The organism is Pseudomonas sp. HT11 (assembly GCF_044875395.1).
Classification (GTDB): Bacteria; Pseudomonadota; Gammaproteobacteria; order Pseudomonadales; family Pseudomonadaceae; genus Aquipseudomonas.
Genome location: NZ_CP173217.1, coordinates 5,418,942 through 5,475,485, shown reverse-complemented (window position 1 = coordinate 5,475,485; position 56,544 = coordinate 5,418,942). Strand labels below are relative to the sequence as shown.

Here is a 56,544-nt window from a genome sequence, read left to right as displayed (position 1 = left end):
GGATCGAACCGCCGACCGCGCGCACGGTGCGCCGCGCCAGGGCTTCGTTCCACGGCAGGCCGAGGCGCCGTTGGTCTTCGCGGGACAACTCGCCGCCCATGTAGCGTTCGATATACCCAGCGTCATGGGCCAGGACCAGAATCTCGGGTGGGCACAGTTCGGGGCGCAGCAATTGGCTGTCCTCGGTCAGCCCGCTGTCCACCAGGTGATCGCGCAACAGGCGAAACTTGTCCATGGGAAACCGGTGGTCTGCCGGGAACTCAGGGCTGTAGTCATCGTGGTAGATCAATGGCAAGGGCATGGGATTTTCTGACGGGAACCTGCGAAGGATCTTACCAGCGCTGTACACTCACGCACATGGCAAGGGAGGGGGACCCATGGAGCCGATACTGGAATTGGAAAGCGCGCGCTTGCTGCTGCGCCAATGGCGCGACAGCGACTTAACGGAATTTGCGCGCATGTGCGCCGACCCGCAGGTGATGCGTTATTTCCCGGCCAAGTTGAGCCACTTGGAAAGCGCGGCGCTGATTGGCCGGATTCGCGGGCATTTCGCTGAATACGGCTTTGGCCTGTGGGCCTTGCAGCGCAAGGACACTGGCGAATTTATCGGCCTGACCGGGCTGCTGAATGTCAGCTTTGAAGCGGACTTTACCCCGGCGGTGGAAATTGGCTGGCGCCTGGCCCGCGAACATTGGGGTTTGGGCTACGCCAGTGAGGCCGCGTGGACCGCGCTGCGGTGTGGTTTCGACCGACTGCAGTTGGATGAAATTCTCGCCTTCACCACCGAAACCAATCTGCCATCACAAAAAGTCATGCAGGCCATCGGTATGCATTACGATCCCCAGGCAGATTTTGAACACCCCAAGGTCGCAGCCGATGACCCGCTGCGCCATCATGTTTTGTATCGCATCACCCGCGCCCAATGGTTGGACACGCTGCACGGATAAGCAGCCCGGAATGCCCTCTCGATTGTTGTAGGAGTTGCTCTATGAGCCAAGTATTGGAAGATCTGGTGGACTTGCTGACGCTGGAGCCGATCGAGGAAAACCTCTTTCGCGGCCGCAGCCAGGACCTGGGTTTTCGCCAACTGTTCGGTGGCCAGGTGCTGGGCCAGTCGCTGTCGGCTGCCAGCCAGACCGTAGAAGAAGCGCGACATGTGCATTCCCTGCATGGTTATTTCCTGCGCCCCGGCGACGCGTCATTGCCGGTGGTGTATTCGGTTGACCGTGTGCGCGATGGCGGCAGTTTCAGCACGCGCCGCGTCACGGCTATCCAAAAGGGCAACCCGATTTTCACCTGCACCACTTCGTTCCAATATGACGAAAAGGGCTTTGAGCACCAGACCACCATGCCTGTGGTGGTCGGCCCGGAGAACTTGCCTTCGGAGCTGGAACTGACCAAGCAGCGTGCGCACCTGATCCCCGAGCACATGCGCGACAAGTTGCTGTGCCCCAAGCCGATCGAAGTGCGCCCGGTGACTGAAAAAGACCCGTACAACCCGCAGCCGTCCGACCCGGTCAAGTACGTGTGGTTCCGGGCCGACGGCGCGCTGGCCGACGCGCCCGCGCTGCATAAATACCTGCTGGCCTACGCCTCGGATTTTGGCTTGCTGACCACCTCGTTGCTGCCCCATGGCAAGACCGTGTGGCAAAAAGATATGCAGGTCGCCAGCCTCGACCACGCGCTGTGGTTTCATGCCGACCTGCGCGCCGATGACTGGTTGCTGTACGCAATGGACAGCCCGTGGGCCGGCAACTCGCGCGGTTTCTCGCGCGGCAGCGTGTACAACCGCGCCGGGCAACTGGTGGCCTCGGTGACCCAGGAAGGCTTGATTCGTCATCGCAAGGACTGGGCATGAGCCTGTCGGACGTTAAGCATTGGGTGTTTGACATGGACGGCACCCTCACGGTGGCCGTGCATGATTTTGCGGCGATCCGCGTGGCCCTGGAGATTCCGCCCGAAGACGACATCCTCACGCACCTGGCGGCCTTGCCGGCGGACGTGGCGGCGGCCAAGCACGCGTGGTTATTGGAGCATGAGCGCGAATTGGCACTCGGTTCGGTTGCCGCCGTGGGCGCGGTGGAGCTGGTGCGCGAGCTGGCCGGGCGCGGGTATCGCCTGGGCATCCTGACGCGCAATGCGCGCGAGCTGGCGCACATCACCCTGCAAGCGATTGGCCTGGCGGACTGCTTTGCCGTCGACGATGTGCTGGGGCGTGAAGATGCGCCGCCCAAGCCGGACCCGGGTGGGTTGCTGAAACTGGCAGAAGCTTGGGAGGTTTCGCCGGGCGAAATGGTGATGGTCGGGGATTACCGCTTTGACCTCGATTGCGGGCGGGCGGCAGGAGCCAAGACGGTATTGGTTAACGTGCCGGAGAACCCGTGGCCGGAACTGGCGGATTGGCATGCTGAAGATTGTGCGGTGCTGCGCCGGATGATCTAAACCAGGCACTGAAGAGCCAATGTGGGAGCGGGCTTGCCCGCGAAAGCGGTGGATCAGTCACTGATGAGTCGACTGAAAATCCGCCTTCGCGAGCAAGCCCGCTCCCACATTTTTATCCGGTTTCGTCAGCTGTTTTTACTTAGAGAACAACACCTTCTCGCCCTCAGGCGAAGTAAACATCTTATCCCCATCGTGCCCAACCCCTGGCACTTCCACCAACCTCTGAGTCAGCTGCGGATGACGCTGCTTGAGGTAATCAAAATAGTTGTGCCCACGAATCAGGCGATACGCGCCCTGGGTTTCGGCCTCGCAGCTTTTATCCAGCGCCGGGTGGTTCGGGTCGGTGTCCTGCTGGCCGAGCAAGTAGGTGATGTCGCGTGACACGTAAGCCTGCTCAAGCTGCTGGGCACTCTGGCCCTTGGCGTAGTCCGGCAGGTTTTGCATGCCGTACTTCCAGTCGTTGAAGCCAGGGCAACTGGCCGTGTCGAATGTCACCGGGCGTTGCGGGCTGAAATAGGCGTAGGACGACGGGTTGGCCACCACATAACGCAGGCTGATGCCTTCGGTTTGCAGCAGCGGGTGGTCGTGGCCGGTGAGGGCGAAACGCTGCACCACCTGGCCGCCGCCGGAATGGCCGGCCACTACGATTTCCTTCAACGCCGGGAACAGCTTGCGGTTGCCCAGGTGCTTGATGATCTGGTCCAGCGCGCCGTAGGAACTGAGCTGACCTGGGCCCGTCGAGGCGTCGCCGGCCATCCAGTCATTGCCGTTCCAGCGCAGCACCTGGCTGCCCAAGTGGTTGCGCTTTATGTCGGACTCGTTGAGAAATTGCGGCGCGATCACCAGGGTTTTGGCCGCAATCCCGGCGTTTTCGGCGGCATCTTCGCCGCTTTGCAGGTAGGTCTGTGCATTGTGCAGGCGGCCATGCACGATGATCAGCGCGCGGGTCACGTTGGGCAGCGGCTGGTTCCAGTCCTGGCTCAAGCCCAGGCTCAGGTCACCGGCGTCCAGGTGGAAACGATCGGGGCTGACCACCTTGACGCCGTGTTCTTTCTCGGCGGCCCAGGTGGAGGAGGAACAGGCAATCATCACGCCGAACAGCAATCCCAATCGTTTATTCATCTAAAGACTCTTCGCTGTAAAAGTGTCGCATTGAGTGATCTGGCCCGCTGCGAAGCCGGTTTTGAACCAGCGAACGCGCTGCGCAGAGGTGCCGTGGGTAAACGAGTCCGGCACCACGCGGCCCTGACCCTGCTGTTGCAAACGGTCATCGCCGATGGCGTTGGCCGCATTCAGTGCTTCTTCGATATCGCCGGGCTCCAGCCAGTTCAGGCGTTTTTGCGCACGGTTGGCCCACACGCCGGCAAAGCAGTCGGCTTGCAGCTCCTGGCGCACCAGCAGGCCGCCGTCGCCTTGCATCTGGCGGCCCTGCTGGCGCGCGGCTTGAATCTTGGCCGAGATGCCCAGCAGCGTTTGCACGTGGTGCCCGACTTCGTGGGCGATCACGTAGGCCTGGGCGAAATCGCCGGCGGCCTGGAAGCGTTGCGACATTTCCCGGAAGAAATCCAGGTCCAAATACACCTGCTGGTCAGCCGGGCAATAAAACGGGCCGCTGGCCGAGGTGGCGCCACCGCAGGCGGAATTGACCCGACCACGGAACAGAATCAGTTTCGGGTTCTTGTAGACCAACCCGTTTTCCTTGAACACCTGGCCCCAGGTGTCTTCGGTGTCACCCAGAATCGCGCGGACGAAATCGGCCTGCTGGTCATTGGCTGGCGGTGCCTGGCGCGACTGCGTGCTCACTGACGGCGCTTGCTCCGCCTGGCCGGTCAACTGGCCGAGGATCTGCAGCGGGTCCTGGCCGGTCAGCCAGCCAATACCGACGATCAGCACAATTGCTGTCAGGCTCAGCCCCTTGCCGCCGCCAAACCGCATGCCGCCACCGCCGCCGCCACTGTCATCGCGGGCGTCTACCACGTTGTCGCTGCGTCGGCCTTTTTTCCATAGCATGGGGCAATCCTCTCGTTAAACCTGTCGAACACTTTTTGTAAGAGCAGTGTTGTTGGTGCGTATGAATGGCGCCAGCCCGGCTGTCCGACAGGCAACAAGAGTTGCCTAGTATTGCTGCTGTCAGGCCGTGCAGGCAGGGGCGCCAGATGAAAGTTGTGTCAGCTTGATTGGGTCAGTCGCGGCAATAGCCTTCGCCGGTATCGACGATCAGGCAGTCCTTTTTATCCGCCAGCCATTTCAGGCCAGTGGCCTCGCCGTCGCCGGCGCTCAATTGTTGCGGGCCGTCCGGGCGGGTAAAGGCGATACCGTCTTCGTTGGCTTCACCTTTGAAGGTGCCTTCGTCGTCGGCGTCAAGGCCGTACTTCATGGTCAGAACGTAGTGGCCGCGGCCGATGCTGTCGTCCTTGGCGATGGTCAGGTTCAGGCCTTCGACGCCGATCCACTTGCCGACCCATTTGTCGGTGGGCGGCGTGGCCGGTACCAGGGTGGCCTGCACCGAGGCCGGGGCGGGCTTGGGCGCTTCTTTGGACTCTTGGTTACAAGCAGTGAGCAGGACGAGAGCAGAAAGAGCAAAGAGTGTCTTTTTCATAGCGGCAAGGCCTTGGTTAAAAAGTGCAACGCGCGGGCAAAGGTGCAGCGTTGGACTCGAATCCGGTGATTTAGTGCGCTGTTCGCACGCTGTTTGGTTATGCTCTTGGGGCGCACGCAGGCCCGCCTGCTAGATTACCGGGTTGAGCGCTTGCGTGTTCAGTGCTCAGCATTCAGCCCGCCATGCAAGAGAATTCAATGACTGTCAGTACACCCCTTTCCGGCGTCAACCATCCCTTCAAAGGCATTTTGCTGATTGTGGTGGCAACGTTTCTGTTTTCCAGCCACGACGCCTTGTCCAAATACCTGGCCGGGTTCTACCCGATCGTGATGGTGGTGTGGGCGCGGTACCTGGTGCACACCTTGCTGATGGCCGGCATTTTCCTGCCCCAGTCGGGCTTGCGCGTACTGCGCAGCAAACGCCCGGGCATGCAGGTGGTGCGTGCGTTGTGCCTACTGGGCACCAGCCTGTTTTTTACCGCGGCTCTGCATTACATCCCCTTGGCGGAAGCCACGGCGGTGAACTTCCTGGCGCCGATCCTGGTGACAGCATTGTCAGTGCCCTTGCTAGGTGAACACGTGACACGTGGCCAGTGGCTGGCGGTGATCTGCGGGTTTGTCGGCGTGCTGATCATCATCCACCCCGGCGGTGAACTGTTCACGCCTGCGGTGCTGCTGCCGCTGTGTTCGGCGTTGTTCTTCTGCTTCTACCAGCTGCTCACGCGCATCCTCAGCCAATACGACACGCCGACCACCAGTAACTTTTTCGCCGGCCTGTGCAATACCCTGGTGATGAGTGCGATGGTGCCGTTCTTCTGGCAGTTGCCCACGGTGTGGCATGGCGTGCTGATGCTGGCGCTGGGCACGTGCGGGATGACCGCGCACTTGATGTTGACCCAGGCCTTCCGCTTTGCGGCGCCGGCCTTGCTGGCGCCGTTCGGCTACTGCCAGATCGTGTTTGCGGGGTTGTTGGGCTGGCTGGTGTTCAACCATACCCCCGACATGACCACGGTGGTCGGCATCGGGGTGATCTGCATGAGTGGGTTGGCCGCTGCCTGGCAGCAGCGGCGGCGCTGAATCAAGCCTCGACGGTCGGAATCTTGCGCGGCGCCATGAAGTACATCCAGGTCAGTGCGATGAAGTACATCGCCGGGATCAGGGTGAACAGCACGGTGTAGTTGTTGTTCGTGACCGTGAGGATGTGGCCGACGATCTGCGTCATGAACATGCCGCCGATGGCTGCGCACATGCCGCCGAAACCGAACACCGTGCTCATCATGTGCTTGGGCGTGTAGTCCATCACCAGGCTCCAGATGTTGGCGGTCCAGGCCTGGTGCGCGCCGATGGCCAGGGAGATGGCGAACACGGCGACCCACAACTGGCTGGAGCCGGCGGCCATGATCACGCCGACGATGCAGCAGGCAAACAGCAGCATCGACAACAGCCGCGCCTTGATCGGATTCATCCCACGGCCGATCAGGAATGACGACAGAATCCCCCCACCCACGCTGCCGAAGTCGGCTGTCAGGTAAATGATGATCAGCGGGATGCCCATTTGGGTCACGTTGATGCCCAGGTTGTATTGCTGGTTCAGAAACGGTGGCAGCCAGTACAGGTAGAACCAGAACACCGGCGCGGTCAGTGCGTAGGCGAGGGCGAAGGCCCAGGTGCCGCGCATGCGCAGGATGCGGCTGAAAGGCACGCTGGGTTGCTCCGGTTCGACTTCCTGTAGCACGTAGTCCAATTCGGATTTTTTGACCGTCGGATGGTCTTCCGGGTTGTAGTACTTCAGGCCCCAGCACACCAGCCAGATCCCGCCCAGTGCCGACATGCACAGGAACGCCGCCTGCCAGCCCCACACGTGAAGGATCAATGGCAGCAGCATCGGCGTCATCATCGCGCCCACATTGGTGCCGGCGTTGAAAATACCGGTGGCCACCGCGCGCTCACCGGCCGGGAACCACAACCGCGTGGTCTTGACGCAGGCCGGGTAGTTGGCGGCCTCGGTCAGCCCGAGAACGAAGCGGCAGACCATAAAGCCGACGGCCGACGTCGCCAGGCCATGGGCGCCCGTGGCGATGCTCCACAGCAACACGGCGCAGAAAAACACGCGCTTCACGCCAATTCGGTCAATCAGCCGGCCTTGCAGCACAAAGCCGATGGCGTAGCCGACCTGGAACCAGAAGTTGATGTTGGCGTAGTCCATCGCCGTCCAGCTCATCTCCTTGGCCAGGATCGGTTGCATCACGCCCAGCGCGGCGCGGTCGATGTAGTTCAGGGTGGTGGCGAAGAACACCAGGGCCAGCATGCCCCAGCGGGTTTTGCCCACGGCCATGGCGCCGCGGATTTTGTCGCCGATGCCGCTGTGCGGATTGCTGTGGCGCACGGCCACGGCGGGAGTTTGCGAAGGCATGAGGTCGTACCCGTTTTTTTGAAATTTTTATGGTGTGTTCTGGGTCTTGATACGTGTTCGATGGTGCGCAGTGGCTAAAAACTCGTCAATTCGCGGATTACCATTTTGTTCGATAATCGCCCAAAAAACTAACCGGTTCGTACATTTCAATTGCTGTGCACAGTTTAGCGGCCAATAATTTGCCGTAAATAAGACGAGCCTCATTTGTCGGGAGTCGCCCCATGCAACGCTCCATTGCCACTGTTTCCTTGAGTGGAACCCTGCCGGAAAAACTCGAAGCCATCGCCGCTGCCGGGTTTGATGGTGTGGAAATCTTCGAAAACGATCTGCTGTATTACGACGGCAGCCCACGGGAAGTCAGGCAGATGTGCGCCGACCTGGGTATCGCCATCACCTTGTTCCAGCCGTTTCGCGACTTTGAAGGCTGCCGCCGCGACCGCCTGGCGCGCAACATCGAGCGCGCCGAGCGCAAGTTCGACTTGATGCAGGAACTGGGCACCGACCTGGTGCTGGTGTGCAGCAACGCCTCGGCCGATTGCGTTGGCGATGAGCAGATTCTGCTCGACGACCTCAGCCTGCTCGCCGAGCACGCCGGCCGCCGTGGCCTGCGCATCGGCTATGAAGCGCTGGCCTGGGGCAAGCACGTGAATACCTGGCAGCAGGTGTGGAACCTGGTGCGCCAGATCGACCACCCGAGCCTTGGCGTGTTGCTCGACAGCTTTCACACCCTGTCGCTCAAGGGCGACCCGAGTGCAATCGCCCAGATCCCGGGCGATAAAATCTTCTTTGTGCAAATGGCCGACGCGCCGATCCTGGCCATGGACGTGCTGGAGTGGAGCCGGCATTTCCGCTGCTTCCCGGGGCAGGGCGAGTTCGATCTGGCGGGGTTTCTCGCGCCGATTATCCAGAGTGGCTACAGCGGGCCGTTGTCTCTGGAAATTTTCAACGATGGCTTTCGCGCAGCCCCGACGCGGGCGAATGCGGCGGATGGCCTGCGCTCGCTGTTGTACCTGGAAGAGAAAACCCGCGAGCGCCTCAAGCAGCAAGCGCCTGCTCAACCGGTCGACCTGCTGTTTGATACGCCGGCCGCCAGCGAGTACGACGGCATCGAATTTCTTGAGTTTGCCGTGGATGAAAACCTCGCTGCCAAGCTCACGCAATGGCTGGAGCGCCTGGGTTTCGTCAAGGCCGGGCAGCACCGTTCCAAGAGCGTGAGCCTGTTGCGCCAGGGCGATATCAACTTGATCCTCAATTGCGAACCCTATTCTTTTGCCCACAACTTTTTCGAAGCCCACGGGCCGTCGCTGTGCGCCACTGCGATTCGGGTCAAGGACAGCGCCAAGGCGTTGCAGCGGGCGGTGGCCTACAAGGGCCAGCCATATCGGGGGCTTGTCGGGCCAAATGAACTGGAGTTGGCCGCGGTGCGTGCGCCGGACGGCAGCCTGATTTACCTGGTGGATCAGAACGCAGGCGGGCTGTACGGCACCGACTTCAATCTGCAACCGACTACCACCTCAAGCGGCGGCCTGCTGCGCATTGACCATATGGCCATGGCCTTGCCCGCCGACAGCCTCGACAGTTGGGTGTTGTTCTACAAGAGCCTGCTGGATTTCGAAGCCGATGATGAAGTGGTGCTGCCTGACCCGTACGGCCTGGTGAAAAGCCGTGCGCTGCGCAGCCGTTGCAGCTCGATTCGCCTGCCGTTGAACATTTCCGAGAACCGCAACACGGCGATTTCCCACGCGCTGTCGAGCTACCGTGGCTCGGGTGTGCACCACATTGCCTTCGACTGTGCGGATATTTTCGCTGAGGTGAGTCGGGCTAAAGAGGCAGGTGTGCCCTTGCTGGACATCCCGCTCAACTACTACGACGACCTGGCGGCACGCTTTGATTTCGACGACGAGTTCCTCAGCGAGCTGGCGTACTACAACGTGCTGTACGACCGTGACGCTCAGGGCGGTGAGCTGTTTCATGTGTACACCGAGCCGTTCGAAGGGCGGTTTTTCTTCGAGATCATCCAGCGCAAAAACGGCTATGCCGGGTATGGCGCAGCCAACGTGGCAGTGCGCCTGGCGGCGATGGCCAAATCGCGTAGCGGGGCGCCGCGACAAGCACGGTTATGACGGCGCGGCCAGGTGCTTCCTTCGGGAAGCGCCTCGGCCCATAATCGCGGCCTGCACAACAAAAATGGCCGTGAGCGCACCATGACCCTGACCCCCGACCTCTCCGCTGTGTCAGACGCACCGCGCAAGAGTCGTAAGAACAACCCGGAAAAGACCCGCGAAAACATCCTGCAGGAAGCGATCGTCGAGTTTGTCCAGCAGGGCCTGTCCGGCGCTCGCGTGGATGCCATTGCCGAACGCATCCACACCTCCAAACGCATGATTTATTACTACTTCGGCAGCAAGGAGCAGTTATACGTCGAGGTGCTGGAGAAGCTCTACGGCGACATTCGCAATACTGAAACCCGCATGAACCTCACCGCCCTGGAGCCGCGCGAAGCGATTCGTCGGCTGGTGGAATTCACCTTTGATCACCATGACCAGAACGTGGATTTCGTGCGCATCGTCTGCATCGAAAACATCAACAACGCCGAATACGTGAAGCGCTCGGATTCGATCAAGGCGATGAACAGCAATATTCTCGAAGCGCTTGGCGCAACCTTGCAGCGCGGCGTTGAGATGGGCGTGTTCCGCCAAGGGCTGGACCCGTTGGACGTGCACCTGCTGATCAACTCGTTCAGCTTTTACCGAGTGTCCAACCGCCATACGTTCAGTGAGATCTTTCAGATCGGGTTGTCGGACGAGGCGGTTAAACAGCGGCATCGGGAGATGATTTGTGAAGCGGTGATGCGTTACCTGCAAGCGTAAATCCATCGAATACCCTTGTGGGAGCGGGCTTGCTCGCGAATGCGGAGTGTCAGTCAATACATCCAGCGACTGACACAGCGCTTTCGCGAGCAAGCCCGCTCCCACATGGGGTCGGTTTCGGCAGTCAGGTATTCATGCTCTGGAAGTGCGCCAACATCCTCTGCGCATCCGGCCTCTCACCACTGAACAGCTCAAACGCTTTTACCGCCTGAAACACCGCCATGTTGCCGCCATCCAGCGTGCAGCAGCCCAAGGCGCGGGCATCGCGCAGCAGCTCGGTTTCCAGCGGGAAATACACGATTTCTGCGACCCATAATGCCGCCCGCAACAGATGGGCAGGCACCGGCGTGCCGGGCAGCTTGGCCATGCCCATCGGCGTGGTGTTGACCAGCCCATCGGCCTCGGCCATGGCGCTTTCCAGGTGGTTGCCGACCTGCGCGCGCCCGGCGCCGAAACGCTGGGCGAGGTTATCCACCAGGTCCCGAGCGCGGGTCACGTCCACGTCGAAAATGCTCAGGTGGTGCACGCCCTCGGCCAGCAGCGCGTGGGCCACCGCCGCGCCCGCACCGCCGGCACCCATCTGCACGACATGCTGGCGCGCGACGTCATTCAAATTGCGTCGGAACCCTTCGGCGAAGCCCAGGCAGTCGGTGTTGTGGCCGATGCGTTTGCCGTTCTTGAACACCACGGTGTTGACCGCGCCAATGCCCCTGGCTTCGTCGGACAATTCGTCGAGCAACGGCAGAATCGCCTGTTTGCACGGGTAGGTAATGTTCAAACCGGTGAACTGCATCCTCTCGGCGGCGTGCAGCAGGTCGGGCAGGGCATTGATGTTCAGTTGCAGCGGTTCCAGGTCGATCAGGCGATACAGGTAGCGCAAACCCTGGGCATCACCTTCCTGCTCATGCAGGGCAGGCGTGCGGGAGGCTTGGATACCTGAGCCGATCAGGCCGGCGAGGATGCGCGGTTTCATCGGCCTCACCCTTTCAACGTGTGGCTGAAATGTTCCAGGGCCAGGTGGTAACCATGGCTGCCGAACCCGGCGAGCACCGCCTTGGCAATGGGCGACACAAACGAGTGATGCCGAAACGCCTCACGCGCGTGCACGTTGGATAAATGCACCTCGATCACCGGCACTTCGCTGGCCACCAGTGCGTCGCGAATCGCTACCGAGGTGTGGGTCCAGGCTGCCGGGTTGATCACGATGCCGGCGCACCGGGCGCGGGCGCCGTGGATCCAGTCGAGCAGTTCGCCTTCGTGGTTGGTCTGGCGGAATTCGATTTTCAGCCCGAGTTTTTCCGCGCTGCGCCCGCACAGGGCGGCGATGTCGGCCAGGGTTTCATGGCCGTAGGTGGCGGGCTCGCGGGTGCCGAGCAAGTTGAGATTAGGGCCGTTGAGCACCAGCACGATGGGCGGCATTTTGGGGTATCTCCACAGTTATTATTGGTTGTGGAGATAAAATGTACTGGATGGTTAATTTGGTCAATTGACGGCGGCGGATCTGTTCGATTATCGAACCGTAAATCAACGCGCGGGAGTTTTCGGTGGTCGGCGACCGCCCCTGCCAATGGCAGGAGGGCGGTCGCACGCGTGTGAGACGGGTTACCGGCGGGTCAACAGCACGCCGGATTCCATGTGGTGCGTCCATGGGAACTGGTCAAACATCGCACACTGGGTGATCCGGTGCGTGTCATGCAGTTGCGCAATGTTCGCCGCCAACGTCTCCGGGTTGCAGGAGATGTAGAGGATGTTGTCAAAGCGCCGCGTCAGCTCGCAGGTGTCCGGGTCCATGCCGGCGCGTGGCGGGTCGACGAACACGCTACCGAATTCGTAGCTTTTCAGGTCGATGCCATGCAGGCGGCGGAACGGGCGCACTTCGTTGAGCGCCTCGGTGAGTTCTTCAGCCGACAGGCGCACCAGGGTGACGTTATCCACCGCGTTTTCATCGAGGTTGCTCAACGCCGCATTCACTGAGGTCTTGCTGATTTCGGTCGCCAGCACTTTACGCACACGGGTCGCCAGCGGCAGGGTGAAGTTGCCGTTGCCGCAGTACAGCTCCAGCAAATCATCCGGGCGATCGCCCAAGGCTTCATACGCCCAGTTGAGCATCTTCTGGTTCACCGTGCCGTTGGGCTGGGTGAACGCGCCTTCGGGTTGGCGATAGCTGAACGTGCGCCCGCCGACGGCGAGTTTTTCCACCACGTAGTCGCGGCCGATCACATCACGTTTGCCCTTGGAGCGGCCGATGATGCTGACATTCAAGTCGGCAGCGAGTTGGTTGGCGGCCGCGTGCCAATGCTCGTCCAGCGGACGGTGGTAGCACAGGGTGATCATCGCGTCGCCGGCCAGGGTGGTGAGGAACTCCACTTGGAACAGCTTGTGGCTCAGGGCCGCGCTGGCTTGCCAGGCGGCTTTGAGTTGCGGCATCAACTGGTTGATGCGCTGGCTGGCGATCGGGAATGCTTCGATCAGAATCGGCGTGCGCTTGTCGTCCTGGGAAAACATCGCGTAGTGGCGCTCGCCGCCTTCGCGCCACAGGCGGAACTCCGCACGCAGGCGGAAGTTCTGCAGCGGCGAATCGAAGACCTGCGGCTCGGGTGCGTCGAACGGTGCCAGCAGGTCACGCAAGCGCGTGACCTTGTCTTGCAGTTGAGCGGTGTAGCTTGCGGCGTCAAAAGTCATGCGTTGAACCAGCCCAGCTTGATCACAAACAGAATCGACAGGATCACCAGTGCCGGGTTCAGCTCACGGTAGCGGCCCGAAAGCAGCTTGATGGCGGTCCAGGCGATGAAACCGAACGCGATGCCGTTGGCGATGGAGTAAGTGAAGGGCATCGCCAGGGCGGTGATCACCACCGGCGCTGCAACCGTAATGTCATCCCAGTCGATTTCGGCCAGGCCCGAGGTCATCAGCACGGCCACGAACAACAACGCAGGCGCGGTGGCGAAGGCCGGAACGCTGGCCGCCAGTGGCGAGAAGAACAGCGCCAGCAGGAACAGGATCGCGACCACGATGGCGGTCAAACCGGTACGGCCACCGGCGCTCACGCCTGCCGCGGACTCGATGTAGCTGGTGGTGGTCGACGTACCCAGCAGCGAACCGGCCATGGCCGCGGTGCTGTCGGCGATCAGCGCACGGCCCATTTTTGGCATGTGGCCGTCCTTGCCCATCAGGCCGGCGCGCTTGGCGACGCCGATCAGGGTGCCGGAGTTGTCGAACAGGTCAACGAACAGGAACGCGAAGATCACGCTGACCAGGCCGATATCCAGCGCGCCTTTGATATCCAGCTGCAGGAAGGTCGGGGCCAGGGACGGTGGCATCGAGATTACGCCGCCGAACGGGGTGACATTCAACAGGATCGAGACAATGGTCACGGCCAGAATGCCAATCAGCACTGCACCGCGTACGGCCAGGGCTTCCAGCGCAACGATGAGGATAAAACCAAAGGTGGCCAGGATAGGCGCCGGTTGTTTCAGATCGCCCAGGCCCACCAGGGTGTTCGGGTTGCCGACCACGATCCCGGCGTTGTGCAGGGCGATCAGCGCCAGGAACAGGCCGATACCGGCGGCAATCGCCGAGCGCAGGGGCAAGGGGATGCTGTTGATGATCCACTCACGGATGCGGAAGATCGACAGCAGGAAGAACAGCACCGCCGAAATGAACACCGCGCCCAGCGCCACTTGCCAGGTGTGGCCCATGTGCAGCACCACGGTGTAGGTAAAGAAGGCGTTGAGGCCCATGCCCGGCGCCAGTGCGATCGGGTAGTTGGCGATCAGGCCCATCACGGTCGAACCGATGGCGGCGGCCAGGCAGGTCGCGACAAACACCGCGCCCTTGTCCATGCCGGTCTCGCCAAGGATGCTCGGGTTCACGAACAGAATGTAGGCCATGGCCAGAAAGGTCGTGATCCCCGCAAGAATCTCGGTGCGCACGTTGGTGTTGTGTGCTTTGAGTTGAAACAGCTTTTCCAGCATGCCGGCTCCCTGTGACGCTATTTTGCGTCGTTATTTGTTGACCTCTAAGTCAAAGCACAAACTGCGCCAAGCGCCTGTGGTTTCAGAGAGGATCGGAAAAAGCGGCGCATCATACCAGCAGCCGAAGGCCAATGGCGCATAGGCTTGGTTTTGTGGGTGGATGGCCTTGAGGCATACTGCGCTGACGTTTAATCCAGAGTCGTCAACAGCATGAAAAAAGCCAACGCCAGCAGTCTAGCTCTGTTCGCCATAATCGGCCTGGGGCTGGCGGCACCGGCTTGGGGCGCGACTGCACCGGCATTGAGCGAGGTGCGCGTGTTTAAAGTGGAGTCTGCCGGTTGCGCTGAAACCATCCCGGAGCGCGCGACCAGCACGCAGATGTGCACCCATCGCGGGCCCACCAAGGTGTCGGTGATGGAAGTCGGCCTGGGCAAAAGCCCGATGGGCCGTTTTGATGGCGCAGAGTTGAACGGGCAACGCTCGCCGATATGCCAGGTCGGCAACATCAGCCAGGCCTGTCATGGCGTGGGCACTGTGATGGGCTACATCTATGTGTTTGACCTGAACGTCCAGGCCCCGGGCTGGTTCGAGTACAGCAACTCCTCGATCAACGGCTCGCAAACCCCGCTGACGACGATGTTCAACATCCGCTGATCAATCCTCTTGAACGCTCAATACCCCGGGAAGTCGTACCCCTGAGACGGCGACTTTCCTGAACGCCGCGGATATACCCCAACCCGTGAGGTGTTTATGAGCGCAACCCCCAATGGCGCGGCGGCCAGACCGTTCGTCAGCCACCCGATTCGTCTGACCCTGAACGGCCAGGACCGCCAACTTGACGTGTTGCCGTGGACCACCTTGCTGGACCTGCTGCGCGAACAGTTGAACCTGGTCGGCAGTAAAAAAGGCTGCGACCACGGCCAATGCGGTGCCTGCACAGTGTTGCGCGACGGCAAACGCGTAAACGCCTGCCTGACCCTGGCGGTGATGTGCGATGGCGCCGAGTTGACCACCATCGAAGGCCTGGCCGACGGCGACGTGTTGCACCCGATGCAGCAGGCGTTTATCAAGCATGACGCCTTTCAGTGCGGCTATTGCACCCCAGGGCAGATCTGCTCCGCCGTGGGCCTGGCCAATGAAGGCCGCGCCCACAATACTGCGCAGATCCAGGAGCTGATGAGCGGCAACCTGTGCCGCTGCGGCGCCTACAGCAACATCCGCGATGCCATCGAAGACGCCTTGCCGGCCTGCCGTGCCCAGGGAGGTGAGCAATGAACCCCTTCCAGTACAGCAAGCCAGCCGATGTGCACGAGGCCGTGCACATGAGCAGCGCGGCTTCACGCTTTATCGCCGGTGGCACCAACCTGCTGGACCTGATGAAAGAAAACATCAGCCGCCCCGAGCACTTGATCGATATCACCGGCCTGCCGCTGCAGGGCGTTGAAGAAACCGCCAGTGGCGGCGTGATGATCGGCGCGTTAGTGAGCAACGCCGACCTGGCCTGGCACCCCGTGATCGAGGCGCGTTACCCACTGCTGTCCCAGGCCATCCTGGCCGGAGCCTCGCCGCAGTTGCGCAACATGGCCAGTACCGGCGGCAACTTGTTGCAGCGCACCCGCTGCTACTACTTCTATGACGCCAGCGTGCCCTGCAACAAGCGCGAACCCGGCAGCGGCTGCCCGGCGCGCACCGGCTTGAACCGTATCCACGCGATCCTCGGCGCCAGCGAACACTGCGTGGCCACGCACCCGTCTGACATGTGCGTGGCCTTGGCGGCGCTGGAGGCGCGGGTGCATGTCGAAGGCCGCGCAGGTGCGCGCGTCATCGAATTTGCTGACTTCCATCGACTGCCCGGCGATACGCCGCAGCGCGACAACCTGCTGGCCGACGATGAGTTGATTACCGCCATCGAGCTGCCCGCCAACCAGCTGGCCAGTCACAGTCATTACCTGAAAGTCCGCGACCGCGCCTCTTATGCGTTTGCCCTGGTCTCCGTGGCCGCCGCCCTCGAACTGGATGGCGACCAAATCATCGACGCCCGCGTTGCGCTTGGTGGCGTGGCGCACAAGCCTTGGCGTGACCGCGCGGTGGAAGCCTCGCTGATTGGCCAGACGGTCAGCCGCGAAACCTTCAGCAACGCCGCCGACGCCTTGCTGCAAGACGCCGTACCGCTGGAACACAACGGCTTCAAGATCAAGCTGGCGCGACGTGCAATTATTCGCGCCCTGAGCGACGCCGCAGTCGCAGGAGAACGCCCATGACCGCTATCGGCAAACCTCTGGACCGCGTCGACGGTCTGCTCAAGGTCACCGGCCAGGCGCGCTATGCCGGCGAGTTTCCAGGCAATGACTTGCTGCACGGCAGTGTGGTCTCCAGCACCATCGCCAAGGGCCGGGTTATCAAGATCGATGCCTCAAAGGCCCTGGCGCTGCCGGGCGTGGTCATGGTGCTGGATCACCACAATCGGCCCAAGCTTGCCAGCTACGATGACGCGTTCGCCGACGACGATGCGGCGGACGGCTCGCCGTTTCGCCCGCTCTACAACGACCGCGTCCTTTATAGCGGCCAGCCCTTGGCGCTGGTGATTGCCGACAACCTGGAGCTGGCGCGACATGCCGGTTCTCTGGTCGAGATCGAGTACGCAAGCGAAGCCTTTGAAACCGACTTGCTGGCCATGCAGGAGCAGGCGCACCCCTCGCCGCAAACGCCGCCCGCACCCCGCGGCAACTTCCAGGCCGAATGGAGCGCTGCCGCCGTCAGCCTCGACGTGCACTACAGCACGCCCATCGAACACCACAACCCGATGGAACCCCACGCCAGTACGGTGCTGTATCAGCCGGACGGCACCCTGCATATCCACGACAAAACCCAGGGCCCGCAGAACTGCCAGGCCTATGTGCAAAAAATCTTCGGCCTGGACAAGAGCCAGGTGAGGATCTTTGCCGCGTTCGTCGGCGGCGCCTTCGGTTCGGGCCTGCGCCCGCAATACCAGTTGCCCCTGGCGGTGATGGCGTCCTTGGCGCTCAAGCGTTCGGTGCGCGTCACCCTGACGCGTCAACAGATGTTCACCTTTGGCTACCGACCGCGCACCTTGCAGCGGTTGCAGATGGGCGCCGCCGCCAACGGTCGGCTGCTGGCGCTGGGGCACACCGCGATTGGCCAGACCTCACGCTTTGAAGACTTCAGCGAGCACGTGGTGGAATGGAGCGGCATGCTCTACCACTGCGACAACGTGCAACTGACCTACAACCTGGTGCCGCTGGATGTGTACACGCCGCTGGACATGCGCGCGCCGGGCGCTGCGCTGGGCGTGATCGGCCTGGAGTGCGCCATGGACGAACTGGCCTGCGCCTTGGGCATGGACCCGGTGCAATTGCGCCTGATCAACTACGCCGAGCGCAACCAGAACGAAGACAAACCCTGGTCGAGCAAAGCCCTGCGCGAGTGCTACAGCGAAGGCGCCGAGCGCTTCGGTTGGGGCCAGCGCAACCCGGAGCCGCGCAGCATGCGTGACGGCAACCAGTTGATCGGCTGGGGCATGGCCGGTGGCGTGTGGGAAGCCATGCAGATGAAGGCCAGCGCCAAGGCGAGCATCGACGCCGAAGGCAAATTGACTGTAAGCAGTGCCACCACCGATATCGGCACCGGCACTTACACGGTGATGACCCAGATTGCCGCGCAGGCCAGTGGCGTGGCGATGGGCGATATCCAGTTTTTGCTGGGGGATTCGTCCTTGCCCACCGCGCCTTTGCAGGGCGGCTCGTTTACCGTGTCGTCCGTCGGCACCGCCGTGCAACAGGCATGCGAAGCGCTGAACGCCAAACTGCTGAAGGTTGCCCGCCAGACTTACCCGGTGTTCAAGGACGCCGAGTCCGTGCGCTTTGAAGACGGCCAATTGCACACAGGCGATGTGAGTGTGTCGTTGGCCCAACTGGTTAAAGACAGCGGTGAGGACGCGCTGCAAGTGCAGGTCGACAGCGAGCCCGACAAAAAACGCGAGGGCTACGCCACGGCCACTCACTCGGCGGTATTTGTGGAAGTGCGGGTCGATGAAGACCTGGGCACCATCAAGGTCAGCCGCGTGGTCAGCGCGATTGCCGCCGGTCGCGTGGTCAACCCGAAGATGGCCCGCAGCCAGATCCTCGGCGGCGTGGTGTGGGGCATTGGCATGGCGCTGCATGAAGAGACGCAGATCGACCATCACCTGGGGCGCTACATGAACCACAGCCTGGCCGAATACCACATCCCGGTGAATGCCGACATTGGCGAGATTGACGTGATCTTTGTCGAAGAACACGACGACGTGGTTAATGCCCTGGGCTCCAAAGGCGTGGGCGAAATCGGCATCGTCGGGGTGGCGGCGGCGGTGGCGAATGCGATTTATCACGCCACCGGCAAACGGGTACGCGACTTCCCTATCACCCTGGATAAGGTGCTCTAGCACACACCTCAAAAACCACGGTGGGAGCGGGCTTGCCCGCGAAATCGGAGCGTCAGTCAGTGAATGTATCGACTGACGCACCGCATTCGCGAGCAAGCCCGCTCCCACATTTTTTTGTAGTCCTGCACCCAGTCAGGCGGCGGTGCTCAGACCTTCGCCGCTTCAGCCTTCGGCTCTTCCACCGGCACATGCATCCGGTCGCGATTGGCCAGGGTTGGGAACAGTTTTATCCACACCCCGGTCACCAGCAGCGTGCCGATCCCGCCCATGACCACGGCGGGCACGGTGCCGAACCAGTGGGCGGTGATCCCCGATTCGAACTCGCCCAGTTGATTGGACGCGCCGATAAACAGGCCGTTGACCGCACTGACGCGGCCGCGCATTTCATCCGGCGTTTCCAGCTGCACGAACGACGCTCGGATCACCATGCTGATCATGTCCGCCGCGCCCAGCACCACCAGCACTGCCAGGGAAAACCAGAACGATGTCGACAGGCCGAACGCGATGGTCGCCACGCCAAACACGCCGACGGCAGTAAACATCACGCGCCCGACATGCCGATCCACCGAGAACCGCGCCAGCCACAACGACATCAACAACGCACCCACCGCCGGTGCCGAGCGCAGCAGGCCCAGGCCCCAGGCGCCGGTCAGCAGGATGTCCTTGGCAAACACCGGCAGCAACGCGGTGGCACCGCCCAGCAGCACGGCGAACAGGTCCAGAGAGATAGCGCCGAGGATGTCCGGGCGGCTGCGGATAAAGCGAATCCCGGCCAGCAGCGAGTCCATGGTGGCCTTGGCTTTGTTCAAAGGGGTCTGGCGCGCGGGCAGGTTGAGGGTCAGCACGCAGGCGATCAGGTACAGCGCCACTGTCGGGCCATACACCCACACGCTGCCGAATGCGTAGAGCAAACCGCCCAAGGCCGGCGCGACGATGGTTGCCAGTTGCTGCGCCGATTGCGACGAGGCCACGGCCCGCGGGAACAGCGCGCTGGGCACGATGCTTGGCAGCAGCGCCTGGGTGGTCGGCATTTCAAACGAACGCGCGGCGCCGAGCAGGAAGGCGAGGATAAAGATCATCTCGCGCGTCACGTTGCCGGTCAGGCCGCCGATGGCCAGGGACAAGGCAATCAGCGCCTGCACGGTCTGGCAGATGGCGGCGACCTTGCGCCGCTCATAGCGATCGGCCACATGCCCGGTGTGCAGCATGAACAATACGCGCGGGATGAATTCCACCAGGCCGACCAAGCCCAGGTCCAGCACGTTGCCGGTCAGTTGGTAGAGGTTCCAGCCGATGGCCACGGTGAGCATCTGGAAACCGCTGGCGGTGAAAATCCGAGCCAGCCAGAACGCGATGAAAGGGCGATGGTGACGCAACAGCAACGCAGGTTCACTCGTAGGCATCGGAATTCAGGTCGGGAGCAGAGGGAACGGCGAGATTAGCATCATGCTGTAACAAATAGTTGCAAGGGTTTGCTGTGCACCGGCATGAGGCAAGCTGTCACGCGGCAAAAGACCACGCCGTCCTACAGCGAAAATGGGACTACTCTTTGAGCAATGCTTGATCCAGATCAAAACCGGCCCCGGGATTGTTCTGGAGGCCGAAAGGCCCGATTCCCTACGTGGTTGGTTAAAAAAAGAAACGAATTGAAATTCGCCACACTCCATATCCGTGGGGGCAGTGGGTGCAGGCTTCCAGCCAGCAGCCGGTATTACCTGACAGAGGAAGACTTATGTTCGGTTTGGAGGCGCTAGATCTCGCCCGAATTCAATTCGCATTCACTATCTCGTTCCACATCCTGTTCCCGGCGATCACCATCGGCCTGGCCAGTTACCTTGCGGTGCTGGAAGGTTTGTGGCTCAAGACCCATAACGACACCTACCGTGACCTCTACCATTTCTGGTCGAAGATCTTTGCCGTCAACTTCGGCATGGGCGTGGTCTCGGGCCTGGTCATGGCCTACCAGTTCGGCACCAACTGGAGCCGCTTCTCGGACTTCGCCGGCGCGGTAACCGGGCCATTGCTGACGTACGAGGTGCTCACGGCCTTCTTCCTGGAGGCGGGTTTCCTCGGCGTGATGCTGTTCGGCTGGAACAAGGTGGGGCGCAAGCTGCACTTCTTTGCCACGGTGATGGTGGCCGTCGGTACGTTGATTTCGACCTTCTGGATTCTTGCGTCCAACAGCTGGATGCAGACCCCGCAAGGCTTTGAAATCGTCGACGGGCGCGTGATTCCTACCGACTGGCTGGCGGTGATCTTCAACCCGTCCTTTCCGTACCGGCTGATGCACATGGCCACGGCGGCCTTTGTGGCCACGGCGTTCTTCGTCGGTTCGTCGGCGGCCTGGCACCTGCTGCGCGGCAAGGACAACCCGGCGATCCGCACCATGCTCTCGATGGCAATGTGGATGGCGCTGATCGTGGCGCCTATCCAGGCGGTGATCGGTGACTTCCACGGCCTGAACACCCTCAAGCACCAGCCGGCGAAGATCGCCGCGATTGAAGGCCACTGGGAAAATATCGGCAACGAGCCGACGCCGCTGATCCTGTTCGGCCTGCCCGACATGAAGGCCGAAAAAACCAAGTACGCGGTCGAAATTCCTTACCTGGGCAGCCTGATCCTGACGCACTCCCTGGATAAACAGGTGCCGGCGCTCAAGGAGTTCCCGCCTGAAGACCGTCCCAACTCGACCATTGTGTTCTGGTCGTTCCGGGTCATGGTTGGCCTGGGCTTCCTGATGATCTTCACCGGCCTGTTCAGCCTCTGGCTGCGCCGGGGCGACAAGATGTACACCTCCAGGCCGTTCCTGTACCTGGCGCTGTGGATGGGCCCGTCCGGCCTGATCGCGATTCTCGCCGGCTGGTTCACCACCGAAATCGGCCGCCAGCCGTGGGTGGTCTACGGCCTGATGCGCACGGCGGATGCGTCCTCCGGGCATAGCCTGGCGCAGATGACGATCACCCTGGTGCTGTTCGTGGTGGTGTACTTCGCGCTGTTCGGCGCAGGGCTGGGCTACATGATGCGCCTGGTGCGCAAAGGGCCGCAGACCCACGAAGGCAGCGAGCCAACCCATGGTGGCCCTGGCCAGAAACGCACGCCGGCCCGTCCGTTGTCCGCCGCCGATGATGGCAGCGATGACGACCACGCCCACATTCAGCACAAGGGGAATTGAGATGGGTATTGATCTTCCGCTGATCTGGGCCGTGATCATCATCTTCGGCATCATGATGTACGTGGTCATGGACGGCTTCGACCTGGGTATCGGCATTCTCTTTCCGTTCATCCCAGGCAAAGTCGACCGTGACGTGATGATGAACACGGTCGCCCCGGTGTGGGACGGCAACGAAACCTGGCTGGTATTGGGCGGCGCGGCGTTGTTCGGCGCGTTCCCGCTGGCCTACTCGGTGGTGTTGTCGGCGTTGTACCTGCCACTGATCCTGATGCTGATCGGGCTGATCTTCCGTGGCGTGGCCTTCGAATTCCGTTTCAAGGCCAAGGACGACAAGCGCCACTTGTGGGACAAGGCGTTTATCGGCGGTTCCATTGCGGCGACCTTCTTCCAGGGCGTGGCATTGGGGGCGTTCATTGATGGCATTCCGGTGGTCGACCGCCAGTTTGCCGGGGGCTCGCTGGATTGGCTCACGCCGTTCACGATGTTCTGCGGCGTTGCGCTGGTCATCGCGTATGCCTTGCTCGGCTGCACCTGGCTGATCATGAAGACCGAAGGCAAGTTGCAGGAGCAGATGCACAACCTGGCGCGGCCATTGGCGTTCGTGGTGTTGGCGGTAATCGGCGTTGTGAGCTTGTGGACGCCTCTGGCGCACCCGGAAATCGCCTCGCGCTGGTTCACCCTGCCGAACCTGTTCTGGTTCCTGCCGGTGCCGATTCTGGTACTGGTGACCATGTACGGCTTGATCCGCGCGGTGGCGCGAAATGCGCACTACACGCCGTTCCTGCTGACGCTGGTGCTGATCTTCCTCGGCTACAGCGGCTTGGGTATCAGCCTGTGGCCGAACATCATTCCGCCGTCGGTCTCCATCTGGGACGCCGCTGCACCGCCGCAAAGCCAGGGCTTCATGCTGGTGGGCACGTTGTTCATCATCCCGTTCATCCTGGGCTACACCTTCTGGAGCTACTACGTGTTCCGCGGCAAGGTCACCCACGAAGACGGCTATCACTAGGAGGGTCGTTTCATGTCCGGCAAACCTTCGTTGCACGAGATCGAACAGGCCGAGAAGCAGCCGTTGTGGCGGCGCCTGGGGTGGCTGGCGATGATCTGGACCGGCAGCGTGCTGGCCCTGTTTGTCGTGGCCAGCCTGATGCGCATGTTCATGAGCGCGGCCGGCCTGACCACCCACTGACATCCCAATCCGGGCCTCGCGGCCCGGCTTTTCAGCCCTGCCACTCGCAAGAGCGGCAGGGTTTTTTTATTTGCGCGCTTTGAGAATCACAAACTTCGGCGTGGCCGCGACTTGCTCGACGCCACGGAACAGCTTCGCCAGCTTGCTGTGATAGCCCAGATGGCGGTTGCCGACGATATACAGCGCGCCACCAACGACCAGGGCGTCACGCGCCTGCTGGAACATGCGCCAGGCAAGGAAGTCACCGACCACCTGCTGTTGGTGGAAGGGCGGATTGCACAGCACCACGTCCAGCGACTGCGGCGCCTGGCCGGCCAGGCCGTCGTCGGCGCGCAGGGTGACCTCGCGAGCGCCCAGGGCGGCCTGCCAGTTCTCGGCCGCCGATTGCACGGCCATGTAGGACTCATCCACCAGCGTGTAGTGCGCGTCGGGGTTTTGCAGGGCGCTGGCGATCGCCAATACACCGTTGCCGCAGCCCAGGTCGGCCACGCGGGCGCTGCCGAGGCTTTTTGGCAGGTGTGGGAGGAAGGCGCGGGTGCCGATGTCCAGGCCTTCGCGGCAGAACACGTTGGCGTGATTGAGCAGTTCGATGGCCGGTGCGTCCAGGGTGTAGCGGGTAGGGTAGGGCGACACGGCGGTTGGGCGAGCCTCTGCGGTGGCGATCAGCAGCCGGGCTTTTTTGACCGCAAGCGAGGCGTGCATCGGCCCGATGTAGCGCTCCAGCAGTTCACCGGCGGCCCGTGGCAGGTGTTTGATCATCGCCCCGGCGATCACTTCGGCGCCTGGCGCCAGCTGGCTTTGCAGGCGAATCAACTGTTCTTCGAGCAAGGCCAGGGTTTTCGGCACGCGGATCAGCACGCGGTCGAAAGGCCCGGTGGCTACTTGCGAGGCCGGTACAAACGCTACGGCGTCAAACGCCTTGGCGTTGCGCACCAGGTTTTTCTCAAGGCCAAGGGCTGCCAGAAACGAATCGCCACTGGAGGTCACCTGCACCTGGCCTTCGAGGCTGGCCGCCAGGGCGCCGAAGCTGTCATTGAGCACCAGCACGCGGGTTGCCGAATTCAGCGACTGTTCGGCCAGGTAGTTGAGCAAGTACTCATCGGCGGCATCAAAGGCCTGCAGCGGGTCATTGTGTTGCTCTGGCTGGCGAATCAGATCGAGCTGGGCGAAGGGGCTGTCAAGCAGGGGCATGGCGGGGGAGGCTCTGGTCATCGATGGGCGTTCGACGGGCGTGGTACCCGGCGTAACCGTCTGAGTGTACGGCGAGGCGGCATTAAAGGCGCAGCTTCAACACTCAGAATTGGCCGTAAATGTTACGTTTTTTTCAGGGGGATTACATGCGGTGTTTCCAGCTTGGCTAAAACCACCCCGCTTTTGAGGCGCGCAGTACAGCTGCGATCTTGTTGGTAACGCCCAGTTTCTTCAGGCAACTGCTGATATGAAAGCCCACCGTACGCTCCGACAGGCACAGAATCGTGGCGATTTCCGAGGCGGTCTTGCCAATGGCTGACCATCTGAGAATTTCTATTTCCCGTGGGGTCAGTTTGCAAGGCGGCGTGATACTCGGTGTGTCGGCATATGTTTGCGCTACAACGGCGTGCATGGCGTGACACAGCCACAGTACTTGGCCTGCTTTCTCGTACAGCTCTTCAGGGCTGACGTTGCCGACACTTCGGGCCAGGGTCAGCATGCTGAACACACCCTGGAAGTCATGCACGGCTTGAGTCCATCCCAGATGCACACCAAACGATTCGGCCAGCGTCCATAGATGCGGCGCGGTGCTGAACGTTTTTTCATCCCAGACCAGCGGCATTACGCTGCGTTTGCAGTGGGCGACTACGGGGTCCACATCAAAAAAATGCGCTTGGTTATAAAGTGTATTCCATTCATTTGGATAGTTGTTTAATCGAATAGGTTTTGTTTGGTTAGCAGGTTGTTGGGAACTCATCGTAAATGAGCAATATTCAAAACCGAGCTGGAAAGTTTGATTGACGATCATCTCGTAAACAGTGGTGATCTTATTCTCGCCTTCCAGTTTTGGGAGTCTCGTGTTGCGCCAGTTAACCATAGGGTGAATCTCCATGGGGTAGGTGTGAGTTGGGTACGTCCTGGCTCCCAATGCGCCACGAACAGGAGTGTAGGATAAAGACTACATATTGAGATGAAAAAGATGTCAGTAAGATTGGCGATTTAAACTTCTTGAACTTGTACAACAACTGGGCTTTTGTGAAGGTTAGTTGCTGGCTGAAGAAAACTTATTGATTTTAATAGGTTGCGGAAACGGCCGATTCAGGGCTGTTTTTATGAACGCCATCATCTAATGGCCTATTGGATGAGGGGCGATAGCTAAATAGTTAGTGTGAGCATGAAATTCCCGACGAAGGTGCAATTGCCTCGAAAACATCAGCGTTTCACTGGCGTTACATTCGCGAATGCCCGAGCAATGAAAATGCCAGTACAAACCACCGGTGTTTCCCAGCGACGCTTTGAGGGACACTAGGGCACCTGTTCAACGGAGCCCCCCATGACGGCCAGTGCTGAGAAATTTACCCGCCAGACCTTGCTCGACGTGCAATCGCTGACCCCCAGCCTGTTTACCTTGCGTACCACTCGCGACCCGGGTTTTCGGTTTACCGCCGGCCAGTTCGTGCGCCTGGGGGTGAACACGGCGGATGGCAGCACCGTGTGGCGCGCTTATTCAATCGTGTCCTCACCGTTTGACGAGCACCTCGACTTCTTCTCCATTGTCGTTCCGGGTGGCGAGTTCACCAGTCAATTGAGCCGCCTGCGAGTGGGCGACACCTTGATGGTCGAGCGCCAGGCCACAGGCTTTCTGACGCTGAACCGATTTGTGGACGGGCGAGATTTGTGGCTGCTGGGCACTGGCACAGGCGTGGCGCCGTTCCTGTCGATCCTGCAGGACTTCGAGGTCTGGGAGAAATTCGAGCGCATTGTCCTGGTGTACAGCGCCCGCGAGGCCAAGGAGCTTGCGTATCAGGAACTGATCCACGCGCTGGGCGAGCGTGAGTACCTGGCCGAGTATGCGCACAAGCTGGTCTACATCCCCACCGTCACCCGCGAGCAATACCCTGGCGCCTTGAACGGTCGCATCACCACCTTGATCGAGAATGGCGAACTGGAGCGCGCGGCCGGCGTCGAGTTGACCCCCGAACACTCCCGCGTGCTGATTTGCGGCAACCCGCAGATGGTCGATGACACGCGCCAATTGCTCAAGCAACGCGACATGCAACTGAGCCTGAGCCGGCGCCCGGGCCAGGTGGCAGTGGAGAATTACTGGTAATACGGCGCATAAAAAAGGCGCCTGCAACAGGCGCCTTTTTTGCCAAACCCGTGCCGGTTAAAGCGGCTTGTCGTTCTGTGCCTTGAGCAGATCGCGGATCTCGCCCAGCAACACCTCTTCCTTGGTCGGCGTCGGCGGCAGGCTCGGGGCCACAGCCTCTTCACGCTTGAGGCGGTTGATCGCCTTTACGCCCATGAATATTGCAAACGCGACAATCAGGAAGTCGACCACGCTCTGGATAAACTTGCCGTAGGCCAACACCACCGCGGGGACGTTGCCCTGAGCGGCCTTGAGTGTGATTGCCAAATCGCCGAAGTCCACACCACCGATCAACAGACCGAGAGGCGGCATCACGACGTCGCCTACAAACGAGGAAACAATTTTGCCGAAGGCGGCGCCGATGATGATACCGACGGCCATATCGACCACATTGCCTTTGACCGCGAAGGCCTTGAACTCACTGATCACGCCCATAGGTTATTCCTTGTTACAGATGAGAAGGGTGGAGGTCAGTGTAAGTCAGTCGTAGAGGGCTTGCGCGACACAACCGTTAACACTGTCAGTTTTTATCGACACATTAAAACGCAAATAGTTTGCAAAGTGCCACCAATCGCGCGCGAAATACTCGCTATTTCAGTGGCTTACCATCGTATTTTCTTAATCGTCCCGGTGGGGTTTTTCTATTTATCTTCTGCGTCGCGGGTCACTAGCCTCTGGCAAGCACAACTGAATGTGCACTAGAAAAACCAGAGGAAACCTCGATGAAGAATCCAATCAAGCGCCGCCCGGTTATCGCGCGACACGCGCTGATACTGGCGAGCGCCAGCCTGCTTTCACTCTCCGTACACGCTGCCAACCTGACCCGCGATAACGGCGCGGCGGTGGGCGACAACCAGAACTCGCAAACGGCCGGCGCCAATGGCCCGGTGCTGTTGCAAGACGTGCAACTGATTCAAAAACTGCAACGCTTTGACCGTGAGCGCATTCCCGAGCGCGTGGTGCATGCCCGTGGCACCGGCGCCCACGGCACCTTCACCGTCACTGACGACCTCAGCGACCTGACCAAGGCCAAAGTGTTCGCGGCAGGCGAGGCCACGCCAGTGTTCGTGCGCTTCTCGGCCGTGGTGCACGGCAACCACTCCCCGGAAACCCTGCGCGACCCGCGCGGCTTTGCCACCAAGTTCTATACCGCCGAAGGTAACTGGGACCTGGTCGGCAATAACTTCCCGACGTTCTTTATCCGCGACGCTATCAAGTTCCCGGACATGGTTCATGCGTTCAAACCCGACCCACGCACTAACCTGGATGACGATTCCCGCCGTTTCGACTTCTTCTCCCATGTTCCAGAGTCCACTCGTACACTCACCGAGTTGTACTCCGACTCCGGCACCCCGGCCAGTTATCGGGAAATGGACGGCAACGGCGTACATGCCTACAAGTTGATTAATGCCAAGGGCGAAGTGCACTACGTCAAGTTCCACTGGAAGAGCCTGCAAGGCATCAACAACCTCGACCCCAAGCAAGTCACCGAAGTGCAAGGGCGTGACTACAGCCACATGACCCATGACTTGGTTACCCACATCAACAAGGGTGACTTCCCCAAGTGGGACCTGTATGTGCAAGTGCTCAAGCCTGAGGACTTGGCCAAGTTCGACTTCGACCCGCTGGACGCCACTAAAATCTGGCCGAACGTACCGGAACGAAAAGTCGGGCAGATGGTGCTGAACCGCAACCCGGCGAATGTCTTCCAGGAAACCGAACAAGTGGCCATGGCGCCGGCCAACCTGGTACCAGGTATCGAGCCTTCTGAAGACCGCCTGCTGCAAGGCCGGGTGTTCTCCTACGCCGACACGCAGATGTACCGCCTGGGCCCGAACGCCCTGCAACTGCCGATCAACGCCCCACGGGTAACCGTTAACAACGGTAACCAGGACGGCGCGATGAATGCAGGCAAAACCACTACCGGCGTGAACTACCAGCCAAGCCGCCTGCTGCCGCGCGAAGAGCCGCAAACCGCGCGCTACAGCCAGTCGGCGCTGTCGGGCAGCACCCAGCAGGCGAAGATCCAGCGTGAGCAGAACTTCAAGCAGGCCGGTGACTTGTACCGCTCGTACAACAAGAAAGAGCGTCAGGACTTGATCGACAACTTTGGCGGCTCGCTGGCCACCACCGATGACGAGAGCAAGCACATCATCCTGTCGTTCCTCTATAAGGCCGACCCGGAGTACGGCACCGGCGTGACCAAGGTCGCCAAGGGTGATTTGGCTCGCGTGAAAGCGCTGGCAGAAAAACTCACTGACTGACGTTGGTTCTGGTCGGCGCCCCTGTACGGGCGTCGACCCCTGGCAGGAGAACACCCTCATGCGTATTTCGATTGGTTTACTGATGGCGATGCTGGCTTTTGTCGCCCATGCCGAGTCGCCTGACCCGGTCGCGCTCAAGGCGCAGTTGCAGGACTACTATTTCGACGCCGCCCGCCGTGGCGATATCGACATGCTCAACACCTTCATCGAGTCCGGCTACAGCCTCAACACCCAGGACGACAAGGGCTACACTGCGCTGATCCTCGCCGCCTATCACGGCCAGGGCCCGTTCGTGGAGCGCCTGCTCAGCGCCGGCGCCGACGCCTGCGTGCAAGACAAACGCGGCAATACCGCCCTGATGGGCGCCATCTTCAAAGGCGAGCTGAAAATCGCCCAGCGCCTGCTGGCCACCGACTGCAACCCCGACCAACGCAACGGCGCCGGGCAGACCGCGGCCATGTACGCCGGGTTGTTCAAGCGCGTCGAACTGCTCGATGAACTCAAGGCCAAAGGCGCCGACCTCAACGCTGAAGACCCCATCGGCAACAGCGCTTCACGATTGGCCAGTGGTGAAATCCGGACCCCGGCGCCGCGCTGAGCTATCATCGCGGTTTTTCGGTTGGAGGTTCTCAAATGGCAAAGGCCAAGCGCATGTACGGCTGCACGGAGTGCGGCGCGACCTTTCCCAAGTGGGCCGGCCAATGCACCGAGTGCGGCGCGTGGAACACCCTGACGGAAACCATGATCGAAAGCGGCGGCGCCGCAGCGCCCACCGGCCGTGCCGGCTGGACCGGGCAACAGGCGCAGATCAAGACCCTGGCCGAAGTCAGCGTCGAAGAAATCCCGCGTTTCTCCACCGCGTCCGGTGAGCTCGACCGCGTGCTTGGCGGCGGCCTGGTGGACGGCTCGGTGGTGCTGATCGGCGGCGACCCGGGTATCGGCAAATCGACCATCCTGCTGCAAACCCTGTGCAGCATCGCCAGCCGCATGCCGGCCCTGTACGTCACCGGCGAAGAATCCCAGCAGCAAGTGGCGATGCGCGCCCGCCGCCTGGGCTTGCCCCAGGACCAACTGCGGGTGATGACCGAAACCTGCATCGAAAGCATCATCGCCACGGCGCGCATCGAAAAGCCCAAGGTCATGGTGATCGACTCGATCCAGACGATTTTCACCGAACAGCTGCAATCGGCGCCGGGCGGCGTGTCCCAGGTGCGCGAAAGCGCGGCGCTGCTGGTGCGTTATGCCAAGCAGAGCGGCACGGCGATCTTCCTGGTCGGCCATGTGACCAAAGAAGGTGCGCTGGCCGGTCCGCGGGTACTCGAACACATGGTCGACACCGTGCTGTATTTCGAGGGTGAATCCGATGGCCGTTTGCGCTTGCTGCGAGCGGTGAAGAACCGCTTCGGCGCGGTGAACGAACTGGGCGTGTTTGCCATGACCGACCGTGGGCTTAAAGAAGTCTCCAACCCCTCGGCGATTTTTCTCACACGCGCACAAGAAGAAGTCCCAGGCAGCGTGGTGATGGCAACGTGGGAAGGCACCCGCCCGATGTTGGTGGAGGTGCAGGCGCTGGTGGATGACAGCCATTTGGCCAACCCGCGCCGCGTGACCCTTGGCCTGGACCAGAATCGCCTGGCGATGCTGCTGGCGGTGCTGCACCGTCACGGCGGCATTCCCACCCACGACCAGGACGTGTTTCTCAACGTGGTCGGTGGGGTGAAGGTGCTGGAAACCGCCTCCGACCTGGCGTTGATGGCGGCGGTGATGTCCAGCCTGCGCAATAAACCGTTGCCGCATGATTTGCTGGTGTTTGGTGAGGTCGGCCTGTCGGGTGAAGTACGCCCGGTGCCGAGCGGCCAGGAGCGTCTGAAGGAGGCGGCCAAGCACGGCTTCAAGCGCGCGATTGTGCCCAAGGGCAACGCGCCCAAGGAAATGCCGGCAGGGTTGAAGGTGATCGGTGTAACCCGCCTGGAGCAGGCGCTGGATGCACTGTTCGAATAATTCATGGATCAGTCAGGGATGAGTGCAATGCACAACTCGAACCGCTGGGCAGCCGCTGCCCTGTTCATGGCCTTGGTAGGGTTGCCGATGGGCGCTTTGGCCGAGCCGGCCAAGCTGCCGGTCGGTTACCGATCGGCCCAGACGTTGGCAACGCAAGACGCCAGCGTATTGCAGGTACTGGAAGACCAGCGCATCAGCGCCCAGTTGCACAAAGACAGCTGGGGCAATGGCCTGGATGAGGAGTCGTTTGACGAGCCCGGTGATCTGGTTGAACACCCGCTGCTCAACGCCCGACTGCGCTTGCTGTCGGCGTCCGGAGAAGTGCTGGCAAGCGAAGAACTCGGCTACCCCTTGGCCCAGGTGGAGAAGGCCCCCATCAATGGGCTGCCGGAACCTGTGTATTTTTTGACCATCGATCAAACCGCGCCGATGGGCAGCTACAGCGGCCCCGCGACGCACCTGCTGCTGCCGAGCCGGCAGCAACTCACGCCGCTGAATTACAAGGGCGCCGACGCTAAGGTCGAGCCGCTGACCCTGGCCCAGACCGGCAAAGCCGCCTGGCAGATCGCCACGCCAGCCGCCGGCGGTACGGATGAGTTACTGCAGGTCTCGTCCTTTATGGACGGTGATGGCGACGATGATTTCGCAACCCGCTACACGACCTATCGTTTTATCGATGGGCAATGGCAGGCCGTGTCGCGTCAGAAGGCGGGTTATTGGGACACGGAAAGCGACTTCCCCCCGAGTGCCGCGTTTCCCTGACTGTCGCTTTTGCGTGAGAGAGTCACTACCAAAAGATCATTTTCAACGCCAAGGCAATCACGACTACGTTGAAAGCGCTTTCCATCCACTTATCGCCTTTGTGTAGAGCAAACTTGGCGCCCGCATTGGCGCCAAATAGCGTGCCTATGATCAGGCAACACCCGTACTGCCAATTAATGATTCCGCTGACACCGAATATTATTAACGAGCCGACTGAGAGGATGAGGCCTCCCACCTTACGCGTGCCAATTGACTCACTGATCGTTTTTTTAAAAAATATAATATACAAATAAGTTGATAGCTTGGCCTGCCCGCCGAACAGGCCGCCAATCATGCCGACGGGAATAAACAGGATATAGCCGCAAAAGCGTCTAAGCGAAGAGGGGGCCGTCTTCGGCGAGTGGGGCTTCCTGATGAGTGAAAGCCTCACCAGTAGCAGCGTCAGGCCGCCAATGATTTTATGCAGCAGCGCCGGATCTATTTGCACGAGTAAACTTGCACCGACCAAGGCGCCAGCCAACCCAAGTGCGGCGGCGGGGGCCGCTAACCTGTAATCCACTTTTCCATTGTTATGAAAGTGTCTTAATCCGGCAAACATCGTCCCTACCGAAGCCAGGCGGGCTGTCGCTATCGACGCCTGTGGGGATATTCCGAGCCAGATCATCACCGGCACTGTTAGAAATACACTGCCGCCGGTATTGGTGCCGATAAAACCCGTCATAAAACCCAGTACGACTAACCCTGCGCCTATCAGCCACTCATGCTCAATCATATTGAAAGACCTGCATTCCTGATGACGTGCATTAATTGTTATTCGTTCAAATAGAGGGGGTCTACCCAATGGTAGCAATTGCGGTCCCTGCTATTAGCGGTTAGATGCAGTTTTGCGGTGTGCACAAAGCTATATTCACCAATGATCGGACGACGGCGATCAAAGGTGTCGCCCATCGCTTTTGAAACAAGACTACTGAGTTTTAATACCTTTTGGCTTTTGCCGCTGCACAATATTGAATTGAAATGAAGATTTGTAATCAGTAGACATGTCTCAGTGATACCGCAGCGTTCGCCGATGCCATTCACGGTGCACGACACAAAGGTAGCGCCTGCTTCGATGGATGCCAGTGTATTGGCCATTGCCAAACCTCTGTCATCATGGAAATGCACTTCTAAGTCAACGTTGGGTAATGCCTGTTTAATCAGCTGAACTGTGGATCGAACCTTGAAAGGCTCACAGATGGGTTTTCAAATCTCTAACAATGCGCCCAGCTCACGCTCCAGTTCTTCCTGATCGCCCACATTCAGCTCAATCAACCGCCGCAGGTGGCTGATCGAGTCCAGGTCAATGTGTTCGCACACAAACCCCAATTGCCCGTGGTCGTCATGGGCCAGCTTCACCTGCATCTTTATATGCGCCTGCGGGTCAAGGCGGATGTCCACGTCGAACGACTCCGTGCGATTGCCCTGCCAGTCATCCGGGCGTTGCACCAGCAAACCTTTGAGCGACACGTCCACCAATTGCACCGGCCAATTCCAGCCGTTCTGCGCAATGGTGGTTCGTGCATCGAAGGCGATACGCCGAAAATGGCGTCGATCGGACGACTGTTCGTTCATGCTCAAATCCTCTGTGGATAGAAGGATTGTAGCCCTGCGCCATCATCTAGCTTTTATTTGTGCTTTTTTTGCCCGTGCAAGGCTCTAGACCAATGTAGGGGGGTGGTCTTTAAAGCCAACAGCGCTAAACTCGGATTCGCTGTCCTTTCTGTCCACCCTGGCTGGAATATAAAAATGAAAAATAATAATAGCCTGCTACGCCACCTACCCTGGCTGGTGCTGGCAATCGTAGGAGCGTGCGCCCTTGGCGTAGTGGCCTTGCGCCGCGGCGAGGCGATCAACGCCTTGTGGATTGTGGTCGCTGCTGTGGCCATCTACCTGGTTGCGTATCGTTACTACAGCCTGTTCATCGCTAACAACGTGATGCAACTCGATCCACGGCGGGCCACCCCCGCAGTGCTCAACAATGACGGTCTGGACTATGTGCCGACCAACAAACACATCCTTTTTGGCCACCACTTTGCGGCGATTGCCGGTGCAGGCCCGCTGGTCGGCCCGGTACTGGCGGCGCAAATGGGCTACCTGCCCGGCACCCTGTGGCTGATTGCTGGCGTAGTGCTGGCCGGTGCAGTGCAAGACTTCATGGTCCTGTTCCTGTCCACCCGTCGCAATGGCCGTTCCCTTGGCGACATGGTTCGCGAAGAGATGGGCCGCATCCCGGGGACCATCGCGCTGTTTGGCTGCTTCCTGATCATGATCATCATCCTCGCGGTGCTGGCGCTGATCGTGGTCAAGGCCCTGGCCGAAAGCCCATGGGGCATCTTCACCGTAATGGCGACCATCCCGATTGCGATGTTCATGGGCGTGTACATGCGCTACATCCGCCCGGGCCGCATTGGTGAAATCTCGGTGATCGGCGTGCTGTTGCTGCTCGGTTCGATCTGGCTGGGCGGGCAGATTGCCGCTGACCCGGTATGGGCCAAGGCGTTCTCCTTCACCGGGATCCAAATCACCTGGATGCTGATCGGCTACGGCTTCGTTGCCGCAGTACTGCCGGTGTGGCTGATCCTGGCGCCACGTGACTACCTCTCCACCTTCCTCAAAATCGGCACCATCATCGCCCTGGCGATCGGCATCCTCGTCACCATGCCAGAGCTGAAAATGCCGGCCTTGACCCAATTCATCGACGGCACCGGTCCGGTGTGGAAGGGCGGCCTGTTCCCGTTCCTGTTCATCACCATCGCGTGTGGCGCGGTTTCGGGTTTCCACGCGCTGATTTCCTCGGGCACCACGCCCAAGCTGTTGGATAACGAAGTCAACGCCCGTTACATCGGTTACGGCGCGATGCTGATGGAATCGTTCGTGGCCATCATGGCAATGGTTGCCGCGTCGGTGATCGAGCCTGGCGTGTACTTCGCCATGAACAGCCCGGCCGCCGTGGTTGGCGGTGATGTGATGGCCGTGGCACAAACCGTCAGCAGCTGGGGTTTTGCGATTACGCCGGAAGCGCTGCAAGCAGTGGCCCATGACATCGGCGAAACTACCATCCTGGCACGTGCCGGCGGTGCGCCGACCCTCGCGGTGGGTATCGCGCAGATCCTGCACAGTGTGTTGCCGGGTGAAAACACCATGGCGTTCTGGTACCACTTTGCGATCCTGTTCGAAGCGCTGTTCATCCTGACGGCGGTTGACGCCGGTACCCGTGCCGGTCGCTTCATGCTTCAGGACTTGCTCGGCTCCTTCGTGCCGTCGCTCAAGCGCACCGAATCCTGGACCGCCAACCTGATTGCAACCGCAGGTTGCGTGGCAATGTGGGGTTACCTGCTGTACCAAGGCGTGATCGACCCATTGGGCGGCATCAACACCTTGTGGCCGCTGTTCGGTATCTCCAACCAGATGCTGGCCGGGATCGCGCTGATGCTCGCCACGGTCGTGCTGATCAAAATGAAACGCCAGCGCTACATCTGGGTGACCATGCTGCCGGCGGTCTGGCTGCTGATCTGCACCACCACGGCGGGCTTCATCAAGTTGTTCGACGCGAACCCTGCGATTGGCTTCCTGTCGCTGGCCAAGAAGTACAGCGATGCCCTGGCTGGTGGCCAGATCCTGGCGCCGGCCAAGAACATCGACCAGATGCAACACGTGATCTGGAACGCCTACACCAACGCAACGCTCACGGCGCTGTTCCTGTTCGTGGTGTTCAGCATCCTGTTCTATGCGCTCAAGGTCGGCGTCGCCGCCTGGGGCAACAAAGAACGTACGGATAAAGAAGCCCCGTTCCAGGCGGTTCCGGACGCGTAATCGAGGATTGCAACCATGTTCAATGACATCAGTCGCCTCGGTAAATACCTCGGTCAGGCCGCGCGCCTGATGGTCGGCATGCCCGACTACGACACCTACGTCGAGCATATGCAAACCAAACACCCGGACAAACCGGTGATGGACTACAAGGCGTTCTTCCGGGAGCGCCAGGAAGCCCGTTACGGGGGCAAGGGTGGGCCCAAGTGCTGCTGACCTGCCTTTTGGGTTAGCGCAATTGCCCTGTGAACGCAGGGCGTTATGTGGGAGCTGGCTTGCCTGCGATAGCATCACCTCGGTCTGATTGAAAAACCGAGTGGTCTGCATCGCAGGCAAGCCAGCTCCCACATTTGTTTTGTGTTCCTTCAGTCATTTCATCTGAAAAGGAGAATTTTTTTGTCCTCTCCCATCCCCGTCACCATCCTCAGCGGCTTTCTCGGCGCCGGCAAAACCACCTTGCTGCGCCACCTGCTCAAGGCCGAGCACGGCTTGAAAATCGCCGTGATCGAAAACGAATTCAGTGACGCCGGTATCGACACCCAGCTGCTGGGCGCAGAACCTGTGCAAGTCATGACCCTGTCCAACGGTTGCGTGTGCTGCACCATCCACACCGACCTGACCAAAGCCCTGTACCTGCTGCTCGAGCGCCTGGACAGCGGCGAGATTGCCTTCGACCGCCTGGTGATCGAGTGCACCGGCCTGGCCGACCCGGCACCGGTGGCCCAGACCTTTTTCATCGACGAAGAACTGCGCGAGCGCTACCTCCTCGACGGCATCATCACCTTGGTGGACGCGGCCCACGCCGAACACCACCTGACCCAGACCATCGCCCAGGCCCAGATCGGTTTTGCCGACCGCCTGCTGGTGAGCAAGCGCGACCTGGTGGACGCAGCGACCTTCGACGCCCTCAGCCAGCGCCTGACCCGCATCAACCGGCGCGCGCCGATCCGTGTGGTCGACCACGGCGCCATCGACCTGGCGGAATTGCTCGATGTGCGCGGCTTCAACCTCAACGCCGGCATGGGCCTGCGCCCGGTCAGCGCGGCGCCGGCCATCGACCGCATTTCCAGTCTGGTGCTGCGCACCGACCAGCCGCTGGATATCGACCGCCTCAGCGAGTTCATGAACGAGCTGCTGGAAGACCACGGCAAGCAATTGCTGCGCTACAAGGGCGTGCTGAACATTGCCGGCGAAGACCGGCGCATGGTGTTCCAGGGCGTGCTCAAGCTTTACGGGTTCGATTGGGACACCGAATGGGCCGAGGGCGAGGCGCGCGAAAGTGTGATTGTGTTTATTGCTGATGAGTTACCGGAAGACAAAATCCGCGACGGCTTTGCCAAGGTCTACCAATCCTGACTTGAAACACGGTCCACTGTGGGCGCTGGCTTGCCTGCGATTGCGGTGGGCCAGGCAATGATGTGCCCGCTGACAGGCCGCTATCGCAGGCAAGCCAGCTCCCACAGGTGATTGCATTTCAAGTTGAAATTTGGCCATAAAAAAGCCCGGCGCTAAGGCCGGGCTTTTTATTCAAGCTATTGCAATCAAGCGCCGTACACCGGCAGCTTTTTGCAGATGGCCTTGACCTTCTCACGCACCGCGTCGATCACGGCTTCGTTGTTCAGGTCAGCCAGGATGTCGCAGATCCAGCCAGCCAGTTCTTTGCACTCTGCTTCCTTGAAGCCGCGCGTGGTCACAGCCGGGGTGCCGAAGCGCAGGCCGGAGGTGACGAACGGCGAACGTGGGTCGTTCGGCACGGAGTTTTTGTTCACGGTGATGAAGGCTTTGCCCAGGGCAGCGTCAGCATCTTTACCGGAAATGTCCTGCTTGATCAGCGACAGCAGGAACAGGTGGTTTTCAGTACCGCCGGACACCACGTCGTAGCCGCGTTCGATGAACACGCCGGCCATGGCCTTGGCGTTCTTGACCACTTGTTGCTGGTAAGTCTTGAACTCAGGCTGCAGGGCTTCTTTGAAGCAGATCGCTTTGGCGGCGATGACGTGCTCCAGCGGGCCACCTTGGGCGCCTGGGAATACGGCGGAGTTCAGCTTCTTCTCGATCTCGGCGTTGGCGCGCGCCAGGATCAGGCCGCCACGTGGGCCGCGCAGGGTTTTGTGCGTAGTGGTGGTGACCACGTCAGCGTAAGGCACCGGGTTCGGGTAGACGCCAGCGGCGACCAGACCGGCTACGTGAGCCATGTCAACGAACAGGTAGGCGCCGACTTTGTCAGCGATAGCGCGGAAACGTGGGAAGTCCAGGATCTGCGAGTAAGCAGAGAAACCGGCCACGATCATTTTAGGCTTGTGCTCGACCGCCAGACGCTCGACTTCGTCGTAGTCGATCAGGCCGTTGGCATCGATACCGTACTGAACGGCGTTGTACAGCTTGCCGGAGGAGGAAACGCTGGCGCCGTGGGTCAGGTGACCGCCGTGGGCCAGGCTCATGCCCAGGATGGTATCGCCGCCTTGCAGCAGGGCCAGGTACACGGCGCTGTTGGCTTGGGAGCCGGCGTGCGGCTGGACGTTGGCGTAATCGGCGCCGAACAGTTCCTTGGCACGGTCAATGGCCAACTGCTCAACCACGTCGACGTACTCGCAACCACCGTAGTAGCGCTTGCCTGGGTAGCCTTCGGCGTACTTGTTGGTCAGAACCGAACCTTGAGCCTCCATGACCGCGGGGCTGGTGTAGTTTTCCGAAGCGATCAGCTCAATGTGCTCTTCCTGGCGCACGGCTTCTTGCTCCATGGCGGCAAAGAGATCGGCGTCGTACTTGGCAATAGTCAAATCACGGCTGAACATGGCGGTCCTCAAGGATCGGGGGCAGAAAAGGAGGGCATTCTAACCCAATGGGTTTTAGATGGCATATGAAAGGACATCATGTCGCGGACAAGTGGGGCTCATCTGGGGATAAGCGGTGACTGTGCTGGCCCTATCGCAGGCAAGCCAGCTCCCACACTTGAATGGGTTCACAGATCAAAATGCGGGAGCGGGCCTGCCCGCGATGAGGCCATCAGCCGCACCGCAAGATCTCAGTCGAACATGAACAGCGCGTCGTTGCTGAACTGCGCCTCAAACCGATTCGCCGGCATCGGCCGCCCAAACAGATACCCCTGCACTTCATCGCAGCCATGCTCGCGCAGGAAGTCCAGCTGCTCATGGGTTTCCACACCCTCGGCGATTACCGCCAGGTTCAGGCTGTGGGCCATGGCGATAATGGCGCGGGCGATTTGCGCGTCTTGCTCGCCGGAGGGCAGGCCATCGACAAAAGTGCGGTCGATCTTCAACACGTCGATGGGGAATTGCTTGAGGTAGTTGAGCGACGAATAACCCGTGCCAAAGTCGTCCACCGCGATGCTCAGCCCGAGGTTTTTCAGGCTGGCGAGGATCTGCATCGCTTCGTTGACTTCGCGCATCAGGATACTTTCGGTCAGCTCCAGCTCCAGGCACGCCGGCGGCAGGCCGGTGTCCCTGAGAATGGAGGCGATGCGCTCGCCCAGTTGGCCATCGGAGAACTGCCGCGCCGAGATGTTCACCGAGACTTTCGGTACCCGCACCTTGTTCTGGTGCCAGGTCTTGAGCTGGCGACAGGCCTCGCTGAGCACCCAGTCGCCCACGTCCACCACCAGTCCCAACTCTTCCAGCACCGGAATGAAATCACCCGGCGGCACCAGCCCGCGGCGCGGGTGGCGCCAGCGCAGCAGGGCTTCGGCGCCGGTCAAGCGTTTGCCATCGCCACTGAACTGCGGCTGGTAATACAGCACGAATTCGTTCTGATCCAGCGCGTGGCGCAGGTCGCTTTCCAGCTCCAGACGCTCCAGGGCGCTGGCGTTCATGTCCGCCTGATAGAACTGGAAGTTGTTTTTGCCGCGTTCCTTGGCGTGGTACATCGCGGTGTCGGCGTTCTTCATCAGCTGGCTCAGTTCGTTGCCGTCCTGCGGGCTCAAGGCGATACCGATACTGGCGGTCACAAAGAACTCGCGGCCTTCGAGCACAAACGGCCTCACCAGGCTGGCCAGGATCTGCTCGGCCACGTGAATCGCGCGGTTCAGCGCCATGTCGCGGCTCACCCGTGGTTGCAAGAGCAAGGTGAACTCGTCGCCGCCCATGCGCGCCACGGTGTCGTCCTCGGCCACGCAGCCCAGCAGGCGCGTGGCCATTTCCTTGAGCATGCGGTCGCCGGCGGCGTGGCCCAGGGAGTCGTTGATCGGCTTGAAACGGTCGAGGTCGAGGAACATCAGCACCACCCACGACTTCTGCCGTTCCGCTGCCTGCAGGGCCGTGTGCAGGCGGTCCTGGAACAGCGTGCGGTTGGGCAGGTGGGTCAGGGCGTCGTAATACGCCAGGCGGTGGATGCGCTGCTCGCTGGCCTTGCGCTCACTGATGTCGCTGAAGAAACACACGTAGCTGGCCAGGTCGCCTTCATCATCGAACACGGCGGTAATGCCGACCCACGCCGGGTAATGCTCGCCGTTGCGGCGCTTGAGCCACACTTCGCCTTCCCAGGTGCTGTGCTGGTGCAGTTGCTTGAGCACATAACGCAGGTGGGCTTCCTGTTGTTCGTCGACGGTGAGCATGTTCGGCAACTGGTCGAGCACATCCGCGACGGCATAGCCGCTGACCCGGCTGAAGGCCTCGTTGGCCTGCACGATATAGCCGGCCGGGTCGGTGATCAGGATCGCTGAAGTGGAGTGTTCGAATACCGTGGCCGCCATGCGCAGGTCTTTTTCGGCGCGGCGTTGCTGGCTGATATCGCGGCCCACGCCGAGGATGCCTTCAAACGCGCCGTGTTCGTCCCACACCAGCACCAGGCGCAGCTCGATCGGCACCTTGCGGCCATCGGCGCGCAGGCAGTCGAACAGGAACAGCTGGGTTTGCACGTCATCGCGCAGCTTGTTCAGCGCCGCAGTGTCGCCCAGCGAGCGGCTGACCTGCTCCATCAGGCTGTAAATGCCGGACAGTTGTTGCGGGTTGGCGATGATCGACTGCCAGCCATTCTTGAACACCCAATCCACGTCATAACCCAGCACGGCATTGACCGACGGGCTGATGTAGTTGAGGGCCAACTGGCTGTCAGTGGAGCAAATCACGTCGCTGATACTTTCGGCCAGCATGCGGTAGCGCTGCTCGCTGTCGCGCAGGGACTCGCTGGCTTCAATCTGATCGGTAATGTCTTTGGCCACGCCGATAATCCGCGTAACCACCGCCGTTTTGTCGCGGGCCAGGGCTTGCTCGCGGATATCGAAGCGGCGCCATTGGTTGTTGCGGTGCCGAAAGCGCAGTTGGCAATGCAGCTGCGTGGTGTAGCCGACTTCACGTTGTTGCTGGCGCAGGTCGTGGTAATACTGGGCATCGTCGGGGTGCAGCAGGATTTCCCAGAAGTACTCGCCCATTTGCGCCAGTTCGGCTCTGTTATAGCCGAGGGTGTGGCCCAAATGGTGGTTGCTGAAAATCATCCGCTGGCTGATCACATCCTGCACATACAGGTGATCCGGCACGGTGCGCACCACGTCTGACCAGAAACGCTCACGCTCCACCAGCGACAGTTCGATCAGCTTGCGGCTGGTGATGTCACTGATACTGAGGATGACCGCCTTGAAGTCGTCCTGCTGCTCGGGCAGGCGCATCACCAGCCACAGGTACTGGTCGTTGCCGGCGAGGTCGTTGAGCTGAATTTCCAGCTCCAGCTGTTTTTGCTGGGTCAGTACGGCTTCCAGAACCTGATAGCCGATGGCCGTGGCGTTGCGCGGGCAGTCATCGATCAGACGCTCCCAGGCTTGCTCGCAAGAACTGACGTTCAACAGGCGCACAGCCACCTGGTTGACCTCGGTGACGCGTAACTCCTTGAGCAGTTGCTGGCGTTCCTCGACGTGGGTGTGCAGCCAGGCCTGTAATTGCTCGCGGGTGCGCAAGTTGGTTTTGTCGAAAAAGGCCTTCAAGCCCGACAGATCGAGCACACAAAGCGCCACGCCGGTGCCTTCGAAAATATCCTGATAGCGGCGCCGGCCCTCATGCACCTGGCGCTGGCGACGACGCATGTTCAGCAGCACGATCACCGGGATCAGCGAAAAGGCCAGGCCCAGCAGGCATTTGCCGATGAAGGCCGGCAGCAGTTGCTCCAGCACGGCGCTGCGGTCGAACAGCCCGCGCAACTGCCAGTCACTTTTGCTCAGGGGCGTGACCAGTACGCTTTTGTTCAATTCGTCCGGGGTCAGCGCAGAGGCCCATTGCGCCGGCATACCGCTGTCACGGCTGACCACGCGGTGGTTGAGGCGGTTCTCGATGGCCCACATCGGGCGCTGGCCCTGGCCGTCCTGGCGGGTCAGGTTGGTCAGGTAGTTGGGCGCCAGGCGCAGCGCCCAATACATCCGCGAGCCGCCGCTGGGCTGGTGCAGCAATAAATAGATGATCGTGCCGTCGGGGTTGTTGCTCAGGTAATAAGGTTGCGAGTGACTGCGCTGTACCAGCTCTTCAAGCCAGGCGCTGTCCTGGCTGTCTTTGGCGCTGTCGCTGATCATCGCGCCGCTGGGGGCGAGCAGGGCGACACTGCGCAGTTCCGGCAGCGAACGTTGCAAGGTGCGCACCAGCGTCTGTTGCTGTTCGTCATTGCGCGGTGGCTCGACCATCGGCAGCAAATTCAGGGCGATTTTGGCGCTCAGGGCCATGTTCAAGCTGATCTGTTCAGCCAGGTCGGCGCTGTAGTCGATGGTGTATTGCTGTTGGTTTTTCTGGTTTTGCTGCAGTTGGTCCAGCAGTTGCCAGAACAATAACGCGAGCAGCAGCAGGACAAGCGTCGCCAATGCGCCTTTGAGGGTGCCGTGCAGGGGCGCTCCCGGCGCTATATGAGCGGCGCGCAGGGGAGTGGGCGGCGTGACTTTGGACAAGCTGTGATCCTGCGGTTTGGCTGGACTGGCGCGCGACGTGCACTATAAGCCGGACGCCCGGAGGGCGGCTAGCATGCCTTGACTTGTGGCAAAGTGCCAGCCCTGCCTGGCTGGACTGACCAAGCGCATTCAGGTAGCTTTGCCGGTTACGCGGGGGCGTTCCAGCCCCAGACATTCAGGCTTTTTGCGCACGAAGGCATTGACCACCGTCAACGGCCCGCGCGGCGCATGGCCTGCACGGGCTTCGCCCGCTCAATTCATCAGTCACTGACGCTAGGTTCACCATGGCTCAATACGTCTTCACCATGCATCGGCTGGGAAAAGTTGTTCCGCCGAAGCGGGAAATCCTGAAAAACATTTCGCTGTCCTTCTTCCCTGGCGCCAAGATCGGCGTGCTCGGCCTCAACGGTTCGGGTAAGTCCACGCTGCTGAAAATCATGGCCGGCGTCGACACCGAGTTCGAAGGCGAAGCCCGCCCGATGCCCGAGCTGAACATCGGCTACCTGCCGCAAGAGCCGATCCTGGACCCGACCAAGACCGTGCGCGAAGTGGTCGAAGAGGCCGTCAGCGTGATCAAGGACGCCCAGGCGCGTCTGGATGAGGTCTACGCCGCCTACGCCGAACCGGATGCCGACTTCGACAAACTGGCCGCCGAACAGGCCAAGCTCGAAGCCATCCTGCAGGCCGGTGACGGTCACAACCTGGAGCGCCAGCTGGAAGTCGCCGCCGATGCGCTGCGCCTGCCGGCGTGGGACGCCAAGGTCGAATTCCTCTCCGGTGGTGAAAAGCGTCGCGTGGCCCTGTGCCGCTTGCTGCTGTCGGCCCCCGACATGCTGCTGCTCGACGAACCGACCAACCACTTGGACGCCGATTCCGTCGCCTGGCTGGAACATTTCCTTCACGACTTCCCGGGCACCGTGGTTGCGATCACGCACGACCGGTACTTCCTGGACAACGTCGCCGGCTGGATTCTGGAACTCGACCGTGGCGCCGGTATCCCTTACGAGGGCAACTACTCCGGTTGGCTGGAAGCCAAGTCCGACCGTCTGGCCGCCGAATCCAAGCAGCAATCGGCCCACGAAAAAGCCATGAAGGAAGAACTGGAGTGGGTGCGCAAAGGCGCCAAGGCCCGCCAGTCCAAATCCAAGGCTCGTCTGCAACGCTTTGAAGAAATGCAATCGCAGGAATTCCAGAAGCGCAGCGAAACCAACGAGATCTACATCCCGGCCGGCCCGCGCCTGGGTGACAAGGTCATCGAGTTCAAGAACGTCACCAAAGGCTACGGCGACCGCGTGTTGATCGACAACCTGTCGTTCTCCATGCCAAAAGGCGCGATCGTCGGCGTTATCGGCGGTAACGGTGCGGGTAAATCCACCCTGTTCCGCATGCTGATGGGCAAGGAAACCCCGGATTCGGGCACCATCGAAGTCGGCGAAACCGTGCAGCTGGCCTGCGTCGACCAGAGCCGCGAAGACCTGGATGGCAGCAAGACTGTGTTCCAGCAAATCTCCGACGGTTCCGACCAGATCCGCATTGGCAACTATGAAATCCCGTCGCGCACCTACGTCGGCCGTTTCAACTTCAAGGGCGGCGACCAGCAGAAGTTCGTCAAGGACCTGTCCGGTGGTGAGCGCGGCCGCTTGCACCTGGCCTTGACCTTGAAAGAAGGCGGCAACGTGTTGCTGCTCGACGAACCGTCAAACGACCTCGACGTTGAAACCCTGCGTTCGCTGGAAGAAGCCCTGCTGGACTTCCCGGGCGCCGCCATTGTGATCTCTCACGATCGGTGGTTCCTTGACCGCGTCGCGACCCACATCCTGGCGTACGAAGACGACTCCCAAGCGGTGTTCTTCGAAGGTAACTACACCGAGTACGAAGCGGACCGTAAAAAGCGCTTGGGCGAAGCTGCTGCCCAGCCGCACCGTGTGCGCCACAAAAAACTGGCCTGATTTGGGTTGGTTGCAAAAAACGGAGCCTTCGGGCTCCGTTTTTTTTGCGTGTGATTCAGGTGCCCGAGGTGGATCTATCGCAGGCAAGCCAGCTCCCACCTTTGACCGCATTTCAAATTGGAAACCCGATCAAATGTGGGAACTGGCTTGCCTGCGATAGCGGTTTAACTGCTGGTGCATTCTCTAATTTGAAATCCCTTTTCTGGTGCAAAAAGCCCAGTTATTTATATCCAATGCACCATTTAAATTCACAAAGGCGACATTTTGCGCTTTTCAGGTGCAACATGAATTGCTAAGGTCCGGCTCAATCTCCTTTAAAAACAATCAATTTGCCGAGACTTTTTCATGATCGAATCCGTTGAGTCCTTCCTTGCCCGCCTCAAAAAACGCGACCCCGACCAGCCAGAATTCCACCAAGCCGTGGAAGAAGTCCTGCGCAGCTTGTGGCCGTTTCTTGAAGCCAACCCCCACTACCTGACCTCGGGCATTCTGGAGCGCATCTGCGAGCCGGAGCGTGCGATCACCTTCCGGGTGTCCTGGGTGGATGATCACGGCAAGGTCCAGGTCAATCGCGGCTTTCGTATCCAGATGAACAGCGCCATCGGCCCCTACAAAGGCGGCTTGCGCTTTCACCCGTCGGTGAACCTGGGCGTACTGAAATTCCTCGCCTTCGAGCAGACGTTCAAAAACTCCCTGACCTCGCTGCCCATGGGCGGCGGCAAAGGCGGCTCGGACTTCGACCCCAAGGGCAAGAGCGACGCCGAAGTGATGCGTTTCTGCCAGGCGTTCATGAGCGAGCTGTACCGCCACATCGGTGCCGACGTGGATGTGCCGGCCGGCGATATCGGCGTGGGCGCGCGCGAAATCGGCTTCCTGTTTGGCCAGTACAAACGTCTCAGCAACCAGTTCACCTCGGTGCTGACCGGCAAAGGCATGACGTACGGCGGCAGCCTGATCCGCCCCGAGGCTACCGGCTTTGGCTGCGTGTATTTCGCCGAAGCAATGCTCAAGCGCGACGGTCAGCGGGTTGAAGGCAAGCGCGTGGCGATCTCTGGTTCCGGCAACGTCGCGCAGTACGCGGCGCGCAAGGTTATGGACCTGGGCGGCAAGGTGATTTCTTTGTCTGACTCCGAAGGCACCCTGTACGCCGAAAGCGGGTTGACCGAGGCGCAATGGTCGGCCCTGCTGGAGCTGAAAAACGTGCAGCGCGGGCGCATCAGCGAACTGGCTACCCGTTACGGACTGGAATTTCGCGCCGGTAAAACGCCCTGGGAACTGGCCTGCGACATTGCCCTGCCATGCGCGACCCAAAACGAACTCGACGCCGACGCGGCGCGCACCCTATTGCGCAACGGCTGCCTGTGCGTCGCAGAAGGTGCCAACATGCCGACCACGCTTGCGGCGGTGGATATCTTTATCGAAGCCGGCATTCTGTTCGCCCCGGGCAAAGCCTCCAATGCCGGCGGAGTGGCCGTCAGCGGCCTGGAAATGTCGCAGAACGCCATGCGCCTGCTGTGGACCGCAGGCGAGGTCGACAGCAAGTTGCACAACATCATGCAGTCGATCCACCACGCCTGCGTGCACTACGGCGAAGAAAACGGCCGGGTCAACTACGTGAAAGGTGCAAATATCGCAGGCTTCGTAAAAGTCGCTGACGCGATGCTGGCCCAAGGCATCGTCTAAACCTCGGGCTCGACGCGCAGCACTTCGATCACTTGATCACCGACGGGGCGCTTCCACAGCACCTCGTCGCCCACCTCGGCGCCCAATAATGCGCGGCCCAGAGGCGAACCCCAGTTGATCAGATTGGCGGCGGCGTCGGCCTGGTCTTCACCCACCAACTGAATGCGCTGGTGTTCGTCCTGTTCGTTGGCAAAGGTGACCCAGCTGCCGATCTGCACCTTGTGGGTGGACGTCGCCGGCGCCACCACTTGGGCGCTTTGCACCCGCTGGTTGAAGTAGCGCAGGTCCCGCTCAAGATCTGCCTGGCGCTGTTTGTCGTCCTTGGCAGACTCGAGGCTGTATTCGTGCTGCAACTGCGCGACCTTGGCCTGCAATTGCGCCAACCCTTGCGCGGTGAGGTGGTTGGGTTGCTCACTGACCTGGCGCTCTACCGGTTGGTCGGCCTGGGCGGCAGCGTTGTCTTCGTTAACAAAAGCTCGGCTCATGACAATCTCCTTCAATGGAGTTTGGGCCATGTTCGCCGCGCTTTAGTTTCGATGGATGTCTGAAAGCGACCTACTGCGCGCGATAAGCCTTGGCGGCGTCACGGTCTTTTTCCTGCTGCCAGTCCCGTTCGCGGTCATCCCAGTGGTTGTCCTTGTAGTCGCGCAACTCTTCGTTCTCGCGCATGGCCTTGCACTGGCGAAAGCCGTCTTCCCAGCCTTCGGCGTACTGGCGGTCTTTCAGATACCGCGGCACGTTCTTGCGAAACTCCCCGCTGATCACACCGGCGGCCTGGCGACCGCTGCTGCAACCGTCATCAAAGCCATCGGCAAAAGCCGGTGGATAACCTTTGGCCAGCAAATCCTGGTGGGTTGATTGGCAACCTGACAACCACACTACTGCGCACAGCATTACAGCAGACCGCCACATGGCGTACTCCCTGACCGTTTCACGGCTGATAGGGTGAGTCTAGTCAGGGATTTGTCGGGCCGGTGTGAAAGAGAGGTGAGAAAGGTGTTGGGTTAAAGGGCCATTACGACGCGGCGAACAATATGCCTGGACCGCGCATTAGCTGTGCGAGATGGGCAAAGCCGTCGTGGACGACCTGACCCAAGCGATAACACCCGCCACCTAAAGCCTGACACCGCCACAGGTGCTGAACCGGCCTATGTGGCGAGCAGGCTTGCCCCGCGTTGGGCTGCGCAGTCGCCCTAATAAACAGGAACGCGGAGTATCTGATACTCCCCGACGACAGACTTGGGGCTGCTGCGCAGCCCAACGCGGGGCAAGCCCGCTCGCCACAGAGGGGGTTATGTCGCTTGGTTGGTCGTCAGCGCGGCATGCTCGGCCAATTCCTGCTGGATAAACGCCGCAATCATCGCGCGATACACCTGCTCAGTGACCTCGGGGTTGGCACCCACCGCCTCGGATAAACCCCGCACTTTGGCGATTACCTGTTCAACCCGTTGCGGCGCCTTGACGCCATCGGCGTCTTTTTTGAAGCGCGCTGCCTGGGAGACGTAGTGGCCGCGCTCGGCCAGCAGCGTGACGATGTGTTGGTCGAGGCGGTCGATGTTTGCGCGGACTTCTTCGAGGGTGGTGCAGTTAACGGCCATGTTGATGAAACTCCTGATGGGGTGGGCAATGCGATGTGCCTGAATGCACGCGGGCCAAATGTGGGAGCTGGCTTGCTCGCGAATGCGGTGGTTCATTCAATACATCATCGCCTGACCGAGCGCCATCGCGGGCAAGCCCGCTCCCACATTTGAGCTGCGGCGGGCAAGGGATTCAGGTCAGGCACAAAACCGGTGTGGGAGCTGGCTTGCCTGCGATGGCGGTGGGCAGTCAGTATGGTTGTTACTGATACACCGCCATCGCGGGCAAGCCCGCTCCCACATTTGAACTGCGGCGGGCAAGGGATTCAGGTCTGGCACAAAGCCCGTGTGGGAGCTGGCTTGCCTGCGATGGCGGTGGGTCAGTCAGGCTGGTTGTTACTGATACACCGCTTTCGCGGGCAAGCCCGCTCCCACATTTGAGCTGCGGCGGGCAAGGGATTCAGGTCAGGCACAAAACCAGTGTGGGAGCTGGCTTGCCTGCGATGGCGGTGGGGCAGTCAGTATGGTTGTTACTGATACACCGCTATCGCGGGCAAGCCCGCTCCCACATTTGAGCTGCGGCGGGCAAGGGGTTCAGGCCAGGTACAAAACCAGTGTGGGAGCTGGCTTGCCTGCGATGGCGGTGGGGCAGTTAGCCTGGTTGTTACTGATACACCGCCATCGCGGGCAAGCCCGCTCCCACATCAGGTCTTCGCCCGGTCTCACAGGTCAGTAGTGATACCACTTCACTTCGAGCAGCACTTCATTCACTGGCGTGGACAAGTGGCTGTACTCGCGCTGGGCGCTCAGGCGCAGGCCCAGGTTGCGCGACAATTCCCACTGCTGGTTCAGGCTGACACTGCGCCGCACTTCGCCATTGGTGAAGAAATCCCCTTTGGCTTCCAGGCTCAAATTGCCCAGCGGGTTTTTCCACAGCACGCCGGTGTTGAATCCGGCAGCCGGGGAGATGGCTTCGCTGAAGTCGTTGTTGTGTTCCACGCGCACGGTGCCGAGGGCGAAGCCGAGCATGTCGTCGGTGAGTTGCCAGGTGCCGCCGGCGCCGCCGTTGACGTGGGCCACGAGGGTCTCGTCGTCGTGTTTGCCTGGCACGCGCTCCAGGCCGCCAGTCACTTGCCATGACCACGGCTGCAACAGGGCGTTGCGTGGGGTCAGGGAGCGGATGGTGGCCAGGTCCAGTTGCTGCAGTTGCCAGTGGTTGCCTTCGTACTGGCGCAGTTTCATCTGCAGGATTTCAATCTGCGCGCCCAACGGGAAGCCTTCGGCGTTGTCGTTGAGGTCGTGGTAGGCCATGCGCAGGCCGTATTCGCCGAAGGTCTTGCTGCCACGGGTGCCGATGCCGGCCTGCCAGGTGCGCGACTCATGGCCGTCTTCCGGCAGGCCGGGGCGTTCGATATTCAGGTCTGGCGCCGGGTTCTGGTTGATCGCGCGCAGCAGTTCGAAGCTGCGTTGCGAGCGTTCGGTGTCGCGCTCAAGACCATTGGCGCGGTAGCGACCCAAGCGATAGGCAGCGTCGATGATCAGCGCCTGGCGGTCGCGGGGCAGCGCCTTGAAGGCGGGCTCCTGCAGTTGCTTCTGGTCGTCGCTGATGCTCAATACCCATTGCTGCTCATCACTGTCCAGCGGCTTGGCACGTTCAAGCAGTTCGCGTTCACGGGACGGCCGATAGTCGATCTTCTCCACCACGCCAGCCTCTTTCACCGCCTTGACGGTGTCGGTGGGGATCGCCGTCAGCGGGAATTGCTCGGTCAGGCGCAGGCTTGGGCGCGCCACTTGCAGCAGCTCCAGCAGGCGGTAGGAGCAGTTTTCGTCGAAAAAGAAGTAGTCGAACTGGATCTGCTTGAGCTCCCACACGTGCCGGACCATGCGTTCGGTCTCGACCTGGGTGAGGTTCAGGCGGTATTCCCACAGGTCGCGGTTCTCGAGGCTACGGTACTCCGAGAGCTTTTCCTGGTAGGGCACCAATGCAAACAGGCCCGGATAGCCGCCCATCAGGCCTTTCCAGGCGTAGAGAATGCTGTTGTCGGAGCCTTCGATGTAGGCGCCGAAGTTGATCGCGTAGCTGAGCAGCGCGGTCTTGTCTCTTTGCACGTCAGCCTGGTCGATGCGCAGCAACGTGTGGCCGAACATCGACGACGGGCTGTTGAGGTAGGCCGCCGGGAAGATCATCACCGCGCTGTGGGGCGCGACGTCCTTGAACCACTGGGTGAATTCTTTGCACTCCAGGGTGGGCAAGTCGGTCAGCTGCAACTGTTCCTTGAGCCAGCGCGTACGTGCGGGGTAAACACATTGGGCGTGTTTTTCGCCGAGGCTGGCCGGGGCGTACAGCGCCTCTACGGTCGCCTTGAGTTCCTGGTCCGGGTGGTGCGCGCCATCAGGGGCGAGGAAGAATTTTTTGTCGCTGACATAGCTGCGCCAGCCCTTGAGCTTGCCGGCTTCGTAATGGCCCAGAGACAGCCAGAACGGATCGTTGGCCAATTGCTGCAAACGTTGATCATCAATATGCGGGGCCGCATACAGCGGGACGCAGGCGAAGAGTGCCAACCAGGCAAAGCGTTTGAGCATAGGGGCAACTTAAGTCGGAAATAGTGAGACCCAAAGGGGAGGCGGGTCCAAAATAAAACCCGCGCCTCGAAAGGCGCGGGCGGGTCGAGCTTAAGCCTGGGTAGCGTATTTTGCCAGGCGGGCATCGCTTTTCAGTACAGCCAGGGTGTTGTTGTGCACGTCATCGGCGGTCACGTCAGCTTTGCTGAAGATCTGCTGGAAGTGCTCGTGGGTCACGGCCGCGAAGTGATCGCGATCTTCCGGTGCAACGCCCAGTACCACCGCGTAGGTGGTCAGCGCTTCGCCGTTGCCTTTGGCCATGTCTTCGGACAGCTCGTTCATCATGCCATTCATGGCAATCCAGGACTTGCCGCCGTAGGTCAGGGCGCTGTTGGTGCTGCAACCGTTGGTGCCCGAGGTCATGCCGAAAGTGGCGTTACCCGAGGTGCCGTTGGTGGTGGAAGCGAGGAAGTGAGCTGGAGTACCGCGCTGGCCTTCAAACAACATGTTGCCCCAACCGCAGTTCGGGCCACCTGGTGCTTCTGCCATTGCATTGAGGGAGACGACGGTGAAGAGAGTACCAAGAAGGATCCGTTTCATAGCTTTGTTCTCTTTGTGTGCAAACCAATGGACAAGGGTTCAGGCGCGTTGCAGCGCCCTAGGGGCCAGTTATTAGTCCAACCCGCGCAGTTTGGAGTTTAGGCACGTTCCTGGGGTTCCGTTATTTTTTATAAAACAATCGAAGTGATTGCGCACGGTTGTCGCGATTTTTTTGTAGGACGCCTCCCGTGTCTACGCTTTCCCACAGGCGCGCCTTGCCAGAGCGCGCAACCGAGAGCCAGAATGCCGTCATCTGCCCCGCCTGATGTAAGGAAGCCCGATGCCTGATCCTGTTGCTGCCAGCTTGCGTCTAGCGCCTGAAGCGCTGACTCGCCCTTTCTCCGCTGAACAGTTCAGCTTCTCGACCACCAATGATTTGGAGCCCTTTCGCGGTGTGCTTGGCCAGGAACGCGCAGTTGAAGCGTTGCAGTTCGGTGTGGCGATGCCACGCCCCGGTTACAACGTGTTTGTCATGGGCGAGCCTGGTACCGGCCGCTTTTCGTTCGTCAAACGCTACCTGAAAGCCGAAGGCAAACGCCTGCAGACCCCGTCGGACTGGGTCTACGTCAATAATTTCGATGAGCCGCGTGAGCCACGCGCCCTGGAATTGCCGGGCGGCGGCGCAGCGGCGTTCATCGCCGACATCAATGCTCTGGTCGACAACCTGGTCGCCACCTTCCCGGCGGTGTTCGAGCACCCGACTTATCAACAGCGCAAAAGCGCCATCGACCGCGCCTTCAACCAGCGCTACGACAAGGCCCTGGACGTGATCGAGCGTCTGGCCCTGGAAAAGGACGTGGCGCTGTACCGCGACAGCACCAACATCGCGTTCACGCCGATGCTCGATGGCAAGGCGCTGGACGAGGCCGAGTTTTCGCAGCTGCCGGAAGCTGATCGTGAGCGCTTCCACACCGATATTTCCGAGCTGGAAGAACGCCTCAACGAAGAGTTGGCCAGCCTGCCGCAGTGGAAACGTGAGTCCAACAACCAACTGCGCCAATTCAACGAAGAAACCATCACGCTGGCCCTGCAGCCTTTGCTGGCGCCGCTGTCGGAAAAGTACGCAGAAAACGCAGCGGTGTGCGGCTACTTGCAAGCCATGCAGGTGTACCTGCTCAAAACCGTGGTCGAGCAACTGGTGGATGATGCCAAGACCGACGCTCAGGCCCGCAAGCTGCTCGAAGAGCAATACTGCCCCAGCCTGGTGGTGGGCCACCCGGTCAACGGCGGCGCGCCGGTGGTGTTTGAGCCGCACCCGACTTACGACAACCTGTTTGGCCGTATTGAGTACAGCACCGACCAGGGCGCGCTCTACACCACGTACCGCCAGTTGCGCCCCGGTGCGTTGCACCGTGCCAATGGCGGTTTCCTGATTCTGGAAGCCGAAAAAATGCTCGGCGAGCCGTTTGTGTGGGACGCGCTCAAGCGCTCCCTGCAGTCGCGCAAGCTGAAGATGGAATCGCCGCTGGGCGAGCTGGGCCGTCTGGCCACGGTGACCCTCAACCCGCAGATGATTCCGTTGCAGGTCAAGGTCATCATTATCGGTTCGCGCCAGCTGTACTACGCGCTGCAGGACGCCGATCCGGACTTCCAGGAGATGTTCCGCGTCCTGGTGGATTTCGACGAAGACATCCCGATGGTCGACGAAAGCTTGGAGCAGTTTGCCCAGTTGCTTAAAACCCGCACCTCGGAAGAAGGCATGGCGCCGTTGACGTCGGACGCGGTGGCGCGGCTGGCGACTTACAGCGCCCGCCTGGCCGAACATCAGGGGCGGTTGTCGGCGCGCATTGGCGACTTGTTCCAGCTGGTCAGTGAGGCGGATTTCATTCGCCACCTGGCGGGCGACGAGATGACTGACGCGGGGCATATCGAACGCGCGCTCAAGGCCAAGGCCACGCGTACCGGGCGGGTGTCGGCGCGGATTCTCGACGACATGCTTGCCGGGGTGATCCTGATCGACACCGCCGGTGCGGCAGTCGGCAAGTGCAACGGGCTGACGGTGCTGGAGGTCGGCGATTCGGCGTTCGGCGTGCCGGCGCGGATTTCCGCCACGGTGTACCCGGGCGGCAGCGGCATCGTCGACATCGAGCGCGAAGTTAACCTCGGCCAGCCGATTCACTCCAAGGGCGTGATGATTCTCACCGGTTACCTGGGCAGCCGTTATGCCCAGGAATTCCCGCTGGCGATCTCGGCGAGTATCGCGCTGGAGCAGTCCTACGGTTATGTGGATGGCGACAGTGCTTCGCTGGGCGAGGCGTGCACTCTGATTTCGGCGCTGTCGAAGACGCCGCTCAAGCAGTGCTTTGCCATCACCGGCTCGATCAACCAGTTTGGTGAAGTGCAGGCGGTGGGCGGGGTCAACGAGAAAATCGAAGGCTTCTTCCGCCTCTGCGAAGCACGCGGGCTGACCGGTGAGCAGGGCGCGATCATCCCGCAGGCCAACGTCGCCACGCTGATGCTTGACGAGAAGGTGCTGCAGGCCGTGCGCGCCGGGCAGTTCCATATCTATGCCGTGCGTCAGGCGGACGAGGCGCTGAGCTTGTTGGTCGGTGAGCCCGCCGGTGAGCCGGACGAGGAGGGCCAATTCCCTGAAGGCACCGTGAATGCGCGCGTGGTAGAGCGTTTGCGCGCGATTGCCGAGATGATCAGCGAAGACGACTTGAAGGAAGCGGAAAAGGAGCTGGCACAGCAGGCGTTGGCGGAAGCCAAGCCGACCTGATGGTGCGTAGCGAGCGGGCTTGCCCCGCGTTGGGTGGCGAAGCCGCCCCAAACCAGCCAGTCCAATCTGCCTGACAGATTGCAGTGGGCTTATTGGGGCTGCTTCGCAGCCCGACGCGGGGCAAGCCCGCTCGCCACAACAGGCCCGCTGCCACGACGAGCGCGTTCGCCACAATTTTGACTCGCGTGTAGGGCCAACGCCCGTTGGTCCCTACAAGCTTGGTTTGTACTGGTTTTCTTCTATTCTCACTTCAAGGGATATCCACAGGAGTCGCTGGACAGAGACAGCCTTGCCCTGCGCGAGGTTGAACACCGATCTACCGAGGGTCGCCGCCATGCCGCGCAACCTTTGCCTTACCCGCCAATGCCTGGGCCTGGTCACCCGTATCGAATGCTCCATTCGCCCTCTCGCCGGGGATAACGGGATGTGGACGCTGTTGTTTGCTGCCGGAATGACCGGCGAACAGCCTTCCACCATCAAGTCTCAAGGCCCGTTTCATGGGCCCTTCGTGGCAGAAACCATTCTGGGGTCGATCGTCGAAAGCTTGACGCTGCACGGCTACGAGCTGGCGGACGACCCACAGATCTGGTGCCTGCACCTGCAGGCACATCTGCGACAGCTCAATGGCGGGCGAGCCCAGACGCTCAGCGATACTCGCCACTGAGCGTTTATTTGCTGTCGGACTTGTCCAGTTTGACCTCAAAGCCGTATTGCACGGTGTCGAGGTCGGTGCGCTGGTAGCTTTCCAGGCTGGTCGGCTGGCCGTAAAAATAGTGCACGTCAAACAACGCTGTGCCGTATTCCTCGGCACGGTGGCTGACGCCGAGAATTTCCTTCAGGTAGTTGCCGCTCGCGTCCTTGGCGTAGAAGCGCCAGCTGTCTGCGGGAAATTCCTTTTGATCGACGATCAATGCGTTGTCCTTGAGCGACAGGCCCTTGGGCAGCTTGGCAACGTCAATCGTGGCTTTCTCGATGGTGGCGAGAAACAGCGGAATCGAGCCCACCGCAAACGCCGGGGTTTCCGGGAACAGGTTGAGATCGTAGGTGAGCGTGCCGGTGGCGGCGTTCAGCTCGAAGGCCTCGGCCGGCAGTTCGATGGGCTCGCCGCGTTCACCTTTGTCGTCCGCCGCAAAGAAGGTGATGGGCGCGTCGCTGTTGTTGCGATCGGCACCGACCAGGTCGTCATTGAAGGTGAACGGGTGGTCAAAGACGATCTTCGCAGCGCTGGCGTCTTCGGTTGATTGGCTGATCGTCACGCTGTTTTTCAGTTGGTCCTCCGTCATTGCCGCGTCTTTGAGCCAGCTGGCAGCGCTGTCGTCATACACGGTGACCGGCATCGGCAAGGCTTGCACGGTCTTTTGCAGGCTGTTCTTGTCAAAACGCAGCACCGGCAGGTCGAGGTCCTTGCGGGTGACGGTGGCCTTGGAAAAATCCAGGACGTCGACCTGCAGGTTGTCGATCAGGCCATTGAAATACACCTTGGCGTAGTGGCTGCTTTGTTTGTGCTCGAAGGCTTTTTGCTCGTCCGTCAGCTGTTTTTCAAAGGCATCCGACCAGGCTTGCTGTTTTTGCATCTCGGCCAGTTGTTTCTCGTAAAACGCCACTTGCGCGGCGTTTTCGTTGATCGAGCCTGAGCGGGTGAGAAATTGCCCGGTGCTGTCGCGCGCCTGCACCAGCAATGGGTTTGGCGATTCGTCGCCGACTTCCGGCGCCAGCGGCTCGCTGTTGGTCAGCTCGATCTCGGCGTAGTTTTTCTCGAGCAGCAGCAGGTTGAGGGTGATGTTGCCCTCGGTGCGTTTGTGACCGACGTCTTTTTTCGACAAATCGAAGGTCAGCACTTTGCCCGGCGCCACCACCTCGACCGCGCCCTTGAGGCTGACGGGCTGCGGCTGGCTCTTGTTCTCGGTTTCTACGCCCTCGATGAACGGGTAAGTCACCGTCAGGTCATCGGGGTTGGTCAGGTTGGAACTGCTCGGGCTGAGCTGGATACCCGGGTCGGTTTCCGACCATTCGGGCTGAAAGGGAATGACCTTGTTGTTGCTCAACGTCACCGACTGCCATTCAAGGCCGTGGGGGAAAGGGAATTGGTCCGGGGTGTTGAAGTTAAAGGGGAACACCGGCTGCAAATCGGTCAGGTAGTCGGAATGCGAGGCTTTGCGCAGCACGAACAGGCCATTGATGTAGGTGTCCACCAAGGCCTGGGGCGTGGGGTAGTGCTTGAGCAGGGCCAGGGTGTCTTCGCCGTATTCGGCTTCGATGGGCTTGTTGGCGAGCTTGACTCGCGCCCGTTCCAGCAACAGCAGCGAGCCACCAAGGTCGGCGATGGCGTCTCTGAGCTTGGGGTCTTGAATGCTGTCCAGCGATTGTTCGAACTTCGCGGTTTTCTCTTCGAGGGTGGCCTGCTTCTGCTCTTCTTTGGGCGAGCAGCCGCCAGCCATCAGCAACACCGCACACAGGCCGAAACTGGCCAAAGGGGATCGCACATCCATTATTCGAGTCTTCCTGTTCGTCAGCATCGAGCCGATTTGATGGGCTCGACACTAGCAGAAAAATTCTCTTACAGATGCCGCTCAGGTCAGTTTTCTCGCGGTTACAGGTGTTTGGTAGCGGCTGGTATACTCGCGGCCATTTTTAGCCAGGCTGTGTGAGATTCAATGGAACGCTTTATCGAAAATGCCATGTACGCCTCGCGATGGCTGCTGGCGCCGATTTATTTCGGCTTGTCCCTGGGGTTGCTGGCGCTGGCGCTGAAGTTCTTCCAGGAAGTGATTCACCTGCTGCCGAGCGTGTTCTCGATGGCCGAGTCCGACCTGATCCTGGTGCTGCTGTCGTTGATCGACATGGCCCTGGTCGGCGGCTTGCTGGTGATGGTGATGATTTCCGGCTACGAGAACTTCGTCTCGCAGCTGGATATCGATGAGAGCAAGGAAAAGCTCAACTGGCTGGGCACCATGGACTCTTCATCGCTGAAGATGAAAGTGGCGGCGTCTATCGTGGCGATCTCGTCCATTCACCTGCTGCGCATCTTCATGGACGCCAAGAACGTCGATCCGCAGCATTTGATGTGGTACGTGATCATCCACATGACCTTTGTGATCTCGGCGTTCGCCATGGGTTACCTCGACAAGCTCACCAAGCACTGATGCCCCGCGCCAGCCTTACTGCTCGACGAAGTAGTAAGGCTGACGGTTGATCGAGATTTCCTTGATCACCGTGACCTTCTCGGCCAGCTGCTCGGTGCGGTCCAGCAACGCGATGTTGC

General features: G+C 60.6%; 51 protein-coding genes and 1 pseudogene (2 of these 52 running past the window's edge). 27 read left to right on the top strand and 25 right to left on the bottom strand.

Annotated features, from left to right (window positions below; all coding sequences use genetic code 11):
- On the bottom strand, positions 1–301 hold the beginning of the coding sequence (locus ABWL43_RS25305) for a histone deacetylase (RefSeq protein ID WP_262206741.1). It extends 620 nt beyond the left edge of the window; the window shows 301 of its 921 coding nt (coding positions 1–301); it begins with the start codon at positions 299–301; its stop codon lies off the left edge, out of view.
- Positions 302–377: 76 nt separating this feature from the next.
- Here ABWL43_RS25305 and ABWL43_RS25300 point away from each other — a divergent pair, with 76 nt between their 5' ends.
- Genes ABWL43_RS25300 through ABWL43_RS25290 form a run of 3 tightly spaced genes read left to right on the top strand, consistent with a single transcriptional unit; the run spans position 378 to position 2,442 of the window.
- On the top strand, positions 378–947 hold the full coding sequence (locus tag ABWL43_RS25300) for a GNAT family N-acetyltransferase (protein WP_242200343.1): 570 nt from the start codon (positions 378–380) through the stop codon (positions 945–947).
- 41 nt (positions 948–988) lie between these two features.
- Positions 989–1,858 carry an acyl-CoA thioesterase II gene (gene tesB / locus ABWL43_RS25295; RefSeq protein ID WP_145162285.1) on the top strand — a complete coding sequence of 290 codons (870 nt, stop codon included), beginning with the start codon at positions 989–991 and terminating at the stop codon, positions 1,856–1,858.
- Positions 1,855–2,442 (top strand): HAD family hydrolase, encoded by a 588-nt coding sequence (locus tag ABWL43_RS25290; RefSeq protein ID WP_404485127.1) that lies wholly within the window; start codon positions 1,855–1,857, stop codon positions 2,440–2,442. The genes tesB and ABWL43_RS25290 overlap by 4 nt, the downstream gene beginning before the upstream one ends.
- Positions 2,443–2,577: 135 nt before the next feature.
- Here the strand turns inward: ABWL43_RS25290 and ABWL43_RS25285 are convergent, their stop codons facing one another.
- The 3 genes from ABWL43_RS25285 to ABWL43_RS25275 form a co-directional block, all read right to left on the bottom strand.
- A complete protein-coding gene (locus ABWL43_RS25285) occupies positions 2,578–3,564 on the bottom strand; it encodes an alpha/beta hydrolase (protein WP_404485124.1) in 987 nt (328 codons plus the stop codon).
- Complete coding sequence (locus ABWL43_RS25280; RefSeq protein WP_119740949.1) at positions 3,565–4,452, bottom strand: neutral zinc metallopeptidase; 888 nt, start codon at positions 4,450–4,452, stop codon at positions 3,565–3,567. It abuts the gene before it with no gap.
- 172 nt (positions 4,453–4,624) lie between these two features.
- Positions 4,625–5,041: a membrane lipoprotein lipid attachment site-containing protein gene (locus tag ABWL43_RS25275; protein ID WP_145162277.1), complete on the bottom strand. Its 417-nt coding sequence runs from the start codon at positions 5,039–5,041 to the stop codon at positions 4,625–4,627.
- 197 nt (positions 5,042–5,238) lie between these two features.
- Between ABWL43_RS25275 and ABWL43_RS25270 the strand changes: the two genes are divergently transcribed.
- Entirely contained in the window at positions 5,239–6,117 is an 879-nt protein-coding gene (locus tag ABWL43_RS25270) for a DMT family transporter (protein WP_145162274.1), read from the top strand.
- Position 6,118: 1 nt separating this feature from the next.
- On the opposite strand, the gene ABWL43_RS25265 is transcribed toward ABWL43_RS25270, so the two are convergent.
- Positions 6,119–7,453, bottom strand: a complete 1,335-nt coding sequence (locus ABWL43_RS25265) for an MFS transporter (protein ID WP_145162271.1) — start codon at positions 7,451–7,453, stop codon at positions 6,119–6,121.
- 221 nt (positions 7,454–7,674) lie between these two features.
- Between ABWL43_RS25265 and quiC the strand changes: the two genes are divergently transcribed.
- Complete coding sequence (gene quiC / locus ABWL43_RS25260) at positions 7,675–9,576, top strand: 3-dehydroshikimate dehydratase QuiC (RefSeq protein WP_369302463.1); 1,902 nt, start codon at positions 7,675–7,677, stop codon at positions 9,574–9,576.
- A gap of 81 nt (positions 9,577–9,657) precedes the next feature.
- Positions 9,658–10,323, top strand: coding sequence for a TetR/AcrR family transcriptional regulator (locus ABWL43_RS25255; RefSeq protein ID WP_145162264.1), 666 nt, complete (start codon positions 9,658–9,660; stop codon positions 10,321–10,323).
- A 124-nt stretch (positions 10,324–10,447) separates the two neighbouring features.
- Here ABWL43_RS25255 and ABWL43_RS25250 read toward each other — a convergent pair whose 3' ends face one another.
- From ABWL43_RS25250 to ABWL43_RS25235, 4 genes are all read right to left on the bottom strand, one after another.
- Positions 10,448–11,296, bottom strand: coding sequence for a shikimate dehydrogenase (locus tag ABWL43_RS25250; RefSeq protein ID WP_404485117.1), 849 nt, complete (start codon positions 11,294–11,296; stop codon positions 10,448–10,450).
- A gap of 5 nt (positions 11,297–11,301) precedes the next feature.
- The gene (gene aroQ, locus ABWL43_RS25245; RefSeq protein WP_145162258.1) at positions 11,302–11,742 is read right to left on the bottom strand and encodes a type II 3-dehydroquinate dehydratase; all 441 of its coding nucleotides are present in this window, start codon (positions 11,740–11,742) and stop codon (positions 11,302–11,304) included.
- 183 nt (positions 11,743–11,925) lie between these two features.
- Entirely contained in the window at positions 11,926–13,005 is a 1,080-nt protein-coding gene (gene trmA, locus ABWL43_RS25240) for a tRNA (uridine(54)-C5)-methyltransferase TrmA (protein ID WP_404485114.1), read from the bottom strand.
- Positions 13,002–14,297 (bottom strand): NCS2 family permease, encoded by a 1,296-nt coding sequence (locus tag ABWL43_RS25235; RefSeq protein WP_145162251.1) that lies wholly within the window; start codon positions 14,295–14,297, stop codon positions 13,002–13,004. The genes trmA and ABWL43_RS25235 overlap by 4 nt, the downstream gene beginning before the upstream one ends.
- Before the next feature lie 210 nt (positions 14,298–14,507).
- Here ABWL43_RS25235 and ABWL43_RS25230 point away from each other — a divergent pair, with 210 nt between their 5' ends.
- From ABWL43_RS25230 to ABWL43_RS25215, 4 genes are all read left to right on the top strand, one after another.
- Positions 14,508–14,951, top strand: a complete 444-nt coding sequence (locus ABWL43_RS25230) for a YolA family protein (RefSeq protein WP_262206737.1) — start codon at positions 14,508–14,510, stop codon at positions 14,949–14,951.
- Between the two features lie 96 nt (positions 14,952–15,047).
- Positions 15,048–15,572 carry a (2Fe-2S)-binding protein gene (locus tag ABWL43_RS25225; protein WP_404485110.1) on the top strand — a complete coding sequence of 175 codons (525 nt, stop codon included), beginning with the start codon at positions 15,048–15,050 and terminating at the stop codon, positions 15,570–15,572.
- On the top strand, positions 15,569–16,558 hold the full coding sequence (locus tag ABWL43_RS25220) for an FAD binding domain-containing protein (RefSeq protein ID WP_404485107.1): 990 nt from the start codon (positions 15,569–15,571) through the stop codon (positions 16,556–16,558). Before ABWL43_RS25225 ends, ABWL43_RS25220 begins: the two co-directional genes overlap by 4 nt.
- On the top strand, positions 16,555–18,738 hold the full coding sequence (locus tag ABWL43_RS25215; RefSeq protein ID WP_262206735.1) for a xanthine dehydrogenase family protein molybdopterin-binding subunit: 2,184 nt from the start codon (positions 16,555–16,557) through the stop codon (positions 18,736–18,738). Before ABWL43_RS25220 ends, ABWL43_RS25215 begins: the two co-directional genes overlap by 4 nt.
- A gap of 146 nt (positions 18,739–18,884) precedes the next feature.
- On the opposite strand, the gene ABWL43_RS25210 is transcribed toward ABWL43_RS25215, so the two are convergent.
- Positions 18,885–20,141 (bottom strand): MFS transporter, encoded by a 1,257-nt coding sequence (locus ABWL43_RS25210; protein ID WP_145162236.1) that lies wholly within the window; start codon positions 20,139–20,141, stop codon positions 18,885–18,887.
- 329 nt (positions 20,142–20,470) lie between these two features.
- Between ABWL43_RS25210 and ABWL43_RS25205 the strand changes: the two genes are divergently transcribed.
- The 3 genes from ABWL43_RS25205 to ABWL43_RS25195 are packed head-to-tail and all read left to right on the top strand — an operon-like array spanning position 20,471 to position 23,099.
- The gene (locus ABWL43_RS25205) at positions 20,471–21,910 is read left to right on the top strand and encodes a cytochrome ubiquinol oxidase subunit I (RefSeq protein WP_106579300.1); all 1,440 of its coding nucleotides are present in this window, start codon (positions 20,471–20,473) and stop codon (positions 21,908–21,910) included.
- 1 nt (position 21,911) lies between these two features.
- On the top strand, positions 21,912–22,919 hold the full coding sequence (cydB, locus tag ABWL43_RS25200) for a cytochrome d ubiquinol oxidase subunit II (protein ID WP_124418507.1): 1,008 nt from the start codon (positions 21,912–21,914) through the stop codon (positions 22,917–22,919).
- Between the two features lie 12 nt (positions 22,920–22,931).
- Positions 22,932–23,099, top strand: coding sequence for a DUF2474 domain-containing protein (locus ABWL43_RS25195; RefSeq protein ID WP_071489954.1), 168 nt, complete (start codon positions 22,932–22,934; stop codon positions 23,097–23,099).
- A gap of 66 nt (positions 23,100–23,165) precedes the next feature.
- Here ABWL43_RS25195 and ABWL43_RS25190 read toward each other — a convergent pair whose 3' ends face one another.
- Both ABWL43_RS25190 and ABWL43_RS25185 read right to left on the bottom strand, forming a co-directional pair.
- Positions 23,166–24,290, bottom strand: coding sequence for a methyltransferase (locus tag ABWL43_RS25190; protein WP_404485103.1), 1,125 nt, complete (start codon positions 24,288–24,290; stop codon positions 23,166–23,168).
- Between the two features lie 166 nt (positions 24,291–24,456).
- Positions 24,457–25,167, bottom strand: coding sequence for an autoinducer binding domain-containing protein (locus ABWL43_RS25185; protein WP_404485101.1), 711 nt, complete (start codon positions 25,165–25,167; stop codon positions 24,457–24,459).
- Positions 25,168–25,623: 456 nt separating this feature from the next.
- On the opposite strand from ABWL43_RS25185, the gene ABWL43_RS25180 reads away from it, so the two are divergent.
- Positions 25,624–26,400, top strand: a complete 777-nt coding sequence (locus ABWL43_RS25180; protein ID WP_404485099.1) for a ferredoxin--NADP reductase — start codon at positions 25,624–25,626, stop codon at positions 26,398–26,400.
- Between the two features lie 57 nt (positions 26,401–26,457).
- On the opposite strand, the gene mscL is transcribed toward ABWL43_RS25180, so the two are convergent.
- Positions 26,458–26,874 (bottom strand): large-conductance mechanosensitive channel protein MscL, encoded by a 417-nt coding sequence (gene mscL, locus ABWL43_RS25175; RefSeq protein WP_106579295.1) that lies wholly within the window; start codon positions 26,872–26,874, stop codon positions 26,458–26,460.
- Between the two features lie 287 nt (positions 26,875–27,161).
- On the opposite strand from mscL, the gene katB reads away from it, so the two are divergent.
- The 4 genes from katB to ABWL43_RS25155 are packed head-to-tail and all read left to right on the top strand — an operon-like array spanning position 27,162 to position 31,466.
- On the top strand, positions 27,162–28,703 hold the full coding sequence (katB, locus tag ABWL43_RS25170) for a catalase KatB (protein ID WP_242200363.1): 1,542 nt from the start codon (positions 27,162–27,164) through the stop codon (positions 28,701–28,703).
- Between the two features lie 58 nt (positions 28,704–28,761).
- Positions 28,762–29,301 carry an ankyrin repeat domain-containing protein gene (locus ABWL43_RS25165; protein WP_404485097.1) on the top strand — a complete coding sequence of 180 codons (540 nt, stop codon included), beginning with the start codon at positions 28,762–28,764 and terminating at the stop codon, positions 29,299–29,301.
- A gap of 35 nt (positions 29,302–29,336) precedes the next feature.
- A complete protein-coding gene (gene radA / locus ABWL43_RS25160) occupies positions 29,337–30,704 on the top strand; it encodes a DNA repair protein RadA (protein WP_017139308.1) in 1,368 nt (455 codons plus the stop codon).
- Positions 30,705–30,731: 27 nt separating this feature from the next.
- A complete protein-coding gene (locus tag ABWL43_RS25155; protein ID WP_404485093.1) occupies positions 30,732–31,466 on the top strand; it encodes a hypothetical protein in 735 nt (244 codons plus the stop codon).
- A gap of 25 nt (positions 31,467–31,491) precedes the next feature.
- On the opposite strand, the gene ABWL43_RS25150 is transcribed toward ABWL43_RS25155, so the two are convergent.
- Genes ABWL43_RS25150 through ABWL43_RS25140 form a run of 3 tightly spaced genes read right to left on the bottom strand, consistent with a single transcriptional unit; the run spans position 31,492 to position 33,077 of the window.
- Positions 31,492–32,238 (bottom strand): sulfite exporter TauE/SafE family protein, encoded by a 747-nt coding sequence (locus ABWL43_RS25150; RefSeq protein WP_404485091.1) that lies wholly within the window; start codon positions 32,236–32,238, stop codon positions 31,492–31,494.
- A 38-nt stretch (positions 32,239–32,276) separates the two neighbouring features.
- Positions 32,277–32,702 carry a hypothetical protein gene (locus ABWL43_RS25145; RefSeq protein WP_242200445.1) on the bottom strand — a complete coding sequence of 142 codons (426 nt, stop codon included), beginning with the start codon at positions 32,700–32,702 and terminating at the stop codon, positions 32,277–32,279.
- A gap of 6 nt (positions 32,703–32,708) precedes the next feature.
- Positions 32,709–33,077, bottom strand: a complete 369-nt coding sequence (locus ABWL43_RS25140; protein ID WP_404485088.1) for a PilZ domain-containing protein — start codon at positions 33,075–33,077, stop codon at positions 32,709–32,711.
- Positions 33,078–33,251: 174 nt separating this feature from the next.
- Here ABWL43_RS25140 and ABWL43_RS25135 point away from each other — a divergent pair, with 174 nt between their 5' ends.
- The 3 genes from ABWL43_RS25135 to yjiA all read left to right on the top strand — a co-directional run bounded on the left by ABWL43_RS25135 (position 33,252) and on the right by yjiA (position 36,671).
- Positions 33,252–35,318, top strand: a complete 2,067-nt coding sequence (locus ABWL43_RS25135; RefSeq protein ID WP_106579291.1) for a carbon starvation CstA family protein — start codon at positions 33,252–33,254, stop codon at positions 35,316–35,318.
- A gap of 15 nt (positions 35,319–35,333) precedes the next feature.
- A complete protein-coding gene (locus ABWL43_RS25130) occupies positions 35,334–35,531 on the top strand; it encodes a YbdD/YjiX family protein (RefSeq protein WP_003194308.1) in 198 nt (65 codons plus the stop codon).
- Between the two features lie 180 nt (positions 35,532–35,711).
- Positions 35,712–36,671, top strand: coding sequence for a GTPase (gene yjiA / locus ABWL43_RS25125; RefSeq protein WP_404485084.1), 960 nt, complete (start codon positions 35,712–35,714; stop codon positions 36,669–36,671).
- 185 nt (positions 36,672–36,856) lie between these two features.
- On the opposite strand, the gene glyA is transcribed toward yjiA, so the two are convergent.
- Positions 36,857–38,110, bottom strand: coding sequence for a serine hydroxymethyltransferase (glyA, locus tag ABWL43_RS25120; protein WP_145162219.1), 1,254 nt, complete (start codon positions 38,108–38,110; stop codon positions 36,857–36,859).
- A 230-nt stretch (positions 38,111–38,340) separates the two neighbouring features.
- The gene (locus ABWL43_RS25115) at positions 38,341–42,192 is read right to left on the bottom strand and encodes an EAL domain-containing protein (RefSeq protein WP_404485081.1); all 3,852 of its coding nucleotides are present in this window, start codon (positions 42,190–42,192) and stop codon (positions 38,341–38,343) included.
- Between the two features lie 284 nt (positions 42,193–42,476).
- Between ABWL43_RS25115 and ettA the strand changes: the two genes are divergently transcribed.
- Entirely contained in the window at positions 42,477–44,141 is a 1,665-nt protein-coding gene (gene ettA / locus ABWL43_RS25110) for an energy-dependent translational throttle protein EttA (RefSeq protein ID WP_053137900.1), read from the top strand.
- A 345-nt stretch (positions 44,142–44,486) separates the two neighbouring features.
- The gene (gdhA, locus tag ABWL43_RS25105; protein ID WP_369302476.1) at positions 44,487–45,824 is read left to right on the top strand and encodes an NADP-specific glutamate dehydrogenase; all 1,338 of its coding nucleotides are present in this window, start codon (positions 44,487–44,489) and stop codon (positions 45,822–45,824) included.
- Here gdhA and ABWL43_RS25100 read toward each other — a convergent pair.
- On the bottom strand, positions 45,821–46,309 hold the full coding sequence (locus tag ABWL43_RS25100) for a GreA/GreB family elongation factor (RefSeq protein ID WP_369302477.1): 489 nt from the start codon (positions 46,307–46,309) through the stop codon (positions 45,821–45,823). The two genes, gdhA and ABWL43_RS25100, sit on opposite strands and share 4 nt — an antisense overlap.
- A 70-nt stretch (positions 46,310–46,379) precedes the next feature.
- Complete coding sequence (locus ABWL43_RS25095; RefSeq protein WP_242200372.1) at positions 46,380–46,736, bottom strand: hypothetical protein; 357 nt, start codon at positions 46,734–46,736, stop codon at positions 46,380–46,382.
- A 109-nt stretch (positions 46,737–46,845) separates the two neighbouring features.
- On the opposite strand from ABWL43_RS25095, the pseudogene ABWL43_RS25090 reads away from it, so the two are divergent.
- Positions 46,846–46,941: pseudogene (locus ABWL43_RS25090) on the top strand (DUF3077 domain-containing protein); the annotation flags it as partial.
- A 175-nt stretch (positions 46,942–47,116) separates the two neighbouring features.
- Here the strand turns inward: ABWL43_RS25090 and ABWL43_RS25085 are convergent.
- The 3 genes from ABWL43_RS25085 to ABWL43_RS25075 all read right to left on the bottom strand — a co-directional run bounded on the left by ABWL43_RS25085 (position 47,117) and on the right by ABWL43_RS25075 (position 50,563).
- Positions 47,117–47,422 (bottom strand): chorismate mutase, encoded by a 306-nt coding sequence (locus ABWL43_RS25085; RefSeq protein ID WP_145162207.1) that lies wholly within the window; start codon positions 47,420–47,422, stop codon positions 47,117–47,119.
- Positions 47,423–48,130: 708 nt separating this feature from the next.
- Positions 48,131–49,984: a DUF4105 domain-containing protein gene (locus ABWL43_RS25080; RefSeq protein WP_404485077.1), complete on the bottom strand. Its 1,854-nt coding sequence runs from the start codon at positions 49,982–49,984 to the stop codon at positions 48,131–48,133.
- 90 nt (positions 49,985–50,074) lie between these two features.
- The gene (locus ABWL43_RS25075) at positions 50,075–50,563 is read right to left on the bottom strand and encodes a DUF3015 domain-containing protein (RefSeq protein ID WP_083356699.1); all 489 of its coding nucleotides are present in this window, start codon (positions 50,561–50,563) and stop codon (positions 50,075–50,077) included.
- A 280-nt stretch (positions 50,564–50,843) separates the two neighbouring features.
- Between ABWL43_RS25075 and ABWL43_RS25070 the strand changes: the two genes are divergently transcribed.
- Together ABWL43_RS25070 and ABWL43_RS25065 are read left to right on the top strand one after the other, a co-directional pair.
- On the top strand, positions 50,844–53,282 hold the full coding sequence (locus ABWL43_RS25070; RefSeq protein WP_145162203.1) for a Lon protease family protein: 2,439 nt from the start codon (positions 50,844–50,846) through the stop codon (positions 53,280–53,282).
- Positions 53,283–53,616: 334 nt separating this feature from the next.
- The gene (locus tag ABWL43_RS25065) at positions 53,617–53,946 is read left to right on the top strand and encodes a hypothetical protein (RefSeq protein WP_145162200.1); all 330 of its coding nucleotides are present in this window, start codon (positions 53,617–53,619) and stop codon (positions 53,944–53,946) included.
- A 4-nt stretch (positions 53,947–53,950) separates the two neighbouring features.
- On the opposite strand, the gene ABWL43_RS25060 is transcribed toward ABWL43_RS25065, so the two are convergent.
- Positions 53,951–55,771 carry a hypothetical protein gene (locus tag ABWL43_RS25060; protein ID WP_404485073.1) on the bottom strand — a complete coding sequence of 607 codons (1,821 nt, stop codon included), beginning with the start codon at positions 55,769–55,771 and terminating at the stop codon, positions 53,951–53,953.
- A 165-nt stretch (positions 55,772–55,936) separates the two neighbouring features.
- Here ABWL43_RS25060 and ABWL43_RS25055 point away from each other — a divergent pair, with 165 nt between their 5' ends.
- Positions 55,937–56,425, top strand: coding sequence for a TIGR00645 family protein (locus tag ABWL43_RS25055; protein WP_106579278.1), 489 nt, complete (start codon positions 55,937–55,939; stop codon positions 56,423–56,425).
- Between the two features lie 15 nt (positions 56,426–56,440).
- On the opposite strand, the gene ABWL43_RS25050 is transcribed toward ABWL43_RS25055, so the two are convergent.
- On the bottom strand, positions 56,441–56,544 hold the end of the coding sequence (locus ABWL43_RS25050) for an ArnT family glycosyltransferase (protein ID WP_404485071.1). The gene runs 1,330 nt beyond the window's last position; only the last 104 of its 1,434 coding nucleotides appear in the window; the start codon falls outside the window, past its right edge — the gene reads right to left on this strand; its stop codon occupies positions 56,441–56,443.

Bases quoted from the DNA above. Each gene is read 5' to 3' on its own strand.
- ABWL43_RS25300 (WP_242200343.1), top strand. From the start codon at position 378: ATGGAGCCGATACTGGAATTGGAAAGCGCGCGCTTGCTGCTGCGCCAA.
- tesB (WP_145162285.1), top strand. From the start codon at position 989: ATGAGCCAAGTATTGGAAGATCTGGTGGACTTGCTGACGCTGGAGCCG.
- ABWL43_RS25290 (WP_404485127.1), top strand. From the start codon at position 1,855: ATGAGCCTGTCGGACGTTAAGCATTGGGTGTTTGACATGGACGGCACC.
- ABWL43_RS25285 (WP_404485124.1), bottom strand. From the start codon at position 3,564: ATGAATAAACGATTGGGATTGCTGTTCGGCGTGATGATTGCCTGTTCC.
- ABWL43_RS25280 (WP_119740949.1), bottom strand. From the start codon at position 4,452: ATGCTATGGAAAAAAGGCCGACGCAGCGACAACGTGGTAGACGCCCGC.
- ABWL43_RS25275 (WP_145162277.1), bottom strand. From the start codon at position 5,041: ATGAAAAAGACACTCTTTGCTCTTTCTGCTCTCGTCCTGCTCACTGCT.
- ABWL43_RS25270 (WP_145162274.1), top strand. From the start codon at position 5,239: ATGACTGTCAGTACACCCCTTTCCGGCGTCAACCATCCCTTCAAAGGC.
- ABWL43_RS25265 (WP_145162271.1), bottom strand. From the start codon at position 7,453: ATGCCTTCGCAAACTCCCGCCGTGGCCGTGCGCCACAGCAATCCGCAC.
- quiC (WP_369302463.1), top strand. From the start codon at position 7,675: ATGCAACGCTCCATTGCCACTGTTTCCTTGAGTGGAACCCTGCCGGAA.
- ABWL43_RS25255 (WP_145162264.1), top strand. From the start codon at position 9,658: ATGACCCTGACCCCCGACCTCTCCGCTGTGTCAGACGCACCGCGCAAG.
- ABWL43_RS25250 (WP_404485117.1), bottom strand. From the start codon at position 11,296: ATGAAACCGCGCATCCTCGCCGGCCTGATCGGCTCAGGTATCCAAGCC.
- aroQ (WP_145162258.1), bottom strand. From the start codon at position 11,742: ATGCCGCCCATCGTGCTGGTGCTCAACGGCCCTAATCTCAACTTGCTC.
- trmA (WP_404485114.1), bottom strand. From the start codon at position 13,005: ATGACTTTTGACGCCGCAAGCTACACCGCTCAACTGCAAGACAAGGTC.
- ABWL43_RS25235 (WP_145162251.1), bottom strand. From the start codon at position 14,297: ATGCTGGAAAAGCTGTTTCAACTCAAAGCACACAACACCAACGTGCGC.
- ABWL43_RS25230 (WP_262206737.1), top strand. From the start codon at position 14,508: ATGAAAAAAGCCAACGCCAGCAGTCTAGCTCTGTTCGCCATAATCGGC.
- ABWL43_RS25225 (WP_404485110.1), top strand. From the start codon at position 15,048: ATGAGCGCAACCCCCAATGGCGCGGCGGCCAGACCGTTCGTCAGCCAC.
- ABWL43_RS25220 (WP_404485107.1), top strand. From the start codon at position 15,569: ATGAACCCCTTCCAGTACAGCAAGCCAGCCGATGTGCACGAGGCCGTG.
- ABWL43_RS25215 (WP_262206735.1), top strand. From the start codon at position 16,555: ATGACCGCTATCGGCAAACCTCTGGACCGCGTCGACGGTCTGCTCAAG.
- ABWL43_RS25210 (WP_145162236.1), bottom strand. From the start codon at position 20,141: ATGCCTACGAGTGAACCTGCGTTGCTGTTGCGTCACCATCGCCCTTTC.
- ABWL43_RS25205 (WP_106579300.1), top strand. From the start codon at position 20,471: ATGTTCGGTTTGGAGGCGCTAGATCTCGCCCGAATTCAATTCGCATTC.
- cydB (WP_124418507.1), top strand. From the start codon at position 21,912: ATGGGTATTGATCTTCCGCTGATCTGGGCCGTGATCATCATCTTCGGC.
- ABWL43_RS25195 (WP_071489954.1), top strand. From the start codon at position 22,932: ATGTCCGGCAAACCTTCGTTGCACGAGATCGAACAGGCCGAGAAGCAG.
- ABWL43_RS25190 (WP_404485103.1), bottom strand. From the start codon at position 24,290: ATGCCCCTGCTTGACAGCCCCTTCGCCCAGCTCGATCTGATTCGCCAG.
- ABWL43_RS25185 (WP_404485101.1), bottom strand. From the start codon at position 25,167: ATGGTTAACTGGCGCAACACGAGACTCCCAAAACTGGAAGGCGAGAAT.
- ABWL43_RS25180 (WP_404485099.1), top strand. From the start codon at position 25,624: ATGACGGCCAGTGCTGAGAAATTTACCCGCCAGACCTTGCTCGACGTG.
- mscL (WP_106579295.1), bottom strand. From the start codon at position 26,874: ATGGGCGTGATCAGTGAGTTCAAGGCCTTCGCGGTCAAAGGCAATGTG.
- katB (WP_242200363.1), top strand. From the start codon at position 27,162: ATGAAGAATCCAATCAAGCGCCGCCCGGTTATCGCGCGACACGCGCTG.
- ABWL43_RS25165 (WP_404485097.1), top strand. From the start codon at position 28,762: ATGCGTATTTCGATTGGTTTACTGATGGCGATGCTGGCTTTTGTCGCC.
- radA (WP_017139308.1), top strand. From the start codon at position 29,337: ATGGCAAAGGCCAAGCGCATGTACGGCTGCACGGAGTGCGGCGCGACC.
- ABWL43_RS25155 (WP_404485093.1), top strand. From the start codon at position 30,732: ATGCACAACTCGAACCGCTGGGCAGCCGCTGCCCTGTTCATGGCCTTG.
- ABWL43_RS25150 (WP_404485091.1), bottom strand. From the start codon at position 32,238: ATGATTGAGCATGAGTGGCTGATAGGCGCAGGGTTAGTCGTACTGGGT.
- ABWL43_RS25140 (WP_404485088.1), bottom strand. From the start codon at position 33,077: ATGAACGAACAGTCGTCCGATCGACGCCATTTTCGGCGTATCGCCTTC.
- ABWL43_RS25135 (WP_106579291.1), top strand. From the start codon at position 33,252: ATGAAAAATAATAATAGCCTGCTACGCCACCTACCCTGGCTGGTGCTG.
- ABWL43_RS25130 (WP_003194308.1), top strand. From the start codon at position 35,334: ATGTTCAATGACATCAGTCGCCTCGGTAAATACCTCGGTCAGGCCGCG.
- glyA (WP_145162219.1), bottom strand. From the start codon at position 38,110: ATGTTCAGCCGTGATTTGACTATTGCCAAGTACGACGCCGATCTCTTT.
- ettA (WP_053137900.1), top strand. From the start codon at position 42,477: ATGGCTCAATACGTCTTCACCATGCATCGGCTGGGAAAAGTTGTTCCG.
- gdhA (WP_369302476.1), top strand. From the start codon at position 44,487: ATGATCGAATCCGTTGAGTCCTTCCTTGCCCGCCTCAAAAAACGCGAC.
- ABWL43_RS25100 (WP_369302477.1), bottom strand. From the start codon at position 46,309: ATGAGCCGAGCTTTTGTTAACGAAGACAACGCTGCCGCCCAGGCCGAC.
- ABWL43_RS25095 (WP_242200372.1), bottom strand. From the start codon at position 46,736: ATGTGGCGGTCTGCTGTAATGCTGTGCGCAGTAGTGTGGTTGTCAGGT.
- ABWL43_RS25085 (WP_145162207.1), bottom strand. From the start codon at position 47,422: ATGGCCGTTAACTGCACCACCCTCGAAGAAGTCCGCGCAAACATCGAC.
- ABWL43_RS25080 (WP_404485077.1), bottom strand. From the start codon at position 49,984: ATGCTCAAACGCTTTGCCTGGTTGGCACTCTTCGCCTGCGTCCCGCTG.
- ABWL43_RS25075 (WP_083356699.1), bottom strand. From the start codon at position 50,563: ATGAAACGGATCCTTCTTGGTACTCTCTTCACCGTCGTCTCCCTCAAT.
- ABWL43_RS25070 (WP_145162203.1), top strand. From the start codon at position 50,844: ATGCCTGATCCTGTTGCTGCCAGCTTGCGTCTAGCGCCTGAAGCGCTG.
- ABWL43_RS25065 (WP_145162200.1), top strand. From the start codon at position 53,617: ATGCCGCGCAACCTTTGCCTTACCCGCCAATGCCTGGGCCTGGTCACC.
- ABWL43_RS25060 (WP_404485073.1), bottom strand. From the start codon at position 55,771: ATGGATGTGCGATCCCCTTTGGCCAGTTTCGGCCTGTGTGCGGTGTTG.
- ABWL43_RS25055 (WP_106579278.1), top strand. From the start codon at position 55,937: ATGGAACGCTTTATCGAAAATGCCATGTACGCCTCGCGATGGCTGCTG.